The sequence below is a fragment of the Deltaproteobacteria bacterium genome (assembly GCA_029858205.1).
Taxonomy (GTDB): domain Bacteria; phylum Desulfobacterota; class GWC2-55-46; order GWC2-55-46; family DRQE01; genus JAOUFM01.
In genome coordinates, this window is the sequence record JAOUFM010000003.1 from 57,672 (window position 1) to 115,342 (window position 57,671).

The following is a 57,671-nucleotide window of genomic DNA, read 5'->3' on the forward strand; positions in this document are numbered from 1 at the left end:
CTGACATTCATCGGAATGTCACGGCCATCAAGCGCTCCCGGGCGTTTTAGAAACGGCGCTGCCTTCGCCACTATCTCTACTGCAGCGACATTTAGCGCGTTACAGTGGCAGGGCTTATTTACGGACACGCCTTCGACCTTGCCGTCCGGCTTTACCGTAAAACTTACGCCAACGGTTCCTTCGTACCCGCGCTCGCGCGCCCATCTCGGGTAGAACTTGGCTTTTTCTATGGCAGAGACGACCATCGATTTAAAATTCTTCATCGCATCGTCCGAGAGCTCACCCTTGCCCGAGTATCCGGAGATACCGTCCACCCGGCCTGCTACAACGGCTACGGCCTCGCTTGCCGCAGGCGAAGCGTCTTTTATGACAGCGCTTGACAACACGGACGCAACCTCTGGCGCGGGTGATGCCTTCTGTTCTTTCGTAGCGCCTCTTTCCGCGCCTGCAAAGGTTATCATCACGTGCCCGAGCCCCGCAACCTTCGATTCAACGGCGCGAGGAGACCACGTGCCGGCAACGGCAATGCCGAAGATGGCAGCGTGAAGGGCTGCGGAAAAGACGACTATTTTTTTAAATCCGTTCATTATGATATTGCCTTATATGGTTACCTTACTTTTTTGCGTCCAACGCCTTGCAAACAACGCGCTTACCACGCATCTCGTCGTAATTCCAGCACGCTGCTATGGATGCTCCGTAAACCGCAAGTGCTGCGTCAGAGGACCTTCTAAAGCCTTCGCTTATTTCCTCGGGCTTTGAGAACCCCGAAGAAGCTGAAAACCGCGCCGTAAAGATCTTACTTACTACCGGCGTCTTTTCCTCCCATACCGCAACCGCGCCATCGGCCGCGCTCATGACACCCGAATGGTCCGGGAAGCGTCCGGATGAGTACGGCAGTTTTTGCCGTTTGGAAAATGTAGCGCCCTTATCCGTTGAGAACGCGAAGTAAACGGCCGGCGCGCCCTCCTCTGCCTCCGAATACCATGTATAGTATAACACGCCCTTATTGTCAACGGTCATTGAAGGCCCTCTGTGCGGGCATCCGGCAAGTATCCAGTTGTCGTCATTAACGGTTACGGGCGTAAGAAAGCTTTTGCCGTTATCATGCGACACACTAACTATCATATCACGCGCCGAGACCTCGCTCACATTCCTCCACGAGGCGTACACGTCCTTACCGGAAGCAACGATTGCCGTCCTGCAGCACGGGCACACGCCGGAAGAAAGTTTCAGATTTACCGAAAACGTCTTGCCCTTATCCCGCGAACTTGCGTAGAAGGCCGAGCTCTTGCCTTTGATTTTTTCCCTGCCGTCCAGCCACGCAACATGCACAACACCGTCGGCATTGACTGTAACCGACTCAAAGCCGCGCGAGCTTTTCTCTGCGTTGTCGTTTATGACAACGGATTTGGAAAACGAGGCTCCGCCGTCAGTTGAAACGCTAATCCTTATATCCGCCTCAAAGCCTTCGTCGCCAAGCGGGTTGGTCCACGTGACATAGACCTCGCCTTTTGGCCCTACGGCGATTCCAGGAGAATTATGCGGCCCGGAGGCCTTTTCGTCTCCCGTATTCACCTTTACCGGAGCGGAGACCTTTTTATCGGCTCCAATGCTATTTACGTAGACGTCTCCGTCATCGGTTGACCACGCGACATGGATTACGTCTTTATACGCTGCAACAGAGGGCGCGGAGGTCTTCTTGTCGGCAAGCGCAAAACCAAAAAGCGCGCTGCCGGTTGCATCGGCGGCTTTAGCCGCCGATGCAAAAAGAACATTCGCCGTAAAAACACCTGCTACGATAGCTGCGGCAAATATGAACCTTTTACCAAAGAGCCTCATCCCTCTGCCTCCCATTTATAGCTAAACCCTGCAAAGAACGCCCTTGGCTGGCCCGGCGCGTACTGCGACGGCGATGCCCCTGCCTTTGTAGCGCGCTCTGCGTAACGCTTATCGCTAAGGTTCATAGCGCGCACGTAAAGCTCAATTGACTTAACAGGCTTAAAGGAGAGCCTCGCATTGAGAACGTCATGGCCTTTATACTTTTCAGTATTCGCATCGTCCATCCAGTAGGCGCCGACCCTTGTCCACTCAAGCTCTGCCCTACCGCCGTTTAGAAGCGCCGGTTTGTACGAACCCCTAAGCGTAATAAGCTCGGCCGGGGCCTGCGGTATGTAGTTGCCGCTATAGTCGATAAGCGCGCTCGGAGCGTAGTCGTCGTAAACATGGCGCGCGTTCGAATAGCTAAGCGCAAGCTCGACGGTCTCGATAGGCGCGGCTGTGAGAGAAAGCTCAACACCCTTATGCACGGTCACGCCTGCGTTCCTACGTTCGTTTATGTTGGTGGCAACCGAATACGTCACGATGTCGTCCTTCTTGGTCATATAATACCACGAGACCTCGAAGCCAAGCGCCTTATCTCCGCCGCGAAGTCCTGCCTCGTAGCTGTCAGCCTTTATCGGCTTAAGATTTACGGCAGTGAGGGCCGTGCCCTGCGAGCCCCTGAAAAGATCCGCGGAAGACGGCACGCGAAACGCGTGGCCGTAGTTCGCAAAGCCGCTTACCTTATCGGTGAAGCCGTAAGTAAGGCCAGCCTTTGGGCTAAGGTGCTCGAAGCTTCGCTTTGTCGAGGCCGGGCGGTTGGCGTTGGCCGTAAGAGATGTGTCGTAGTCGTAAGATAGAGAATCATAGCGAAGCCCTGCAATAGCACGAAGCCTGTCGGTAAGCGAGCTCTCAAGCTGCATATACGGCGACACGCCCGTGAACACGGCCTCATAGTCGTAATCGTTTGCCGTGCTCGCGACGTATGTATACGACGTATACTTATCGCCCGTCTTAAAGACCTGTATGCGGCGTTCGTTATAAGCGCCCGGCGTATAATCCACGTCCACTCCTGCTATAAACCTTGTCCTTGACTCCGGCATGTCGTGCCTGTACTTGGCAAGAAGCCCATAGGAGACATAATCGGTAGAGGAATCGTAACCGAAGTAATTGGGCCCTGCCTGGAATATTCCCCATCCCGGGAGAAGCTCCATCCTGCTAACCCTCACATAAGGCGTCACGCTAAGAAGAGACGACGCTCCAAGCTCCCTCTCGTACGCAGAGGACAGCCTTAAGGACTCGACCCCTCTGAAATCAAAGGTCTGATAATTATACCACGACCTGTGCTTATAATCCTGGTAAAGAAGACCGTTTGCTCCGCCGGTATCCTGCCAGATGTCTGCATACGAAATAACGGTTTTTATCGACGCGGCCCCTGACGCATAATCCCAGCGAAGGACCGCGCTTGTCTTCTCATACCCGCTTCTATCTCTCCAGCCGTAGTACTCTGTTCTGTTGACATCGAGCCTTAAGCCATTGGCTCCCCATGTATCGCCTGCGGAAGCAAGCAGCCTCATCCAGCCGTTCTCGCCTGCCTCGGGGTTCACGGTAACCTCGGCCTTAAGAGGCGCTGCCTTTGTAATCGAGTTTATGGAGCCGCCTATGGCATCGCTTCCGTATAGCGCGGTTGCGGGGCCCTTGTATACTTCGATTCTCTCTGCAGAGGAAAGATTCACCTCATAGAGGGCATTGTGATTGAAAAACCCCGTTGACCTTACCGGTATGCCGTCCTCGAGAAAAAGATACACCGGGTTCGTTGTAAGCGGCTGCCTTATGGCCGTTATGTGGCCTTCTCCTGCGGTAACGTTCACCCACACGCCGGGAACGCGGTTAAGTATCTCGGACGGATGCGTGGGCTTTACTGTCTCTATCTCGTCTTTTTTTATCACGCCGACGGAAGCGGGTGTTTCCTTTCTAAGCTCCGCCTCGCGCGCTCCGGTGACAACGACGTCGCCGTCCGTGTCTTCGGCATGCGAAGACAGCGGAAATGCGGCAAACAACGCAGCTATAACAAAAAATACGGCAATAAAATGTTTTTTTTCAAACATCCCCTGGCCCTCTCTTTTTTATACGGCACATCAAGCGCCACGCACGCGCGCACAGATGCGCGCGGCGCGAACACATGAACGCCGTTTTTATGCTGCTTTTTAAAGAGGCTCTCAGGCTGCCGGGGGACGCTCGGACGGTTCTGTGAAGTGATTTTTGTGGATTGACAAACTACTTTGCGAGAATGCCGCGCTGCCATTAACAAGCGCAACATTACAAGAGGCGGATGTAATGCTGTTTTCTACAGCGCCTGCAACTGCCGCAGCCGTATGGTCGCAGCACTTTATCACGCAAGTATTCGCGGGGATTTTTGCGCTGCCCGAATCACTACCCTCATGCCCTGCTCCGTGGTCATCATGATTGTCTTCTTGATTATCCGGCGAAGCGTGTGTTGAATGGCACATGGAAGGAGCACCGTGGCCTTCGTGCCCCTGATGTTCATTTGCCGCATTGTCAGGAGCGGCCTTTTTGCCGTGCCTGTGCGGACACATTGCGCCGTGGCTGCATTCCTCGGAATCGGCCATGGCAGCGGCAACCGATGGCATAAACACCGCAAAAAGAAAGGCTGATAGCGTTACAATCGAAACAAGACGACGCATGTCCTAAATTGTAGCAAAAAAAAATCAGCTCTTCAACAACTAAATCGCAGCCTCAGTCCTTTTTGCAAAATGCGTAATAAAAGCCTATGGCAACGAGCCCTGTTACCATGCCCCACGAGCCTATGAGGAATATCCACCCGTACGCGCTCATTAGTCTTTTCCTCTCCTTCGCTTCCACGCAATCTCGACAAGAACGATGTGCGCTATAAGAAGCACTATGAGATACGCCCTTGCCGCCCATATTCCTACAGAGGTTTTGCCCATGACCGTTGACAGGTTCTCGTAACCCCAGACAACGAGTATGACCAGAAGAAGCGCCGGGGTTACGTACTTCATTATGTAATAGAACACGCGCGGTATCCTGACCTTTGCGCCCCTGTGTATTTCATCCCATGCCTTATCAGGGCCAAAGACCCAGAAGAAAAGAACTATTTCAAATAGCGCCAGGAACACGAGCGCGAAGGTGCCGACCCAGAAATCGAGCTCATCTAACGAGTCTTTTATAAAGGCCGGCAGTATGACCGAGACAAGAAAAAATATGCCAAGCGTAATAACTGCCTTGTGGCGCTTGAATCCGAGTTCGTCTTCGAGAAAAGCAACGGCCGGCTGCGCAAGGGCTACCACCGAGGTAAGCCCGGCAAGGAATAAAAGGAAGAACCACAGGCATCCGAAGTACTCTCCTGCCGGCATATGCGTGAATATCGCGGGCATGCTGATGAAGCCCAATTGAAAGGTTCCGCCCGCAGCCTCCTTTGCGCCCGAGAAGCCGAAGAATATAACGGCGCTCATTATGGCAACGGTCGAGCCGAATATCACCTCGGCAAACTCGTTTAGGCTTCCGGCGGCAACTGAGCTTGCGACTATGTCGTCGTCCTTTTTCATGTAGCTTGCGTACGTGATGATTGCGCCCATGCCAAGCGACAAAGTAAAGAACACCTGCCCTGCTGCAGCAAGCCACACCTTGCCGCTAAGGAGCCCGCTAAAGTCGGGCTCCCATAAAAACGAGAACGCCTTCGAGGTCGTCATGGCCGGGTCTGTCGGAGAATCGAGAGTTACGACACGCACCAGAAGGACAGCGCCGATTACGAAGATTGCCGGAAGCGCGATGTTGCAAAACTTCTCGATGCCGCCGGATACGCCCTTCCATAATATGTACATGCTAAGAATTAACGTGATTGCGAAGAACACATACGCTTTGACCGGGGGCGCGTAATAAAGCGCATCTCCGGTATCACCCTTATACGCGCCAAGATAGCTTGCGTACGGCGCGAGATACTCCTTTGCGCTTACTGCGCTGCCAAGCGTATCCGCAACCGGGAGCTTATGCGTGAGAGAGGCAACACTGTATGCAAGCGTCCACGAACATATATAGGTGTAATAGACGAGCACGACAAGCGGCAGAAATACGCCGAGTATGCCCATGTACCTGGCTATGGGGTGCTTCCATATGGAATCGAATACGCCCGGCGCTGTGCCGTGGCCCCGCTCGCCGCCGTAGCGCCCGAGCCCCCACTCTACCCAGAGTAGCGGTATGCCAAGCAGGATGAAGGAAACGAAGTACGGTATCATGAACGCGCCGCCGCCGTTGTCAACGGCCTGGCTCGGGAAGCGGAGGAAGTTGCCAAGGCCGATTGCGTTCCCGGCCATGGCGAGGATTAGCCCTATCTTCGAGCCCCACTGCTCGCGTTTTCCGTTATTGTTTGCCAAGGTGCGCGCTCTCCGGATAAAAAAGTCTGTGCCCTGTGCTTTTTATATCAAGGTTTAAGGGACATGTCAACGTGCCTATGGCGGAGAGTGCCGGTACGTAGAAAGCTTCATTCGCGCCGCGTAGATACTTATCTCAGAGCCTGCAAAAAAAAAACGGGGCAGACGGCAACTCAAACATTGCCGCCTGCCCCGGATATATCCGCCCAAATAAAGAGCCCTTATCGTCCGGCCCTTCGCCCCTGGCTTCCGCGTTTCTTATCAAAAGAGAACTTCCTGCTAAACTTCCGCTCCGGCGCCGGATGGCTGCCTGCAGAAGAAGACTCTCTTTCCGTAGATTTTCTCTCTCCTCCGCTAAAGCGGCTTTTCCCTTCCGAGTACTTTCTACGCGAGAAGTCGAAGCGGCTTCTCTCGGCCTTTTCCTCGGCAGCCTCTCCGGCAGTAGCTGCCACGGTGTAATCGAAGCCCTCGAGCTTACGCCTCTCTACAGTGCCTTTTAGCGTCCGCTCTATCGACCTTACCATGTCGTTATCTTCATGAGTAACGAAGGTGAAGGCGTCGCCTGTCTTTGCCGCGCGCCCGGTGCGGCCTATCCTGTGTATGTAGGCCTCGGTCGTGTTCGGCATGTCGTAGTTTATCACGTGCGACACGCTTGATACGTCTATGCCGCGCGCCGCGATGTCGGTAGCAACGAGGACGTCGTACCTTCCGCTTCTGAAACCGTCCATCGCCTCCTGGCGCTTCGACTGCGAGAGGTTACCCTGCAAGGACGCGGCCTTATAACCGTTTTTCCTTAGCCTATCGTCAAGGCGCTTGGCCCGGGCCTTTGTCCGCGTAAATATCAGCACCGAGTGCGTGTCGGTCTGCTTAAGAAGGCTAAGGAGCAGCGGCGTTTTCAGGTGCTGCGATACCGGGTAGAGCGCGTGGCTCACCGTCGAGACCGGGGCCGCCAGCCCTGCCTGCACGATTTCAGGCTCTACTAACACCTCTGCCGCGAGCCGCTTTATCTCCGGCGGCATCGTGGCCGAGAATAGAAGCGTCTGCCTCTTTTTCGGGAGCAATTCGATAATTCTTCTTATGTCCGGGAGAAACCCCATGTCGAACATGTGGTCTGCCTCGTCAAGCACGAGGACCTCGACCTTGGAGAGGTTTACGCCGCGCTGCCTGTATATGTCAAGAAGCCTTCCCGGGCACGCAACTATTACGTCTACGCCGCGCCTTAGCTTGTCCTTTTGCGGATTGATGCCAACGCCGCCGTAGACCGTTACGGTCTTGACATGCATTCCACTACCAAGCTCAAGTATGGACTTGTTTATCTGTTCCGCGAGTTCGCGTGTCGGCGCGATTACAAGGGCGCGCGAAGCTCCCCTTACACCTGCCTCTGCGAGGCGGTTCAGTATCGGCAGCGCGAAGGCCGCCGTCTTTCCGGTTCCTGTCTGCGCAAGGCCCATTACGTCCTTGCCGCTTAGCACGTGCGGTATAGCCTGCTTCTGGATAGGCGTAGGCTCCGCGTATCCGGCGGCTTTTACCCCTGCCGCCACAGTGGGGTGTAAATTAAACGCAGTAAATCCCATGTGTCTCCTTTAAGGTTAGATGTTGCGCTCTGCTCGGGGAAAATAACGAAGGTCTTAATAAATGGAAACTACTAAGAGGGTTGTTACACTACGTAGTTTTCAGCCGGGTACAGTCGGTTGTTACGTGATTACGCTATGTAACTTACAGTATAGCCTTATTGGCGCCACGTGTCAAGGCCGAGGGCCTGCACCCTAACACAAAAATCCTTCTCCCCTTCGGGGAGAAGGTGAGGATGAGGGGGATGATGCCTTACACCGCTTGCTTTGTCATTCCTGCTACCGCAAGAATCCATTTTCAAACGTTGCGCCTGCACCCGCATATAAAAATTCCTCTCCCCAATCAATTTGGGGAGAGGATTAAGGTGAGGGGTTACCTATTATTGCCTCGCCAAACGCTGCCTGCTGCGCCTACGGCTTATGGCTCGAGCCCTCGCGCATTGCCTCGATGAGCTGTTCCTTCATGTCTTCCGTGCGCCCAATGGCGACCGCGTACACGACCGCTGCCCTGACTCCCCGAAAGAGCGCGTAGAAGAGGATTAGCGGGAAGACAACCGCGTCGAAGGCGTACCCTGCCATTATGCGCATGAGATTGCCTGCAAGGTCCTTTGACCTCGCCCGTATCTGCACGAGAGCGCGCGCCATGGTGTCCTTTGTGGCCCTTGCTTTCTCTATCACGCCCTCGCCCTCGAATGCCCAGGGCGGGAAAATCGCGTTCTTCATCATGGTAACGGACTTCTCCGCAGCCTCGACTGCCGGCGTGGTGATCCTGTCGGATATATATGAACCTCCTGTTACGGATAGAGGGAGCGCGATGTAGAGCATGGCGCTAACTGTCGCGGCAACGACAGTTAAGTCGCGAAGCACGCGGCGCGTCCGCCTGCACGCAGGGGCGTAGAACACTACGGCAAGAAAACAGGCAAGAAAGAAGAACGCTGCAGAGAGCGCCCACGCATCGATTGCGGACGCGGCATCGAGCGCGTAGTGCGTGCCGACAAGCACGGCCATGCACACGGCAAGGGTCTTCCACGCGGTATCTACCGCGTCGTAGGCCGCCTGCACTGCTCCGCCGACATTCACCTGCGCGCCCACGACGAGCGAGACCTCGACCTCGCTGCCCTTTACGATTGCAAGCCCGGTCTTCAGCGCCGATAGAACGATAAACGCGGTAAGCGCGCGGTCGAATGAATTGTCGAGATAGGTCTTGTTATGCGCTGCAACAGAATCGCCTCCTATAAAGCCTGCGACCCTGTCGAGCGCGCCAAAGGTGGAGAGGAGAAATAAAACAACCACCACTATAATGGTGGCTAACTTGCGGTTCGGGGTTTTGGTCAGAGGGTTCATAGTGTTATCGTACGCACCTGCGGTCTATTATAACCTATTTAGTCAGGTGGTTGTCAATTGGAAGGGGGGAACGGGGGAAAACGGCGATTTTACCGCCATACTGCGTTGCCGCTCGGTTTTGAGTCCTCAATGTATACTACGTATACACCTGCGGCTCAAAACCTCCGCCGCCTTGTCTGACGCTAAACTTGCCGTTTTGACAGGCCGCAAGCGGCCTTGAGTGAGAAGATGGTGGCAAGTGGCCACCATGCAGCTTGACCACAAACCAAGCAAATTACTTAAAATTAAAAATACCCCTTAACTCCCTCTCTATATCAATATGCACATCGCATATTGGACAACTCTTGCTCCACAGTGGCAATGAAGGAAAATTTTTATTCTCCGAAGGATCAAATCTATGCATCGCCAAACATTCCAACTTAGGCACCTCGCTTTTTAAAGAAGTCGAGTAGATATCCACACGTGTTGCCCTCCCAAACCAATATTTTTCAAAATGGTCTGTGGGTCTATTTTTTCCACCTATGGTACGCCCTACATAAACACATTTTTTCTTGCCCCAAAATATATATATATAATTCTTAAACATTATCTCTTTTTCCAGCCATCTTTTAAATTTATTTTTCTTTTCTTCTAACCCCCAACCCTTAACATGCCATCTTCGCTTTTCATATATCAAATCATCGAATGCATCTCGTGCCACATCTTTAGCCAATGCTTCTGTGGCTAAGTTTTGAAGTTCTTCAATAACAGAATCTCTGATTCTTTTATCAAACTTTTTGGGCCTTCCGAAGGTAGCCCCACTTATCGCTTCACGCAACCACTGTGTTCTTCTCTTAAAAAGACCATCCAATTCTTTCTCAAACTGACCAACAATGCTCATACGACCAGCCTCCTATCCACTTTGGGAGTTTTCCACATCAAACCGCACATCACCAAGCCACTCTACAGACTAAACAAAAAAAGACCACGGTTGCATACGTATATCAAATGATAAACGCATATTTTTTAATGCATTATCGATAGAATAAATTTCAGATCTCGAAGGCATAAAAATACTATCGCAAAATATAAAAACTTCCGTCCCTTTGTAAGCACTTGCAGCATTATATTGCAATGAGTAGGTGAACTTTTGTCTGTCCTTATACAAAGCCATTATCAAGTCAGCATCATCATAAGAGACTATCCAATTAGATAAAGATCTTTGTATTGTTTCAGACAAACGTACATGGTCATCCAAATTATAATAATTAGCATACAACCTATCTGCCTTACTAAAATATGGTGGATCACAATAAACCAACTTGTTTTCTGGTAACCCGGAAACATATTGCAAAATATACTTTTCTGCATCCCAGTTTTTGATTTTAATCGAACTACCTTTTTTAGCTATTTTCTCTACACGCTTTACGAGGTTCCCCTTAGCGAACCTCGCATCCATTTTCCAAAAGCCATCTTGTTTTTTTCCACCAATAACCCCACCAGAAAGAATGCCAGAACGATTACAACGATTTAAATAAAACATCGCAAAACCCAAATCAATACGATCATAGTCGCTTGGGTTTTTATAAACTTTCTTCTGCTTTTCCCACTCCTCAATTGTCAAAGGTGCCTTGGAGATTTTCCTACAAAGTTCTTCAGGTTCATTTATGACAGTATGCCAAAACGCAAACACCGCAGGACAAGAATCATTTAAATGGACACTCGAAACAACCTCACCGAGAAGAAGCTCTATGGCAACACCTGCGCCTCCGGCATAGGGCTCAACATAATGCCCTCCCTCAAGATTATTAGCATAAATGGTTTCGGCTATAAATTGCCAAACCTTATGCTTACCTCCCGGATATCTTAATGGCGTTTTAGGAGTACTCATAATTTTGCGACCACAAGTCTTACTATTTATTCATTGCCTCTAACAAGGGGAAAATATTATGAAAAATTGCACAAAAATCGTCCGTGGATATCGAAGAAATACGGCTATGAATCAAGCTATTCATGGACGTTACCGACAATATACCGCTTTGCTTATCAAGCTCCACCTTGGCGCCGTGTAATATTTTTCTAAGAACCATCTTCTCTGCGTCATCATTTTCAGCATCTACAATATGCTTTACAATATCACCAAGTATTGCTACCAACTTTCTGTCATTACCATTTTTTTCAACTTCGACAATCTGCTTTTCATGCTCACTACAGTACTCCTTTGCCGAAAGCTCAAACAGCGCCCTCAATAAGAACACATAGGAATACCTATGCTTATCTATTTTTAATCTGAGTATTTCTTCATGCAATGCCGCAACTTTTGCGCGACCGGATTTTACCTTGAACTTCTTTAACTTATTATAAACCGACTTAGGGTCATGTAATGATACTGCCGTAGCTGACTTTCCCTTACTTGCAGTATTTGCAGAAGAAGTCTTTGCACTTCCTTTGCCCTTCTTAGCATCACTTCTAGCAATTCCATACTTCTCTGAAAACGGATTGTCTTTGCGCAAATCCGAAAACTGAAAAGCTCCCATCCCTATGTCGTACAGAATTCTGTCCAGCACTTCCTTATTGCCTTTTGGATATAAGTCAATTAGCTCCTTGACAGAACCAAGAGCAAGGCTCTTATAAAGTTTTTGAATTGCTTCGTCCAATATAGTAAGTGGATAATCTCCTGCCCATTCTTCGACCTGTTGTGGCGTCAAATTATCATTATTTTGCAAATATTTTTCTAGCAAATCCAACCCCGGCGTAAAATTTTTATTATGTTCTCGATCATGCCTAGCGCTTGCTACAGCATTCCATTTTCTTCTCGCTGCCATTTCACCTTTGCCATGAATGCGCGTAACAATTTTATCGACTAGTTCTTCTTGCTTTGGCGTATAAACCAAACAAGGAACCGTCCTATTGGATGTCTTCCAAGATTCAGTTAAACCTTCCATTGTCTTCTTAATATTGTCTGGCAACTCCCGATAAGAAACTAAACCGTATGCAAGTTTCAAAGCAGCAACTCTACGATTACCTTCTTTTACAATAAAGGCTCCATCGCTTCTTTCTAGCACAAGAATATTTTCTGTCGGCATATACCCATCTACCAACAAACTCTCATACAAAGCCCAAAAATATTTCGGGTCTATCGTAATCAACGCATGAACGGCTCTATCCTCACTCTTCTGCCTAATAGTCCTAGGATTAGCCAGGTCAATAATAAGTTTGCTTACTTCTATATCTTGCTGTCTTGACACTATTCCCCCTTTTTTTCTAACTATACAAAAAGCGCCCCTCGCGCGAAGGCCGCTTCTTTACTCAATGCTGAATTGCTCTCAATGCAGGCATTGCGTTGTCCTATGATATTTTTATTGGCTTAAAGATTTTGATGAACTTTGTCAGGCAGGAGTTAATTTACCATACCATAAACGGTTTTCAAAGCGTTTTTTTCACACCTCCCCCGCCCCACCCTCTTTCACTCCCCTCCTTAGCAAGGAGGCAGGCTCCGCTTGCGTCCGCCAACGGCAGACAATGCAAGTGGAAGCGGGGAGGTTTACAAAGGCCGCTTCCTTATTCCCTTCGCCCGGCATCGTCTACCCCACCCCGCCTCCCCTTATAAAGGGGAGGAAATAAGGTAAGACACTGGATTCCCGCCGGAGTTTACCCCGTACTTGATACGGGGCGGGAATGACGACCTGTGAGATTGCTTCGTCGGCCTTCGGCCTCCTCGCAATGACCGCCCCCGCCCAAACCGCCAAGTTTTGCGCCAGACGCGGCGAGGCCCCCACGCGCCGCACCTCGCCCCCGCCCAAGCACACAGCCCGAAATAAAAATCCCTCTCCCCGTTGAAGTCCGGGGAGAGGGAAAAAGGGTGAGGGGTACAAAGCTTTGTCTTTCAAAACCCCGGGTATGGGGCTAAGCGATGGGCTTAAGCGGGCCGCATAAGAGGCGGACGTATTGCCGGGGTCGCATGAGCGAAGCGATTTAAGGCGGGGCAGGCTGCGCCTGTTTCATGGCGTGTAACAGGCAAAATGGTGCGCTAAGCACATAGGCCAATCGAAGAATATTCGGGTGCAGGGGTCACCCCTGCCGTGGGGTAGTTATGCGGCGGGGTCGCAGCCCTCGCACGCCCCATACCCAAAAGCCGCCCCGCAGGGGCAAATGTTTTTTAAATGGATTCCTGCTTTCGCAGGAATGACAGAGTATACAGAGACGAGATCCCGAAACAAGTTCGGGATGACAGACAGATTTTACCCCACCCCGCCTCCCCTTATAAAGGGGAGGAAATACGATAAGACACTGGATTCCCGCCGGAGTTTACCCCGTACTTGATACGGGGCGGGAATGACGACCTGTGAGATTGCTTCGTCGGCCTTCGGCCTCCTCGCAATGACCGCCCCCGCCCCTCCGCCCCTTCCCCCGTCGCCCCGTGCCCTTCCGCGCCGTCCCCTGCCGCCCCCACCCCCAAACCGCCAGGTTTTTCGCCAGACGCGACGAGGCCGTTTTTTCAGCGCAGGCGTATTTTGGTAATACGTCGAGCACAGAAAAAACGGCCTCAACAAAAATTGCTTTTATATTAGGGTGCAGGCGTCACGCCTGCTAAAAAAATCCCGCGTAACGACGCATCACGGCCGAATCGCGGGTTTAAATGCGGTTTGCCTACTTAGTAATCTGCTTGATGATAACGTTCGTGTCGGTGAACTGCTCAAACCCCGACGGATAAAACTCCAGCGCAAGCCTTGCCTGTTTGAGCGCGTTCGCCGCAAACCCGGCCTTTTCCGCGGCGTTTTTCTCCGCCTTCCACTTATCGTAGAAGTAATTGGCCAGCAGATGGTGCACCCAGCCCGTCCTCTGGCGGCACACGCCCTTGGGGTTGTCGTAGCACGAAAGGAACGACGTGTTCGCCTTCTTTAAGCTGTGCGCCTCGGTCTCGCTAACCTCTATGTACTTATAGTAGAGCCCCTTGGCCTCCTCCGCCCTGCCAAGCGCGCGCATCATCTCGCCGCCAAAGTAGTACACGTGCCCGTTGTCCTGGTCCACGCCGCGCACCACCTCTATAAGGCGGCCAAGGCGCGCGAACTCGGCCTCGGTGTACGGGGCCTTGTGCGCGTTCACCACGCGGTTATATTCGTCCCTCAGCTCGTTGCCGTTCTCGAGTATGACCTTCACCGACGTGTCCGTCTGCACCACGCCGGCGCAGAGCGCGTGCGGCCCGTACACGCATTTATTCCAGTTGCACATGCGCTCGTTCATGCCGGCGCTCTGGTCGGTTATCCTCTCAACAACACCGGCAAGCACGGCTATGACCTGGTCATCCAGCACGACGCGCTTACTTACGCAGTTATTCAAGTCCGCCTCGATGTTGCCGAACTTATAGTGTGAGATGTTGAAGCCGACGAAGTTACTGCCGCTAATACACTCCTCGACCGAGATCTTCGCGTTCTCCGGAAGCTTCGAGGCAGCAAGCATGTCGATTGTGTCGCTGACGATTGGGGCGCAGCCGCAGCGGCCGTACTGCTCCGGTGAGATGGACGCGCACGGGTACGCCGCCTTGTCCGTCTTCGCGCCGGTAGTCGCAGCAGCGCACGCGGAAAGCGCGAAGCATAACGCAAACAGCGCCGCCGCGTAAGCAGCAGAAAAACCGCTCCTGTTGTAAGCCATAGCAAACCTCTTAAGGAAAAAACGGAAGAAAAACCTACTTACGACCCCTTGCCTTGCCCGACATTACAGTCACGGCAGAACCAAGGAGCTTCACCCTCGAGCTGCCGAGCTTGACCTTCACGTACCCGCCGCGTTTCGAGGCCTGGTACCCGGTGAGCTCGATTTTATTAAGCTTTGGCCCCCAGTACGGCGCAAGCGCGCAGTGCGCGGAGCCTGTGACCGGGTCCTCCGGAATTCCGTACGCAGGCGCGAAAAAGCGGGAAACAAAGTCCGCGTCCTTACGCCTCTCGCTCTTTGCCGTAACTATCAGGCCGCGTATGGGAAGCGACTTTATGTAGTCGACTCTCGGCGTAAAGTGTTCGACATCGGCCTCGCTTCGAAGCTCCACAAGAAGGTCCGCCCCGGCCTTCCCTGCCCACACTGCCTCTGCGCCAATGCCGTTCGATATCTCCCGTCTTACGTCCGTGCCAACTCCAAGGTCGTCAGGGGTAACGATTGGAAAGTCCATTTCTATCAGGCCATCCTTCTTCTTCGTGGCACGAAGCTCTCCGGAGCGCGTGTGGAACACGCATGTCTCGTCTGCTTCGATAAACCCCTCCTCCCAGAGTATGTGCGCGGAGGCAAGGGTAGCGTGGCCGCAAAGGTCGACTTCGGTAGCGGGCGTAAACCAGCGAAGCGAAAACCCGCCGTCCGCAAGCTCGCGAAGGAACGCGGTCTCCGAGTGGTTCATCTCGGAAGCAAACTCCTGCATGAACGCGTCCTCTGCCTCGTCCCCGCAAACGCAAATTGCAGAAGGGTTGCCCTTGAAAATCTCGGTTGTAAAGGCGTCTACGATATATATCTTCATACGCAAAATCTCCGGAAATAAATATACTACAAATCACAAGGATTTGGCAATGCATGTTTGCGTAAAACAGGCATGCCAAGTCCTTTATATGGCACCGCGCGCGAAACATATAAATGACAGCAGCCTTCTTGCCTACGTGCTCGGCCCTGTGGTATAGTGGCTCATTCGAGGCGCGGCCTTGTATGCTTTTTAACTCATACGTATTCATATTCATATTCCTGCCGGTAACAACGCTTGTGTTCTTCGCAATCGGCGGCAGAGGCCACCACCGCGTTGCAAGCGCGTGGCTGGTGCTGACTTCGCTCGTGTTCTACGGCTGGTGGAACCCGAAGTACGTGGCTCTCATAATGGCCTCCATCTGCTTTAACTACGCGGCAGGCGTGATGCTCTCGGCAGAGGGCAGAAACAATAAAAAACTCATCCTCGCAGTCGCCATAGCCGCGAACCTCGCGCTACTTGGATACTACAAGTACGCGAACTTCTTCGTTGATAACTTAAACGCCCTCGCCCACACGGGCCTTACGCTCGAGGCAATCATTTTACCAATCGGCATATCGTTTTTCACATTCACGCAGACAGCGTTCCTCGTTGACGCGTACAAGGGCGAGGCGCGGGAATATAACTTCCTCCACTACTGCCTTTTCGTCACGTACTTTCCGCACCTTGTGGCAGGCCCGATACTTCACCACAAAGAGATGATGCCGCAGTTCGCAAAGGCATCCACGTACCGCCCAAGCAGCCCGGACTTTGCCGTTGGCTTAACGCTCTTCTCGTTCGGGTTATTCAAGAAGGTCATGTTCGCGGACGAAATCGCAAGGTACTCGACCCCCGTGTTCGCTGCTGCAAGCTCCGGCGCTGCCGTTGGGTTTGCCGAGGCGTGGTGCGGCGCTCTGGCGTTTACATTTCAGCTCTACTTCGACTTCTCGGCGTACTCGGACATGGCGCTTGGGCTTGGCAGGATTTTCTCGATAAAGCTGCCGATAAACTTCCATTCACCCTATAAAGCGGAGAACATCATAGAGTTTTGGAGAAGGTGGCACATAACGCTCTCGCGCTTTCTAAGAGACTATCTCTACATCCCGCTTGGCGGCAACAGAAAGGGCAAGTTCAGAAGATACTTAAACCTGCTCGTAACAATGCTCCTTGGCGGGCTCTGGCACGGCGCAGGGTGGACATTCATCATCTGGGGCGCCTTGCACGGGATATACCTCGCCCTCAACCACGCCTTCCGGGCGTTCAGGGCCTCGGTGCTCGGACACGATTTAAGCAAATCCAGCATAACAGGACGCGCGGCAGGACGCGCCGTTACGTTCATAGCAGTCGTTATCGCCTGGGTGTTCTTCAGGGCCGAAGACTTCTCTACCGCTATCGCAATGCTAAAGGGCATGGCGTTCATGAACGGCTTCATGCCTGCCGCAGACGTTGTAACATCGAAAGAGATACAGCTCCTTGCCCTGCTCTTCATAATAGCCATGTGGGCGCCAAACTCTCAGGAGATGCTAAAAAAGCACGAGGCCGGGCTCAACACCTACAAGAACACGATAGAAGAGCCGCGCCTTAAGCTCCTTAGCTGGAGCCCCACACTTACGTGGGCAATTATAGCGGCAATACTTGCCGCGGTCTCGATACTCTCGATGACCAAACTTAGCGAATTTTTGTACTTCAGGTTCTAAAGATGGAAAACACGGCATACAAAAAATTCGGCTTCGTATGGTTCACGCTGACTGCGGTCGCGCTCCTTTGCGTGGGGCTTATAAACCTGATAGTCGATCCGCTCGGCATACACAAGGTCGTCGCTGTCGAGGGCTTCAATAAAGTAAAAACAGAGGCAATGCGGACGGAGGCCTTTGTGCGGGTTGTGGAACTCGAAAGGGCAAGGCCCGATGCCGTCATAGTCGGCTCATCGAGAGTAAAAACCGGGCTCGATGAAAACCACCCGGGCTTCGACAGGACTGTAAAAAGCCGCTTTAACCTCGGGCTGCCGCTCCTTAACGCGTACGAGATAAACGCGTACACAGCGTACGCGAACTCGCTAAATCCGCTAAGGCAAATCGTCTACGGCCTGGACTTCTTCTCATTCAACGTGCATTCGCCGCGCCGCCCGGACTTCGATGAAAAGCGCGTGAATGCGACAAAAAACCTGCACTACGCGGCCAAGCGCGTGGAGGACTTCTCGGCAACGCTTTTCTCGGCAAAGATGCTTAACTCAAGCATCAAAACGCTAAGACGCCAACCCGAGAAGACCGCAACAAGCAAAGAAACAAAGGCTTTACAAACCACGGCAACAAAGGAAACTGCCAAAGGAGAGGCACCGCAAAATGACGGCGGCAACACAGCAGCAGAAGTACCCATAGATACACTGGAAGAAAAACTGCCGAGGACCGTTCGCACAAACTTCCGCTTTACCGAACGCACCTACATGTCAAAGGTCTGGTTTGCGGGGGCTGACGCGGCATACGGCTTGACCGACAAGCGCGGCAAGTCAGCACCTCTCGAGGCGTTTCGGGCAACCCTTACTCTCGCGCACGAGAACTCGATAGACTTGACTCTCGTTATCTCGCCGATACACGCGCGCATGATAGAGGCAATCAGAATAAGCGGGCTTGAAACAACATTCGAGGACTGGAAAAGGCTGCTTGTGAAAATCAACGAGGAAGAGGCGGCAAAGAGGGGGCGCTCTCCATTCCCGCTCTGGGACTTTTCCGGGTATAACAGCGTAACGACCGAACACGTCCCCTTTGACAACGAACCGCAGGAGATGAAGTACTATATCGAAAGCTCGCACTACTTAAAGGCCGCCGGAAACCTCGCGCTCGACAGAGCCTTCTCGCACTCGGAGCCGGGAAGGAACGTGCCCAAGGACTTCGGGGTGCTTCTTACCTCAAAGAACATCGAGGCAACTATAGAAAAAACGCGTAGAGACGGCGAACTCTACAGAAGGACGCATCCAAAGGACATCGCGGAAATAACAGAAGAAGCTGCGGTGGCGAAAAAAAAGCGCGACCGACTCAGAAAATCAGCGGAATAAGAAAACAGCGCGGCCCATGAAGGGCCGCGCCGCCAAAACAAATATCAAACCAGATTATCTGCTGAAAAGCTTTTTTAGCCCCTTATCGAGCTGCTTTTTTAATTCTTTTTTCCCTTCTTCTTTTACCTTTTCCTTTATGATCTTCGTAGCCTCTTTTTCCGGGGCCTGGATCCCGCCGCCTTTTTTAACGGCCTCTGCCGCAGCCTCACACGAATCCGAGCCCTTTGGCGCAGAGAGCATGGCGTCTATCGCAGGGTCCTTGAACTCCTTGCCGCCAAACTTTTTGCCGAGCGCAAGGGCAGCTCCTGCGGCGTCTATCTCGACATCCGGAGAGGCGATCCTGCCGCCAAGCTTTGCGGCAGAGACAAAATCCGAGAGCCCTGTCTTACCAAGCGCGCCTTTCTTATCCACTGCCTTGAAACGAAAATCGAGCTTTTCCGTTCTCAAATCCACATTGCCGGAGCCGACAAGGCCCGCAAGGTCGGTGTTGACGACTATGGCGCTCGACGTAGCTATGCCGTCCTTTATATCGAACCCGGCGATGGTGCAGCCGACTACCGTGTTTGTCCCTGCCTTTACGCCCGGGCTAAGGAGCTTGAGTATCATTTTGCCGGCATTGCCGCGGCCCTCCACAAAGCTGTTGGAAAGCTTACCTGCGCCTCCGGCAAGCGAGACCTTGCCGTCAAGCGAGGCCATGATCGCGGCAACACTCTCGCCCTCGCCGCTTATATTGACATCCGAATCCACCTTGCCTTCGTATACATCCGTTATGCCAAGGTCTTTTAGCATCACGCCCACGTCAACGGCCCTGATCGTTTCCGTAAGCGTAAGTACAGCGGCCTTGCCCTTTGCCTTTAGCGAGAGCTCGACCTTTATATCCCCTCCGCCAAGCTTTGCCTTCATGGGCTTTATGTTAAGAACACCATCATGCAAAGAAAGGTCGACCGAGGCGTCCTTCACAAGCATGCCCGGAAGAAGTATCGAAGCTGCAGAGAGCTTCACATCCGCATCAGCCTGCTTAAGACCATCCAGAGGAATCGGGTCTCTTGGGAACACGTACTTTGCCGGAGGCTCGGTACTTGCAGCAGGGGCCGGAGCAGCCGGCTTTGCGGCCTCGTCCTTTTTCATGAGAGCTTTCAGATCGAACTTCTTTGCCTTCAAATCAGCCTTTACGTACGGCCGTGCACCTGAGAGCTTTGCTTCTAAAGAGCCAGAGAGGTCGCTTCCGGCAAAACCGGCTTCGAGGTTCGAGACCTTGAATACCGTCATGTCGCCATTCATGGAGAACTTAAGAGAGACGTTAAAGGGCATCTTCTCGAAGGCGCCGTCAAGGGATATGCTAATCGGCCCTTTTATATCGGCTGCAGAGATAAGAAGCTTATTGAGCTTTACATTGTAAGAAGCCCCTGTTCTCGCGTCCTTGTAGGCAAATATCCCGTTCTCGACCCTTACGTCGTCAAGCGTAATGGTTGGCACATCCATCGAAGCTTTTTTCTTATCGGCCTTTTTCTCTTCCTTCTTCTTCTCTTCCTTTGGCGCGGCCTCTGCGGGCTTCCTTGGCGCATCGAACTCGACGTTGAGCTTACCGGCGCTATTGGCCTCGATAAGTATGTCCGGGCCTATTACGGCAAAACGCTTTACGCGTATCTTCTTGTGTATAAGCGGCCAGAGAGCGACCTTTACCTCCACGCTCTCGACCTTTACCATCTGTTTACGCGAGCCCCAGGGCGCGTTCTCAAGCCCTATCTTTCCGATGATAAGCGACGGCGTGAGCCCTATCTTCAATTTTATGTCGCCGTCTATCGCGAGCTTTCTTCCGGTCGCATCGTATGCTGCCCGCGTTATCTCGGGCTTTAGCTTGTTATAATCGTAAGTAAGGACAATTACGAATGCCGCTATGACCACTATAAAAAACAGGGCAATAACGCCAAGAACTATCCATAAGAGTTTTTTCTTCATTGCAGACGACCTCCGTGGTATTTAAGGCCAAGCAGCGCCGACATCGATATGGGAAAGTGTATACCAGAAGGCCCTCTGGTTGCAAGAGGGGCGATGCCACAGCGCCAAAACAAACGATTTCGTCTTTGCTCTTGAATTGCGTCTTAAAAACGTTTATTATAATAAATCTTCGTAATTGTCGGGGCGTGGCTCAGCCTGGTAGAGCACTGCGTTCGGGACGCAGGGGTCGGAGGTTCGAATCCTCTCGCCCCGACCATTTTTTAAAAACAAAAAACCGTAGCCTTGCGGGATTCAACATGAAACCCTCGTCAAACAAGCCTACCCACCTCAGGCCGACTGTCTTTGGCCTCTTATCTCTTCTCGCAATTTTATTATTTTTAATGCCAACAACAGCAGAATCATCCGGCAAAGCAAAGTCTTCTTCCGGAAAATCTTGGCTACTGGAAGAACTCCAAACAAAGTGCATAGAACTCGACAGCATCACCATCGGAAAAGGAGAGGAATTCTTCGCGAAAGAATGCGCGGTCTCAAGTTTTGAGCACATCGGTAAAGTCGAAAACGACGACTACTACGTAGCATTCTACTGCGTGATAGAAAACACCGCTGACGAAGAAGATTCCTGCGCTTCGGCCGACAAATATTCGGTAGAAAAAAATTACGCCATCGCCGTGTTCAAGCAGAAACACGACTCCAAAACGGCCGAACTCGTTATAAAGCGCCTTACAACGGACTACGGTGAGGACGAAGGCGGGCTTCCCTTCGAAAGCGTGAAAATAATAACCATCCCTTGCGGAACCACACTGCAAATCATATCGAGATACAGAAAATACTATAACATGGAAACATTTTACATACGTAACGGCAAACTTGACAAAAAAATCAGCTTTAATGGTCTCTGGGCGAACTCAGACAAATTGATACCGGCTAAAGAACGCCAATATGGCTGGGAAGCAACGGAACCGGACCTTGAAACCATGACCATTACCGCCATGATGGCCCAAAAGAACGACCCACCGTGCTGCCAATCCGGCCCGGATTATATATTCAACTTAAAATGCACCGGCAATCGTATTTTTATAGACTCGCTGAAAAAAGTAGACCGTTCTGAAGAACGCTGAACTCCTTGTCATAAAGAACCTGGGGCTTTTGACCTTTTCGCTCCAATCATATAAAAATCCATAACCCGCAAACCGCCAAGTTTTGTGCCAGACGAGGCAGAGGCTGTTTTTTCGCGCAGGCGTATACGTAGTATACGGCGAGCAAGAAAAAACAGCCACAATAAAGATTGCTTTTACATGTGGGTGCAGGCGTCACGCCTGCCGCAAAAATCGGCGGTTTACAAATACCGCCCGATTGACACCTTCATCGCCAAAGTGCTACCTTAATACCATGCTCTACTACCCTGTATTCCTCGACATAAAAGACAAAGACTGCCTCGTAATCGGCGGCGGCAAGGTGGCCGAGAGAAAAGTTCTTACGCTTATAGAGGCAGGGGCCAAAGTAACGGTACTTAGCCCGAAGCTCACGCCCGCCCTTGAAAAACTAGCAAAAGGCCGCAAAACCAGCAAAATCAGGCACATAAAAGGCAATTACAAACCCGGACTTATACAAGCATATTCGCTCGTAATCAGCGCGTCGTCATCGAAGGTCACTAACAAAAAAGCAAGCAGCGAGGCGCAAAAGCTAAAGATTCCAGTAAACGTCGTTGACGAGCCAAAACTCTGCTCCTTTATACTTCCTTCTATAATAAAGCGCGGCGACGTGGTCATAGCAATATCGAGCTCCGGAAAAAGCCCGCTTTTATCGAAAATATTAAAGGAAAGCCTCGATGCCGTAATCCCGGCAGAGCTTGCCAGGTACGCGGCCTTTGTAGGCGCTGTACGCAATAAGTTATTGAAAGAAGGAAAGAAAAGTGCTATAAAAATAAGGTTATATAAGGGGCTCTTTACCCCTGCCGTGTTCGAGATGTTCCTTAAACGCGACAGGCATGGGGTCACACGATATATAAAGAAACGTCTTGGCCTTACGCTAAAAGGGCTCGGGCTAAAATTGTTTTGAACGTGGCATTAAAATAAAAAATATCCGGGCGCGGCGGTCGTGTCAACGACAATGGTTCTACAAATAGCGGCCGCTGTATACGCGGTCTCGACGGTCATATACGTCGTATATCTCGTAACGCACGGAAAGCGGCTTGCGGCAGCGGGCAGTTATGCGCTCCTAACGGCACTTGCCGTACACACGACGGCAATACTGGCAAGGTGGATAGCGGGCGAAAGATTTCCGCTAACCAACCTGCACGAATCGCTAAGCTTCTTTGCCTGGTTTTCGGCGCTCTCGTGCGCGTATTTGTTTTTGAGGTACAAGATGCCGGTGCTTGGCGCATTCATTGCGCCGTTTGCCCTGTTTTTAACGCTTGCTGCTTCTACGCTGCCAAGCGACATCGCGCCGCTTGCGCCTGTGCTAAACACGCACTGGCTAAAGGCGCACATAGCTGTAGCTGTAATCGGCAACGCCTTTTTCGGCCTTGCGTGCCTGTTCGGGGTCATGTACCTCATACAGGACAAATATTTAAAGAGCAGAAAAATAGGCGGCATGTACTTCGTGCTGCCGTCTTTGGAAACGTTAGACGAACTGAACTACAGGTGTCTGACCTACGGATTTCCGCTCTTAACCCTCGGCATAGTGAGCGGAGCGCTCTGGTCTGAGCACGTGTACGGCTCATACTGGATATGGAAGCACCGCCAGGTGTGGTCGCTAATAACCTGGCTCATGTACGCGGTCCTCTTGCACGGCCGTTTGACCGCGAACTGGAGGGGCAGAAAGGCCGCGGCCTTTTCGGTAATAGCTTTTTGCGTGCTTTTCGCCACATCGCTCATAATATACACGCTCCTTGGAGAGGGGCACGGGCTTCTTAAAATGGGGCAACCATAAACGCATGAACATAATAACAGTAGGACTAAACCATAAATCAGCGCCTGTAGAGATAAGGGAAAAGCTTTGCTTTCCAGCGGACTCTATCGGCGAGGCGTTAAAGAAGCTCTCGACATCCTACGGCATAAACGAGGCCGTTATCCTCTCGACCTGTAACCGCGTCGAGATAACCGGTGTGGCTACGGAGATGGAAAAAGGGGTGCGCGCCGTAAAACGTTTTCTCTCGGAGCACCACTCCATACCGCTTGAAGCGCTTGACGAACACCTCTACGTGCACACGGGCGAGGACGCTGTAAAGCATCTTTTCCGCGTTGCCTCGGGGCTAGATTCCATGGTCATGGGCGAGCCGCAAATCCTCGGGCAGGTAAAGGACGCGTATGGCTACGCTGTCGAGCACTCGTGCGCGGGAATCGTCATAAACAAGCTCTCGCACAAGGCATTCAGTGTAGCAAAGCGCATAAGGACGGAAACAAAGATAGGCGCTGCGGCTGTTTCGATAAGCTACGCTGCAGTGGAGCTTGCGAAAAAAATATTTGGCGAACTGGAAGGCAAGACCGCCATGCTTATCGGCGCAGGCGAGATGGCCGAGCTCGCGGCAAAGCATCTACTAAACTCTGGGGTAAGAAACATCATCGTCTCGAACAGGACATTCGAGCGCGCAGTCGAGCTCGCAAAGACATTTAACGGCACGGCAGTCACATTCAGGGAATTCCCGCACAACTTAAAAAACACCGACATCGTAATAGCATCCACGGGCTCTCCCAAATTCATCATCAGGCCCGAAGACATCGAGGCCGCGATGCGTGAAAGAAGGCACAAGCCGATGTTCTTTATCGACATCTCGGTGCCGCGTAATATCGACCCTCTCGTCAATAACGTGGACGGCGCGTATGTCTACGACATAGACGATTTACAAGGTGTCGTGAACGCCAACTTAAAAGAACGCCACAAAGAGGCCGAAGAGGCCGAGAAAATCATCGACCACGAGATAACTGCCTTTTACCGCTGGGTAAAGTCACTGGACGTGGTGCCGACGATAATCGCGCTAAGGCAGAAGTTTGACCGCATTAAAAGGGGCGAGCTCGACAAGGCCTTTGCCGAACTCGATACGCTCTCCGGCAAGGAACGCGAGGTAGTAGAGGCAATGGCCGCCGCGATAGTAAACAAGATACTCCACTCGCCTGTAACCCTCATAAAGAGGAACTCTGAAAAGGTCGAGGGCGACATGATAATCAATGCCACACGCGAACTCTTCGAGCTTGAGAAGGAAGAGGCGATGAAAAAGGCGCACGGCAACAGCGACAAAGAAAGTTCATAAAACCAATGCAACTAGTAAAGTTTCGAATCAAAAATTATAAGTCTATCACCGACAGCGGCGACTGCTACTTGTCCGATGCAATAACCATTCTTGCAGGCAAAAATGAGTCCGGCAAAACCTCTATTTTAGAAGCCTTAAACGACTTCAACATCAACAAAACCATACCAGAAAACACTCGCCCTATCAAAGATTCAAAAGCACTTCCTCAAATAACAATATTTTTCAAAATTAACACCAGTCTAATAAAAGACATCCTAGAAAAAAACGGAATTAAAACCTACCTAAAGGACGCCACTGCTGTCTTGGGTATTACAAAATATCTCCCCAATAAATACGCAATAGACCTAAAAAGCCTCGAAGATTCCAAAATCTTTAACCCATCGTTCATTGAAAAACGGAAAGAATATATTTTAAGGCAGTATGAAAAGTTAAAGCCGTTTTTCACCACGTACCCAGCATTAGGAGCGGCACCAGGCAATATAACAAATGAAAACATATTGACAGCAGAACCAATTATAAAATCCTACAAAGAGACCTTGGACCAAAAAACCGCTTTAATACATGATGCAGAAGCTCGTAAAAAATTTAGCAATCTAATATTAGAACTGATCCAACTATTTATCGACATTGCAAATTCAAAAAATATTCCCAGTGTACTATGCGAAGGATTAAAACCGCTCTTACCAAATTTTATATTATTCAATTCGTTCGAAGATATATTCCCAAACCAAGTACCTATTGCAGAACTAAAGACAAATCCGTGGACACAAGACCTAAGTATCATAAGCGATTTAGATCCAGACATTATAGCTCAACAGGCGTCACAACTCAAATACAAGCACAAAACGGACATCAACATCTCAATAAAAGAAGATTACTCAAAATTCTGGACGCAAGACGCCGAATCTCATATAGCCATCGACTGGAATAGCACTATTTTAGAATTTTGGATTATAGAGGACAATTATCCATACACCCCTCATCAAAGAAGCAAAGGAAGACAATGGCATCTTGCTTTCTATATAAAAGTGTCTGCACGCGCAATGGAAAACAAGCTGAACATACTCCTTATTGATGAGCCTGGATTGTTTTTGCACGGAGCAGCACAGAAGGATATTCTCAAAAAACTCGAAGTTTCAGCCCAAGATGCTCAAATAATTTTTTCTACACATTCACCATATTTACTGGAACCGGACAAATTTGACAGGATCAGACTTGTTGATCGCACTGACAAAAGTACGGGCACAAAAATACACAACAAAATACACGCCCTCGCAGACAAAGAAACCTTAACTCCGCTTCTCACCGCAATAGGATTAGAACTTACTAGCGGTATTATTAATGTAGACAAAAAAAGTAACGTGGTTGTCGAAGGGATATCCGACATTTATTACCTACAAGCATTAAAAAACATTTTAGACAAAGACAATATTAACTTTATTTTTGGTGGAGGGGCTGGTAATATGCCTTTTGTCGGCACCATTCTACATGGTTGGGGATGTAACGTAATTTATTTGTACGACAATGATCGCGGCAAAAGAGATGGAGAAAAAAATTTAAAAAATACTTGGCTTATTTCTGACGACCTTATAGTGCCAGTACTGGGTGAAAAAAACAAACGCATAGAAGATATCTTTTGCAAAGCCGACTTTTCGAAGCTAATTTTGCAGCGCGACAAAGTCAATTATATTTGTAGTAATTCGGAATTTATAGGCAATCCAAAAAATAAAATCGACAAAGTTCTTCATGCCAAAGAATTTCTAGACAAAACTCGGAGCAATACCATCAGTCTTTCCAGTGAAACATTAAAAAACGCCACGCAACTATTTGATAATTTAACAGAGAAATTCAAAAATATTGCTTGAGGAGATGGTTTTGAAAAAGAAAATAGTTATCGGCACGCGCGGCTCCATGCTCGCGCTCTGGCAGGCGAACTGGGTAAAATCGGAGATAGAAAAAAGAAACCCCGGCCTCACGGTCGAACTAAACAAGATAAAGACCACGGGAGATAAGATTACGGACGTGCCTCTTGCCAAGGTCGGCGGCAAAGGGCTCTTTGTAAAGGAAATCGAGGAAGCGCTTCTTGACGGGAGCGCGGACCTGGCAGTGCACTCGATGAAGGACGTACCTACGTTTTTCCCGGACGGCCTGCAGCTCCACGCAATAACAGAGAGGGAAGACCCGAGGGACGCGCTTATTGCAAGGGAAGGCAACACTCTAAAAGACTTAAAACAGGGCGCGAATGTCGGCACTTCAAGCCTTAGAAGACAGGCGCAACTTTTAAAAGTACGGCCCGATATAAAGATATCGCAGCTAAGAGGCAACCTGGATACGCGCTTTAGAAAGCTCGAGGAAGGCGTGTACGACGCCATAATACTCGCGGGCGCTGGAATAAGAAGGCTTGGCTGGGGCTCTAAGATAACCGAGTACATAGACCCCCTACTGATGCTACCGGCGATTGGCCAGGGCGCGCTCGGCATAGAGACAAGGACAAACGATGCCTATATAAACGAACTTACATCGTTCTTTAACCACCGCGACACCTCGGTTGCGGTAAGGGGCGAGCGTGCGCTTCTAAAGAGATTGGAAGGCGGCTGCCAGGTGCCGATAGCCGCTCACGCAACAGTAAATAAGGATGAGGTTTCCATCACAGGGCTCGTTGCCTCTGTGGACGGCAAGACGATTATAAAGGATTCTATCAAAGGCGCGGCCAATGACACCGAAGCACTCGGCATAGAGCTTGCCGAAAAGCTTTTGAAGGCCGGGGCAAAGAAGATTCTCGACGAGCTGTACAACGCTTAAAGGGCTGCGCGCCAAGCGCGCAGCCTCGCAAAAAGGAGCGGTGTGGCCAAGAAACCCTTTACAAAGATACCCAACTGGGCCGTAGGCGCGGCGGTAACCGTCTTCTTCATCATCCTTTATTTCCTCTCGCTAAGGGGAGCCATAGGGTTCTTCAAAGACATAGAGCTAAAGACCTATGATCTTAGGATGAAGTACTTCACCAGTTCCGTACCCTCCGACGAAATCGTCATAGTGGCAATCGATAGAGAAAGCATCTCGAAGCTCGGCAGGTGGCCCTGGCCCAGGGCCCGCATGGCCGCTATGATAGCAAAGCTTGGCTCCTACGAGGCAAAGACCATAGGCCTTAACATCATCTTCACCGAGCCCGAAGAAAGCGGCGGCTTGAAGGCGGTGCGCGGCCTAAGGGATTCCTTCAGCCCGCTAAAGATAGCGTCCTCAGCCGAGGGCACCGCCTTTCTTGAGAGCATAGACACGCTCGAGTTCGAGATGGACAACGACTTAAAGCTCGAGACCGCCATAGCCGAGGCAGGCAACGTTGTGCTCCCCTATAACTTCGACATGACGCCTAAAAAAGGCGGCAAGGACGCGCCGGAGTTCCTGGCGGCAAGCGCCATGGGCTCAGGAGAGGCTCCGGCAACCGACTCGCCGTTCATGGCCCCTGCGGCCTCGGACGTGGACGTGCCTATAGAACGCTTCGGCACGAACGCGGCAGCGCTTGGACACTTAAATAAACTTCCCGGCCGCTTTAGCGACGGCATAGACAGATGGGAGGCCCTCACCATACAATACAAGGGCAAATACTACCCGTCCTTTGCACTTGCCGTGGCGGCAGCGTACCTCGATGTGCCCGGAGAAGGCATTGCATTGGATCTCTCGCCCGAAAGCCTCGGCATCGTTCTTGGCGACGTGCCCATAATGGCCGACAATAACCTTGGCTCTCTCATAAACTTCTACGACATAAAGAACAGCTTTCCCGTGTACTCGTTCTTCGACGTCGAGAACGACAAGATATCTCCCGAGGCATTCAAGGACAAAATAGTTCTCATAGGCCTTACGGACGTGGGCCTTGGCGACATCTCGCCCACCCCGATATCGCCAGTGTACTCGGGTGTCGAAAGGGAAGCTACCGTCATAGAGAACATACTTACCGACACGGCGGTAATGGAGCCCTGGTGGTCGCCGATCCTCGGGCTTATAGCCATCGTCATATTCGGAGCTGTAACGACCGTGTTCCTGACGTGGTTCAGGGCGATGATAGGCACCATCGTCACAGCCGCGCTCTTTACGGTCTACATCGCCTTCGCCTTCTATATGTTCAAGTCCGGCGGAATGTGGATAGAAATAACGCACCCTGCGCTTCTTCTGGTAGTGAACTACCTCGCTGTAGCATCAAAGAGGTTCTGGTTTACCGAGAGCGCCATGACCGCGGCAGAGAGCGAAAGCGACGAGGCAAATAAGCTTCTGGGCTTGACCTTCCAGAGTAAAGGCATGCTAGAGATGGCCTTTGAAAAATTCAAGAAACTCCCGGTCGACGAGGAAATGAAGGACGTCCTCTACAACCTCGGGCTCGACTTCGAGAAAAAGAGGAACTGGGCGCAGGCCATGTCAGTATTCGAGAAGCTCGGGGACAAGACCTATAAGGACGTTTCGCAGCGTATAGAGCGGTTATCCACATACACCACCGGAGGCGGCCCGGTAAGGCTTAAAAACGACAGCGCCACCATAATAAACGAAGGCGGAGAGCTCCCTACCCTCGGACGCTATGAAATCGTAAGAGAGCTTGGCAGGGGTGCGATGGGGGTTGTATATCTTGGCAAGGACCCAAAGATAAACCGCCAGGTCGCCATCAAGACCGTGAACTTCGACGAAATAGAAGAGAAAATGATACCGGTATTAAAAGACCGCTTCTTCAGGGAAGCCCAGAGCGCTGGCACGCTTAGCCATCCCAACATTCTCACCATCTACGACGTCGGAGAGGATGGCAGCCTCGCCTACATTGCCATGGAACTCCTGGACGGCAAGGACCTTGCCGAGTGGGCCAAGAAGGACAAGCTCCTTCCACCGAAGGACGCGCTCCTTACGGTAGCCAAGGTGGCCGACGCCCTTGACTACGCGCATGCCACGGCATAGTGCACAGAGACATAAAGCCGGCGAATATAATGATAACCAAAAAGAACGAAATCAAGGTCACGGACTTCGGCATTGCGCGCATACAGTCTGCATCGGCAACAAAGACCGGCACGGTCATGGGCACGCCAAGCTACATGAGCCCGGAGCAGGTCGCCGGTAAAAAAGTAGACGGCAGAAGCGACATATTCTCTCTTGGCGTGGTGCTCTTCGAACTCCTCACAAGCGAGCGTCCTTTTAAAGGTGACAGCATAGCGACCATAATGTACAATATCACCAACGGCGAGCCGTCGGCGGTAAGCAAGTACAATCCCAAGCTTCCGCCGGTGTGCCAAACGCTCATCGACAAAGCGCTCGAAAAAGATCCGGACAAACGCTACCAGACGGCCGGCGAATTCGCAGAGGCCATAAGAAAGGCGCTCGGACAAAAACAATGAAGATACTAAGCGGCTACGTAACGGACGTCGGACGAAAAAGAAAGCTCAACGAAGACTCGTATGTGGTAAACGACTCAATCGGCCTCTACGCCGTTGCCGACGGCATGGGCGGACACTCCTGCGGCGAGGTGGCAAGCAAGACCGCTACCGATATGCTTGGCTCTATGATGGAGGTGTCGCACAAAAAAGGCACCCTCGCAAAAGACCCGCTAAACGCCCTCACCGAAGCGATAAAGGTGGCGAACACCGCGGTATACGAGATGTCGAGAAAACTCGGGCCCGGCAGGTCCATGGGCACGACCATAGCGGCAGTTGCCGGCGTAAACGGCAAGATCTTTGCCGCGCACGTTGGAGACAGCCGCATCTACAAGATGAGTAGCGGCAAGATCGAGCAGATAATGCGCGACCACAGCCTTGTGGAGGAACAAGTCGCGCGCGGCCTCATCACAGCAGAACAGGCAAAGACCGCTACCAATAAGAACGTCATAACAAGGGCGCTTGGGCTTAAAGAGCCAGTAGAAATAGATACGGCAAAGATAGACGTCGCGCCCGGGGATTACGTCCTCATATGCTCGGACGGGCTAAACGGCCTGGTAGGGGACGACGAGATACTAAAGATATCGACTGCGGATCCGTCGCTTAGCCCGGAGATGGCCGCAATGTACCTCGTTGAAAAGGCCAACAACAACGGCGGGGACGACAACATAACAGTTGTACTTTTGAAGTTCGTGAAGTAAAATTCCCGGAGCGGACCAAAAGAGGAGCAGCCAAAATGCACGTAGCCGAGACAAAACAACTCTTCACAAAGCAAGGGCTCACATTCCAGGAATTAGACCCAATACTTGAAAAGGTCCGGGCCGGAATGGAAGACGGATTCCTGGTCGCCTCCGACGCCGAGAGCGCACACTACCTCTTCATCATCGGCAAAACCCTATATAGCGGCGCCGTGATGACCAAGACCGACAAGCACCTCACACCGGTTGCGGACTTTTTTTCATGGTACGCGAAGAAAGGCTCGGCAAACCTGGAGGTCGTAAAGGGCGACAAGAAGCTTCTTCTCTGCATGCTTGTAAAACTTAGCCACAAGGCTACCCAGACATTTACCACCGACGTCATAGACTTAGAAGACGTTATAAAGAAAATAGATGACGGCAAAAAAGACTGCATCGTTGCGCTTCACGGCGAAAAGGGCTGGGGGTTCTCGATATTCATCGGAGGAAACGCGCTTGCGACCTTCGTTGACAAGGCCCCGGAGCTCGACCAGACGCCGCTTGACCGACTTCTTCTCTACACGCACAGCATGCCGCACGATAAACCTCTCTCCGTAGAGGTCTTTGGCGACACTAGAGTTGTTCCGGCCTCCGACTCAGGCGACATGCCCGCAGCTCCCGTGACAGCGCACTTCGCGAAACCGTCCTCAGGGGCAACGATAGAGGTACTTGAAGACGGCAAACCAATTGGCACATTCCCGGTATCCGGGGCCATGGAGATCGGCAGGGAAAAAACCAACGCCATAATGCTTGCCGAGGCAGGAGTATCGCGGTCCCACGCCGTAATAGAGGAAAAAAACGGGAAGTTCATCATCACGGACCACAAGAGCGCCAACGGCACGTTCTTCAAGGGCACACGGATAGAGTCCAAGGAACTGCACAACGGCGACGAGATAACGATACGTAAATACACGCTCCGCTTCCACGCGGCAAAAGGCGCGGAAAAATCCGAGCCAGAGGAAGACCTCGCAAGCAAGACCATATTCGCCGAGATGCCTCCTATGCCTGCAAAGGCCCCTGCAGCACAACCCGGGCAAGCCGCGCAGGCTGCTGCCGGCATAGGACAGGCCGATGCAGGCGCAACAGCCTCGGTAGTGTTCGCGGACGGGAACTCTCATCCGCTTGGAAGCATCACGACAATCGGCAAGGACGCGGAGGCCGACATCAAGGTCGAAGGCATGCTTGTAGGAAAACGCCACGCAACCATCATCAGGGGCAAGGGCATGTACAAGATAATAAAGAAGGAAGGGCTTGCTCCGCTAAAGATAAACGGCGAGAAAAAAGACGAGCACGTTCTAAAGGACGGCGACTCAATCGAGATAAGCGGCCTTAAGCTGACCTTCAGGGCAGGAAAGGTTTAGAGAGGCGACATATGCCTCGTTGACGCACAACAGATGCTGTAGCGCCGAACAAGACCACGGTAGTTTAAAAACAACACGAAAGGGAAAACACATGAACTGGTATATCGAAGTGTTAAAAAAGTACGCGGTGTTCGATGGCAGGGCAAGACGAGCGGAATTTTGGTACTTTCAATTATTCAACTTTATAATAACCCTAATACTTGCCTTTGCTACCTCGGCAATAAAACTACCGATTATCTCTATAGTTTATTATTTAGCGATTCTTATACCTTCCCTGGCAGTAAACGTAAGGCGGCTGCACGACATAGACCGGAGCGGCTGGTGGCTCCTGATAGCGTTTGTTCCAATAATAGGCTTCATCATTCTACTTATATTCGATATAACCGACGGCACGCCCGGGAAAAACCGTTTTGGCGACAATCCGAAGGAAACAGCACCGGTAGCATAATTCTGCGCGACAGACAATATCTATCGCTTGAATTACCAACCCAACCTCTCGCCCCGATATCGCGGCGAGAGGTTTTTTTTAGCGCACCGATGTCCCAACATCATTTTTGCAACAAAACAACACAGTCAAACCGCCGCTTTATCTTTAACCCATTGATTCCCCGACGTTTTTATGATTAAATACTTTGGATTATGCCGACACTCCGCTCAGGACACGTATACCTCGTTGGCGCGGGCCCGGGTGACCCGGGGCTCGTCACCGTAAAAGGCGCGGAGGCCCTTAAAAAGGCCGACACCGTTATTTACGACTTCCTTGCCAATGCGCGCCTTCTTACGCACGCGAAGAAGGCAAAGGAATTCCTCTACGTCGGCAAAAAAGGCGCATCTAAAAATATCTCTCAGGAAAAAATAAACAGCCTCATCGTAAGCCGCGCAAAATCGGGGCAGACCGTTGTGCGCCTAAAGGGCGGAGACCCGTTCATATTCGGCAGAGGAGCGGAAGAAGCCCTATCCCTTGTCAAAAACAACATCCCCTTCTCCATCATCCCGGGCGTTACATCGGCAATAGCCGCTCCTGCGTACGCGGGCATTCCGCTTACGCACAGAGGGTATTCGTCGTCTGTCACGTTCCTTACTGGCCACGAGGGCGAAGGAAAGACCGAAAGCTCCATACGCTGGGATCTTCTTGCAAAAAACGACTCGACCCTTGTAATACTCATGGGCTGGAAGAACATGGCCGCGATAGCCAGACGCCTAATCGAGAACGGGCGGCCTGCATCTACCCCTGCGGCAGCAATCCGCTGGGGCACCCTCGCTACCCAGAAAACCGTTACCGCAACACTTGGCACCATAGCCGGAATCGCGAAAAAACAGGGGCTCATGCCGCCGCTTATAATAGTGGTTGGCGACATCGTCGGGCTCGGTAAAAAACTCAACTGGTTCGAGGAGCTGCCGCTCTTTGGCAGACGCGTGCTGGTAACACGGGCCGCAGAGCAGGCATCGGATTTTTCAAATACATTAGAAGGTTACGGAGCAATCCCCGTGCCCTTCCCTGCAATAAAAACAGTAGCGCCCAAAAACACCCGGCCGCTCGACACCGCCATACGCCGCCTTTCAAGCTACAATTGGGCTATCTTTACGAGCGTAAATGGTGTAAAATATTTCTTTGAGCGCCTGTATGCGCTTGGCCTCGACCTAAGGGAGCTAAAGGGCGTAAAGATATGCTCCATAGGGCCTGCAACAGCCGAGGCAATCAAAGAACGCGGCATAAAAATCGACCTCGTGCCAAAGGAATTCAAGGCAGAGGGCGTGCTTAAAGCGCTTGGCAAGAAAAGTATCAGCGGCAAGAGGTTCGTGCTCCCGAGGGCAGAGGTCGCAAGGGAAGTACTGCCCGATGAGATAAGAAGGCTTGGCGGAACAATCGACGTGGTAACGGTCTACACCACGGTAAAGCCGAAGAAAGAGACTGCGGAGCTCAAAAAAACGCTTCTAAAGGCCCCGGTGGACGTGGTAACCTTCACGTCGTCGTCAACGGTAACCAACTTCTGCTCGCTCTTTAAGACAAAAGCAGAGCTTAAGCGCGCGCTCGGGAAGGCAAAGATTGCGTGCATAGGCCCGATAACCGCGAAAACGGCAAAGGATAACGGGCTTAAGACAGATATAATGCCAAAGGACTACACCACAGCGGGACTTGCCTCGGCAATGGCCGCTTACTTCAAGAAAGCAAAAAAAGCGGAGTGAGGAAAAAAACAACATGGCGCTCCAGACATCGAGACCAAGAAGGCTAAGAAAGACCGAAACGCTAAGAAGACTCGTTCGTGAAACCACCCTCTCGGCAAACGACTTCGTGCTCCCGCTCTTTATAGTATACGGCACGAACATCAAGAAGCCGATAGCCTCCATGCCGGGGCACTTCCAGATATCGGTGGATAAGGTGGCAGATGAGTGCAAAGAAATCCTTGAGCTCGGCATACCTGCCGTAATACTCTTTGGCATACCGGAGACAAAGGACAACCTCGGAACAAGCGCATCCGACCCAAAGGGCCCTGTGCAGCTTGCTATAAAGGAAATAAAAAAGCACGTGCCCGAGCTTCTCGTCATAACGGACGTATGCATGTGCGAGTACACCTCGCACGGCCACTGCGGCGTTATAAGAAATAACGACGTTGACAACGACTCGACCCTCGAGCTCCTCTCGGATGAGGCAGTATCGCACGCCGAGGCAGGGGCCGACATGGTGGCGCCTTCCGACATGATGGACGGACGCGTCAGAGCCATAAGACACAAGCTCGATTCACGCGGGTTTAGAGAAATCCCGATAATGAGCTACGCCGCAAAATACGCGAGCGCGTACTACGGGCCCTTCAGGGACGCTGCCGAATCGACGCCTCAGTTCGGGGACAGAAGAAGCTACCAGATGGACCCGGGGAACACCGATGAGGCGCTAAGGGAAGTCGCTCTCGATGTGGCAGAAGGCGCGGACATCATCATGGTAAAGCCGGCGCTTCCGTACCTTGACATTATCAGAAGAATAAAGGACAACTTTAATCTGCCGATTGCGGCCTACAACGTAAGCGGCGAGTTCTCGATGATAAAGGCTGCTGCGGAAAAAGGCTGGATAGACGGCGACAGAGTGATGATGGAGACCCTCACCTCGATCAAAAGGGCTGGTGCGGGAATAATAATAACCTACTTTGCGAAGGAAGCCGCACGGCTCCTTCGGAGTACAAAATAAGAAAAGGAGACTCAAAGATGCACGGAAACGCGCCAAAAGGACATCCCCACGAAGTCCCGGGGATGAAGCCCGGACACGGGCACGGCCATGGCCAGACCGATAAGGACGGAAAAAAGATATGGCTCCCGAAGCTCATCGCGTGGGAGCTTACGAGGTCGTGTAACCTTGACTGCATACACTGCAGAGCTGCTGCAAGGTTTGGCCCCTACCCAAACGAGCTTACGACCGAAGAGTGCAAGAAGTTCATGGACGACGTGGCGAGCTTTTGTAAGCCCATCATGATAATGACCGGCGGCGAGCCCATGCTAAGGGACGACATCTGGGAACTCGCAAGCTACGGCACGAAAATCGGCCTCCGGATGGTCATGGCGCCGTGCGGCTTCCTTGTTACCGAAGAAACGGTGAAGAAGATGATAGACTCGGGCATACAGAGGGTCAGCTTCTCAATCGACGGCGCAACGGAAGAGAGCCACGACAACTTCCGCCGCGTAAAGGGCGCCTTCAAGAGCGTTATGACCGCAATCGAGAACTGCAATAAGCTTGGCATGGAGTTCCAGGTCAATACGACGATATCAAAGCACAATCTTCACGAGCTTCCAAAAATCCTCGAGCTCGTCATCTCTCTTGGCGCAAAGGCGCACCACCCGTTCCTTCTCGTGCCAACGGGCAGGGGCGCGGAGCTAAAGGATCTTGAGATATCTCCGGAAGACTACGAAAAAACCCTTTCCTGGTTCTACGAGATGAGGGAGAAGGTGCCAATCCAGTTCAAGCCCACCTGCGCCCCGCATTATTACAGGATTTTCAGGCAGGGAGAAAAGGAAAAAGGCATCAGCGTCACTCCCGAAACCCACGGCCTGGACGCCATGAGCAAGGGATGCATGGGAGGACAAAGCTTCGCATTCGTCTCGCACATGGGCAAGGTGCAAATCTGCGGCTTCCTCGAGGAAGAATGCGGAGACATAAGAAAAGAGCCTTTCAGCAAGATATGGCAGACCTCTCCAGTGTTTCTCGAGATGAGGGCATGGGACGATTATAACGGCAGGTGCGGATACTGCGAGTATAGAAGCGTTTGCGGCGGTTGCAGGGCCAGGGCCTTTGCCTTCACAGGCGACTACATGGACGAAGAGCCGTTTTGCACATATCAGCCAACCGAGGCCGCAAAGAACGCAAGGGATGAAAAACGCAAAAAGGCCTCCGGAGGGCCTAAGTAACCGATGCACGGACACCCCGGAGCTACAGGCGCAGCAGCGCCTGCGATAGACGTAGACATACGCGAAAAAAGCCGCGTTGAAAAGGACGGCAAGCCGCAGATACTGGACCGCCGCCTGTTCATGCAGCTACTCGTGTTTACAGGGTGTAAGGATTATAAAAATCTGACCGCCGCGCTAAAGAAGGCAAAGTTCCCATCTGTCCTCTACTCTGACATGCACGATCCGCAGGGCATCGGACTTCTCACCATGCACGAGAACCCAGAGTTCTTCGTAACGACACTCAGGGACTTCCTGAACAAATCCGGGTTCTCGAAGCTAAGACTTCGCAGATCCATGTCCATGCTCGGCAAGACCTATTCCCTCGGGTTCGAGAAAAACCTCGAGGACTGGTTGATACACAGGTCTCCGAGAGTCGTATGCAACCCCGAGTGGCAGTGGGCTGTGTGGTATCCGCTAAGAAGAAAAGGCTCCTTTGCGCTCCTTCCAAAGGAGGAGCAAAACGAAATACTAAAAGAACACGGCACAATAGGCCACGCCTTCGGCTCCGCGGACCTTGGCCATGACATACGCCTTAACTGCAACGGCATAGACCAGACTGACAACGACTTCGTAATCGGGCTTATAGGAAAAGACCTTCATCCCCTCTCCGCACTCGTGCAGACAATGAGAAAGACAAAGCAGACCTCCACGCACATAGAGAAGATGGGGCCGTTCTTCACAGGCAAGGCAGTATTCCAGAGTGCGGTAAAAAAGCCTTAGTCCCGGACAGGAGCGCTCCCTCCATGCTCGAATACAAAGTAATTGAGCTAACCACAGTAACTGACGAGGAAATAGAAAAGGCCGTAAACGAAAAGGTCAAAGAGGGCTGGAACCTTGACGGCATAAACTTCGCGATGCGGGAATCCTCGAAGCGTCCGTCAATGGCCTTCATTCTTTTTACAAGGGAAGGAAAAGAGTAGCCTCACCTTGCTTCCCCGGTACCGCTGCCCCTTAGCCTCGATACCGCATTGACAATGCCGCTGGAACCAAGAAGCAGCCACACGCCGATAATAACCTGGACAGCCAAAGCAATAATATCCGCCTTATGGTTAGCAATAACCACATCCTTAACCTCCACCCCCATGAAACCGGGCCTTATGCCGAGGACGTCGCCGGTAATCGCGACTATCCATGGAATAGAGCGCGTAAGCAAATACAGGCCGACGGTTGAGAAAAGAGTGGCCTGGAATTCAGAGCCTGAGATGGAAGTACCCTGCTTATCATCCTTTACTACTTTTTGCGCTATCCATGCGCTCGCCATCCAGAGAAACAAACCAATGCCAGCAGGAATAGCAGTCATCAAGAAAAACTGCAGCACAAGAAACGCCGTATCGTTGCCCCCTCCAAATACCCCGCCGATATCCCTGGACAAGACAACAAACGACACAACCCCTCTTGCAGCGCTAATCCAGAAATAGCACGCCACAAAACGACAGCAGAACTTTGCAACATCGAATTTAGTCATTACCAGGCCTCCCTCATATTAATATCTATAGCAACTCTCCTGCGCCCGAAGGACTGTCTTGTGAAAGCGTCACCTTTGTAACTCTGTCTAAAACACCGCTCATTCAGTCTTATCTTAAGTCAATTCTATAAAATCCAACGGAAAATGTCCATTCTTGCCTGAAAAATCACTGAATTTTCACCCACTCTTCAAAGCCAAAATAAGACATCGGACAGGGGCGTTAAACGGCCATTATACCAATAAAATCAGCCGGATTAGGGATTGACTACAGCGCTGTAACGTGGTAGGATAATGCGCCAAAAAAATCGGGTAAAAATCGGTTTGAATTGCCATGACCTTATCCTTATACAACCCGGTACTCATACTTCTTGCTCCGCTTCTTAGCGCGGTGATAAACGGCCTTTTCGGAAAAAGGCTCGGCAAAGGCGTATTCCGTCTTGGCCTCGCTCTCCATGTCATTGCAATAGCCGTCGCTATCCAGATATTATACAAGGTCGTGACAGGCGGCCCCTCTGTCATAGACCTCTCCCCTCTGATTACGCCCGGAAGCGGCATCTTCGGCTTTACGCTCCTCATAGACCGTCTTGCCGCGGTGATGATGGTGCTCATATCGGTCATAACCGCAACCATATACATCTTCTCAATGAACTACATGCGCCAGGAAACGGACTACCCGAAGTTCAACGTGCTTCTCGGGTTCGCCACATTCGTCCTCTTTTGCATGGTATCGAGCTCGAACCTCATAACCATATTCGTCTTCTGGCAGCTTGTAAGTTTTGTCCTATACCTGCTCTCATACCAGTACAGCGACAAAAAGACGATGCAAGGCGCGTTCAAGACCTTCATGACGCTACGGTTTGGCGACGTAATGTTCCTTTTGGGAATTGCCCTGGCCTACAGCGTATACGGCACACTGGAGCTTAAGGAAATCTTTGAGCAGGTCCCCTCTATCAAAACAACGTATCCGCTGCTTGGCGGCATCGATATCCACGCCAATACCGCGATAACGCTCCTTATATTCGTCGGCGCCATGAGCAAGTCTGCGCAGTTCCCGCTTCACGTCTGGGTGCGCGACGCGCTCTACGCACCGACCCCCATGCACGCGCTCCTGCACGCCGGAATAATCAATGCCGGAGGGTTCCTGATAAACCGCCTTGCCCCTCTGTACGCGAGCAGCCACATAGCGCTCCATGTAATATTAGCCATCGGGTTTATCACCGTGCTTATCGGCTCGGCCACGATGCTCACGCAAAACAACATAAAAAGAACGCTTGGGTACTCGACCATCGGACAGATGGGGTTCATGATACTCGAATGCGGGCTCGGCGCCTTTGCCCTCGCGATATTCCACCTCATAGCGCACGGGCTCTTCAAGGCAACGATATTCCTAAACTGCGGCAACATCATCCACAAGGCAAGGCAGGATCCGAAGCTTCCGGCCGGGATATTTAGCGAGGACGGCGGAGGAAACAACGAAGAAAACGAGAAATTCTCCCCGCTCATGTGGGCAACCGGATTTGCGTCGTCTCTGCTGCTGCCGCTTCTAATACTGCTTGCGGCGCACGGGGCTCTCAATATTCCGCTCATGGACTTCCAGGGCGCGGTGGTATTCATGTTTTTTAGCTGGATAACCTCGTCGCGCGTCATAACGGCCATATACAGGGCCAGACGCGACGTGACATTCGTAAGGTCGCTCTGGCTCTCGTTCCTGATGATATTCGCGCTTGGCGCCGTAGTGTTTGCGTACCTCTTCGCGGCAGAGAGCTTCACGTACTTCCTGTATCCGGACCATGACACGGTTGCCGCGTATTTCAACGCAGCCGCGCTGCCGCCGGCCCTCTTCGACGCCATTATAGGCATCACGATGCTGTTCGTAATAGGCCAGTGGGTGCTGGACTATAAGAGCACTCACGGCAGAAAAACATCCTCGCGCCACCGTGCGCAGGAATTGAAAACGTGGCTCTACGTAACCCTTATTAACAACGCATATATAGACGACGTTTACGCAAGGCTCTATAGCCTCGTTACCAGGGCCGCGCATGCAGTAGAGAAAAAATACCTGAGATTTTTGCCCTGATGCCTGAAAAAACGGCGAGGCAATTATAAAAGAACTATGGCCGATATCTCTACAATAACGATTACATGCATCCTGGCGCTCGCAGCGCTATCGGCCGTCCTTTGCTTAAGGGGCAAAGAGATAAAGGAATTCGTATTCATCGCCGCCGCGCTTATTACGGGCTCCGGCTTTATCACGGCCTCATCGAAGGCCGCCGCACTGACATCTCTTATCCTTACGCTTGTCATATTCCTTGCCGCAATCCTTATCAACAGAAATTCGGCTCAGGTAAAAACATTTGCATGGGGCGTGGTGATGACGGCACTCGCGCTTTTATCGGCAATCCTCTACGCCTTCACGAATAACAGCGCCTTCCTTGTCTTCACCTTCGCGGTCATGCTCCCTCTATTCCCGCTCCACGGCGCGTATGTGGCGCTGCTTACGGGGCTGCCGCTTACGGTAGCCGCATTCTTTTCGATACTCATGCCAATAATGGGGCTTTACGCAATATTTTTCATGCCGGAGAACACTTTGCCGTTCGCGGCCTCTTTACAAAAAATACATGACAGCATGCCCGATGTCTTCGCTGTCCTTGGCGCGGCAGGATGCGTCTACGGCTCGTTAAGAGCGCTTGTGAGAAATAACGCCGCTGGCATTGTGGCATATGCCGGGCTCGGGCTTACTTCCATACTATGGCTCGGCCTTGCTACCGGTTCGCTTGACGCTACCGCAGCGCTCACCTACATGGCGTCGCTTGGGGCAGTAACAACCGGATTGCTTCTGGCATGGAGATGCATAACCGTGCGCTACGGCGAGATGAACACCGACGCCGTCACATTACAGATAGGCGGACTCTCGCATTCAACGCCTGTATTTGCCGCGTTTTTCTTTTTCCTCGTATGGGCGGCCCTTGGGCTGCCGCCATTCGGGCTCTTTACCGGACTTATCGAGATACTAATTGGCATATCAAAGACCGTATCCTTCTGGGGCCTCGCGGTAATCATGTGTACGTGGCTGATGGCATCCTGGTACTTTATAAAGTTCCTGCAGAAGGTCGCCTTCGGCAAGGCAAAGCCCGGGTTCGAGCACATAAGGCTTCGCTACAGGGAGGGCATATCGCTTCTGATAATGCTTGCTCTTCTCCTTGTTCTGGGGCTTGGCAGTTACGCCAATCTCGAAAACACAAAAGAAGGCGTTGGGATAAAAAACAGGCTAAACACTAAAACACTGCCATGGAAAAGATAGGTTCGCCAAAACATAATCTGGCACGGTCTGCCGAATTGCACACCGCCGTAAGGCTCGCCGGCGAGGCAATCGCCTACTACTACCCGATGTGCAACTTCGTGCACCACAACCCTTTGCACGGCTTCGAGGACATAAAGTTCGAGGAGGCAGTAAGGCAGGGCAGAAGGCTCTTTGGCGCAAACGAGCATATCAGCGAAGAAACGTTCATGGGCTACCTTGCCTCAGGCAAGATAGAAAAACGCCACCTGCACAGGTTTATAGAGGAAAAAATAAGGCTTAAAGGAATTACCGGGCACGCAACAGCCGGAGGCAGGAAGATATCGGCGCTCGACGCCATAAAGGCGGTCTTTGAGCGCAAGGGCGCGCTTGACGGAACTGTTACGGACAAAGACTTCCTGGAAAAAATATCCAAAAACCTTAGCGCTGTTATCCCTGCCTACGACCCTGAAAAGGAAGTACAAAATGCCATGGAGGAAGGTAAAATTTCCCTCTGGACATGTCTTACGGTAGCTTCGTGGTGCGATAGCGTGCTCTTCGACAAGAACGAAACGACCCTGTCCGAGCGCATAGACACGGAACTGATAAGGCTCTGCGAAGGGTTCTTCGACGAAGGCCACGGAAGATGGGATATGCCGGCAAGGGAAAAGGGCCTCTATGGCGCGTGGCGCCGCATCGCAGCCAGGGGCATTAACCGCCACGGGATAAAGGACATCGAGGAAAAAATAAAATGCCTGCCCATACGGCCGGAAGACTGCATCGCAGAGTGCCTCGATGCGCTCGGGGTGCCGGAAGACGCCGTGCAGCCCTACATATCGCTCCACCTTGCTTCGCTTGCGGGATGGGCCGGTCTGATAAAATGGCGCGAAGACCACCCTGAATACGACTGGCAGCAGGCCTGCCCGGCAAGCCTCGTGGATTATGTGGCCATAAGGCTTTGGTACGAAAAAGAGCTTTCATCCATAGCATGCGAGAAGACACTTGGCATAAAGGCCCACATCGGCCACATAAGAGAGTACATGACCGACCATTCGCTCGATTACTTCTTCAGGCTCGAGCACTTTTCCAAACGCGCGCTTCCTGAATTCTCGGACGAAGTGGAAAGGATAGTGCGTTTTGGCTCCAGAACGAACGCCTGCTGGAATGCTATTAAAGAAGACTACTTCAGGGCCACCGCAAAGATTAGAACGGATGAAAAGCTCCTGTCGGCTGCGCGCCATCTTGCCGCATTCGCGGAAAACGCGGGCATCGACAAGTCAGACATCCTTGGCGCTGACACCGTGAGCCTTAAAACCATCATCGACTGGATGACCGTACTAAACTACTCGGAGCGCGGGCTCATCTGGCTTAAATCCCTTGAGGCAACGTACCAGGAAAACCTGATAAACAGGCTCAAGGACAATTTAGCTGCGCAAAACGGCAATGTTCAGACAAAACGCCCCTCGACGCAGTCGCTATTCTGCATAGACGTAAGGAGCGAACCGTTTCGCCGCCATCTCGAAGGGACAGGAGCGCACGAGACCTACGGGTTTGCCGGGTTCTTTGCCGCGTTCATAAAGTTTCGCGCCCACGGAAGCGGCCACGAAACAGACCAGTTCCCTGTCGTCATGAACGCGCGAAACAAGGTAAAGGAAATTGCGCGGGCAAACCAGGAAGACTCCGTTTATAAACGCAAGGCCAGGAGAAAGCTCGGCAAGACCGGCTACAATATACTCCACGACTTAAAGGAAGACATCATAACGCCTTACGTCATGGTTGAGTCCATCGGATGGTTCTACAGCATACCAATCCTCGGAAAGTCGTGGACCAAGTGGCTCTACAAGAAAGCGTCTGCCTGGATTACAGGCCTGTGGCTGCCGCAGATAAGGACTGTTGTTACGACCGACAGGCTGACCAAAGAAGAGGCAGAGGAGATACTTGCGCAGAACCAGCGCACTGTTATACGCCGGGCGCTTAAACAAAGATTCGCTGACAGGGGAATAGACGTATCCAACGCCTTTATCGAGAACATGAGGCTTCGCGCCATGGAAGAGGAACTCGGCGTCCTGTCGACAGAGGAGGCAGAAGGCAGGTTCAGCGAAACAGAGATATCTCGCTTTATACACAATCTGCAGGAAAAGCACAAGATAGGGCCGCGCTGGTCGTACGCAAGCATGAGCAAAATCATGCAGCACGGCTTTACGCACGAGGAACAGGTCTTTACCGTAGAAACGATACTTAGGGCAACGGGGCTCACGACGAACTTCGCCCGCCTCGTCATGCTCTGCGGCCACGGCAGCACGACGGAAAACAACCCGTTCGAGGCCGCCCTGGACTGCGGCGCGTGCGGCGGCAACAGCGGCTCTCCAAACGCAAGGGTCGCCGCCACCATGGCCAACAAACGCGCCGTAAGGGACGCGCTCAAGGAAAGAGGCATAGTCATACCCGACGATACGCATTTTATCCCTGCCCTGCACAATACTACGACTGACGAAATCTCGCTTTTTGACATCGAGGATATGCCCGAGTCCCACAGGAAAGACCTGGAGAACCTGAAAAAAGACCTCCTGGCCGCAGGCAAACTAACCTGTGCGGAAAGATGCTCGAGACTGCCGGATATCGCAGAGCATCTCGAACCGGAAAAGGCATGGGACAGGATAAAGGTTAGGAGCGCAGACTGGAGCCAGGTCAGGCCCGAGTGGGGGTTATCGGGCAACGCTGCCTTTATAATAGGAAGGCGCCGCCTCACAGGCAGCCTGGACCTTGGCGGCAGGGTATTTCTTCATTCCTACGACCACTCTATCGACAAGGGCTGCAAGGCCCTCGAGGTCATCATGACAGCGCCGCAAGTGGTAGCTCAGTGGATAAACATGGAGCACTACTTCTCGACCATCGATAACGACGTCTACGGAAGCGGCAGTAAGATCTACCACAACATAACCGGAAGAAACGCCATAATGTTCGGCACACAAAGCGACTTACGGGCAGGGCTTCCGCTCCAGACCGTCATGAACGGAGATAAGCCGTTCCACGAGCCAATGAGGCTGGTTTCCATAATAGAAGCGCCAAAGGACGACATACTAAACATCGTCAAGCGCCACCCGGTGCTCCAGAATTTCTACGACAAGGAATGGGTCTACCTGGTATCGATAGACCCGGTAACAGGGGAATTTAACCGCTACGTTGCCGATAAGGGCTGGGAGCCGTGCTAAACCGCGCCTGATGCGCAGGCGAACCGAGAAAGGAGACTGTACGCATGTCGAAGTTCAAGTTGCAGCCGATGAAGGAAGTAAAGATTTTCGTTCAGGGAGAGCAGCTAAACCACGTCACCAACCTGCTCGACGCCGTAAAAACACCTGGGTACACAATAGTCCCGACCATCTCGGATAAGGGCAATCACGGGGTCCACGTATCGAACCCGATGACGAACGAGCTCGAAAATACGGTCATGCTCCTTACCGTTGTGCCAGAAGAACAGCTCGAGCCCATCATCGCAGGGATTGCTCCTATATTCGAGAAGCACGCCGGAGCGATATTCGTCTTCGACACGACGGTAGTAAAGCGCGATAGCGGCAAATAACTGCCGCAGCAGTTTTAACGCCTTACTTCTGGGAAGTAAAAACAGAACTTAGAATTTTTTAAGCTCGTACGCTCCTTTATCGCACCAAATAAACGTGCGCTCTGAGGCAAAGCTTCCTGGGTTGGCATAAATACACTTCATGCCGCCTTTTTCAACTGTTACCACACCCGCCACATGCGTGTGCGCTGCCACCAAAACATCCTTCTCGCCTATCAGTTCGTAGGCTATGCGCTTAAATGATTCGTCGAGCTTGATGTACTTTTTGCTTTCAGCCGCTGCCTTGCCGCTCTTTTTCGAGAAAAAATCCGCCATAGAAACCCCGGCAGAAGGCCCGAGAACGCGCTTAATCGCACGCAGTAAGGGGCTGCGTAAAAAACCTCTTAGTATTATATACCCAACCGACTCATCGAACACATCGCCGTGGCAAAAGAGCACCCGCTTGCCGTCAATATCCATGGCCGCGGTGTCGGGGCATGCTTCTGCGCCTGTACGCGCCGTTATATAAGGAGAAAGAAGGAAGTCGTGGTTACCCTCGGCGTAAAACACCTTAATGCCCGCATCCGAGAGCTTCTTTATGGCATCGAGCGCAGGCTTATACTGCGGGAAGTCGTAACCCTTGAAGTTCGTCAGGAAATCGAATATATCGCCAAGAAGCACGACGACATCGGCCCTTGCCGGGCCGCTTGCAAAAGAGGTAAGCAACTCGACAAAGGCCTGTTGTGTCGGGTCGTCCTGTCCTTTTATATGCGCGTCAGCTACGAATACTGCCTTCATCTCAAGGCTTTTTTGGCTGCCCTTGCCATAATGGCCACGGGCGCAGCCTTTCCTGTCCAGAGCCCGAAACCCAAGGCACCCTGATAAATAAGCATCCCAAGGCCCTTATGAATTTTCAGGCCGCGCCGTTTGGCGTCCTTTAGAAATACCGTCATCTCCGGGTTATACACGATATCCGAAATCACCGCCTTAGGGTTCACTCCGGCCAGGAAAAGCGGACTTTGTTTAACGAATTTCCCCTTCATGCCAAGCGACGTTGTGTTCACTACGAGGTCGACATTTCTTAGCATGTCCGCGTCCGCAGAGCAGCAAGGCATGGCAGCCACTCCTTTGAAGTTCTTATTTATCAACGCAGTGAGCGCCCTTGCCTTTGTAATCGTGCGGTTTGCGATGACAATACGCCCAACGCCCTTCATTGCAAGCGTTACTGCAATCGAGCGCGCCGCGCCGCCCGAGCCAAGTATAAGCGCGGTCTTGCCCTTTGGCGAAAATCCTGTTTCATCGGAAAGACTCTTTAGATACCCCTCGCCGTCGGTGTTGTAACCGGTAAGGACGCCGCCTCTATTCACTATGGTATTCACGGCGCCAATCAGGCGTGCGGCCTTATCCACCTTATCCAAGTGGCGCATGACCGCGACCTTGTGCGGGATTGTGATGTTCACGCCTATCATACCAAAGGCGCGCACAGCCTTTAGCGCAGCCCCCAGATCAGCAGGCGCGACCTCGAAGGGCACGTAAACAACGTCCATGCCAAGCTTCTTGAAGGCGGCGTTTTGCATAGCCGGCGAAATGGAATGTCCAACAGGATGGCCCAGTATCGCGGCAACGCGCGTCATGCCTGTAATAGCGCCCTTAGCCAAGCCCCATCTCCTTTTTGATTATCTTTCTTGTTCTTTCCACGTCAGCCTCTATCTGCATGAGCAGCGCGGCCTTTGAAGAAAACCTTTTCTCCGGCCTTAGCCTCTCTACAAACGACACGCCTATATTCTTACCATAAAGCGACCCTTTAAAGCCAATCAAATGGGCCTCGATAACCGTGCGGCCCCTGCCAAAGGTCGGCGCACCTCCGACGTTTATGGCCGCGACGTAGGCGCTGCCGCGAGTCTTCACATACCCTGCGTACACGCCGGAGAGAGGAATAAGTTCATTTCTGCTTTGCATGTTCGCAGTCGGGAACCCGAGAAGCGCGCCGCGGGAATCGCCTCTCACGACCTTGCCGGTTATCTCGTAGTGGCGGCCAAGCAGCGCGGCAGCAGCCTTAACATCGCCCTTTTCAACAAGCTCTCTTACAACCGAACTGCTGACAATCTTGCCGCGCTTTCTAAGCGCAGGAACAACACGCACCTTGAAGGAGAACTCTCTACCAAGCTCCTTTAGATACTCGACCGTGCCAATTCTTCCTTTGCCAAAGGAATAATCGCGGCCCACCCAGACCTCGCGCGCGTTAAGCCTGCCAACAAGCACGTCCTCCACGAAATCACGCGGGTGCTTTGCGGCAAAGGCCTTTGTGAACTTGAGAAGCATGAGGCAATCGACACCCTGGCCTTCGATAAGACGCACTTTGTCGTCAAGGGAAAGCAGCATCTTCGGCGCGTCCTTGCCGCTTCCAATCACCTTTCTCGGGTGCGGGTCGAATGTGAGCACAACGGAGATAAGACCGAGAGTGGCGGCACGTTTGGTAACGGCCCGTATGACCTTCTCATGCCCGAGATGAAGGCCGTCGAAGTTGCCGATGGTGACTACGGCGCCCTTCTTGGAGCATCCTCTTTTGCTATCTTTAATTACTTTCATCGGATAACGTCTCAGCGCCGCCTGCGTTTTTTGCCTCTGGAGCCGCGTTCGTTCTGTTTATTGCTTTTCTTTTGTTCATTATTTTTTCCGGCAACATTCTTACCAGCACCTGGCCCTCGCCTGCCGACACTTTCCTGGCCTGCTATCTCCATGTCAATTCTGCGGCGCATCACATCGGCGCTGACAACGCGCACCCTCACCGGAGAGCCCAGACGGTATCTCTTCTTCGTGCGCGAGCCGACAAGCGCGTGCTCCTTTTCGACAAACTCATAATAATCGTCGCCAAGGGCCGTGATGTGCACGAGCCCCTCGACAAAGTACTCGCTTAGTTCGACGAATATGCCAAACCCAGTAACACCAGAGATTACGCCGTCGTGCTCCTCTCCGACCTTATCCTTCATGAACTGCGTCTTTTTAAGGTCGACTATCTCTCTTTCCGCTTCCATCGCATTACGCTCGCGTTTCGAGCAGTGCGCCGAGGCCTCGGCAAGATAACTCTCGAGCGCTTCTTTGCCGCCTCTGGGGCCGCGCTTTGCAAGATAGTCCTTTAATAGCCTGTGCACCATCAAATCGGGATAACGCCTGATTGGCGATGTAAAGTGCGTGTAATCCTCGAAGGCAAGGCCGAAGTGGCCGATATTCATCTCAGAGTACACGGCCTGCTTCATGCTCCTTAGAAGAAGATGATTTATGAGTTTTTCCTCTGTCTTGCCGTCGACGTGCTTTAGAAGTTTCTGGAGCGTCGTTGGAGACGCACCCTTTAAGTCATAACCAAATGTTGCTACGAACTTCCTGAACTCATCCATCTTTTCCGAATCAGGCGCCTCGTGAATCCTGTAGACAAAGGCAAGCCCGCGCTTCGAGAATATCTCGGCAACCGCCTTGTTGGCAGCAAGCATGAACTCTTCTATTATCCTGTGCGCGATATTCCTTTCTGACTTTATGATATCCTGGGGCCTGCCTTCGATATCAAGAATAATCTGCGGCTCGGGAAGATCGAAGTCAAGGGAGCCGTTCTCGCTCCTTAACAGATTGAGCTTTAATGCAAGTTCTTTCATCAACCGAAAATCGCCGATAAGGCCTTTGTAGCGCTCCTCAACCTCTGCATCCGAACCTTCGAGGGCCTTCTTTACATTCGTGTAGGTCATCCTCTCAACACTTTTTATAACGCTCTCGTAGAACCTGCTCTTTTGCGGCCTGCCGTCTTTATCAAACTCCATCTCGGCTGTCATCGTGAGCCGGTCAACCTTGGGGTTTAAACTGCAAATCCCGTTAGAGAGCTTTTCCGGAAGCATCGGTATGCAGCTTCCCGGAAAGTACACGCTGGTAGCGCGCCCATAGGCCTCCCTGTCGAGCGCTGTGCCCGGCTTTACGTAATGGCTTACGTCGGCTATGGACACATAGAGCCTGTAGCCGCCGCCAGATAGCCTCTCGACACACACGGCGTCGTCAAAGTCCTTTGCAGTCTCGCCGTCTATGGTAACGATGGGTTTGCTTCTTAGGTCCACCCTTTCGCCTATATCGCTCTCTAAAACCTCGCCCGGCACGGCCTTTGCCTCAATTTCCACATCGCGCGGGAACTGGTAGAGGAGACCGTATTTTTTGGTTATCACCTCGAGCTCAACTGCAAAATCATCGGGCGGGCCAAGCACCGCGACAACCCGCATAAGAAGCCCCTCGTGTCTTTCAGGCCATTTGATCACAGCTGCCTCAACGACAAGTCCGTCTATCGAGTCCTTTTCCTCGCCCGGAGGTATCAGTATGCTCGTTGTTATGCGCTCGTTTAACGGAATGAGCGTAGAGAACCCTTTGCCCTTCCTGAATATTCCGACAATCTTTTCGTTTGCGCGCTCTGTTATCCTTACGATAGAACCCTCGCGCTTGCCTCCGGGCTTCGTGCCCTCTATACGCGCAATCACCTTGTCGCCGTGCATGGCGCCTCTTAGCCTTCTTGCGCCGACAAACACGTCCTCCCCGCCGTCGTCGGGAATTACGAAGCCGTAGCCGTCGGCGTGGCACGTAAGCTCTCCGTCGACCATGTTCATTTTAGAAGGAAGCGCAAAACGTCCGCCTCGGATCTTTACGAGCTCGCCCTTTGCCACGAGTTCGTTTAAAAGGCGCTTAAAGGAATGCCGCTCGTCCTTGTCTACTTCCAGAAGACGCGTGAGCTCCTTAAAGGAAAGGGGCTTTTTTGAAAAAGCCCCTTCCTTGAAAAGCGCGGTTACCTTATCAACGCCGATTTTAGCTGTCTTATCCGCCTTGCTCATTTCGCCTTCGAGACTTCGCTCCTTAGAAAGTTAACGACCATCCACCTGCCCTCTTCGGGGATGTGCTTGAAGGTCGGCATGCTGGTCTTAAGCGCGCTCCCGCCCTCTGTCATTGCCCAGAAGAGATATGCGTCGGTGCCTTCCTTTGTGCGCGCAACGGATATAAGGTCCGTTGCCGGGGGCTTAAGCGACTTTCCACCGGGGCCGTCGCCGCGCCCTGTAACTCCGTGGCAGAGCACGCACTGCTGCTTAAAGATGTTTGAGCCCTTGGACACCGAAGCCTCGCTTGACGGCACCGGGTTGCTCATGCCTGCATACTTCGCAGGAAGTCCGTTTGCCCTTACATGCTTAAGCCTTGCCGAATCATAAGAAATAAACGCAGTTGCTGCCTTTGCGTCGGCCTTTGGAGCTACTGTAGCAGCGGGAGCCGTTGCAGGCGCTTGAGCAGGTGTGGCCGGGGCCGCTGCCGGAGCAGCAGGCGCAGAGGCGGCGGGCGCGGGTTTTGCATCCTCTTTACCTTTACAACCGGCAAAAACGCCTATAGCCAGAACACACAACAGAACCATCATAAAATTACGCATACTAGAATTACCTCCTTGTTTTATATTATTCACTGATTAACTCAATTTTCGCCGTGGTGCGCATCGAAGAGAGGACAAAGAATATCCCCGTACATCTCCTCGACCTTTTTTCTCTTTATCTTCATAGTTGGCGTAAGCACGCCGTGCTCGAAACTGAACTCGCCGGATATAAGCGCAAATGCCCTGACCTGCTCGAACCTTGAAACTGCAGAGAGCCGCTTCCTTATTATCTTCGAGAAAAACTCCCTTACCCTTGTGTCACAAAGCGCCGAGGTCTTGTCAACAAGACCAAGCTCCGACATAAGCGCCTCCAGCCTCGCCGGCTCGGGCGCTACAAGTGCCGCAAGGTGCGGCTTACCGTCACCGTATACCAGGGCCTCTTTTATATGCTCATCGGCCTTTAAAAGCGCCTCGATCTTTTGCGGCGCGACGTTTTTACCGCCGGAGGTAACTATTATATCCTTTTTCCTGCCTGTAATGGAAAGAAATCCATCAGCATCTATCTCTCCGAGATCCCCGGTATGGAACCAGCCGCCGGTTATAGCCTCCCTCGTTGCCTCGGGCATGTTTAGATAGCCCTTCATCACGCTTGGCCCGTTTACGAGTATCTCGCCGTCATCGGCTATCCTGACGTTCACGCCGGGTATAGGACGGCCTACTGCGCCATTTCTATTATAACTAAGCGTATTCACGGCAACTACCGGCGATGTTTCCGTAAGCCCGTATCCCTGGAGCACGGGGATGCCAAGCGTCCAGTAAAAGTCCGCAAGCTCCTTTGGAAGCGCGGCTCCTCCGGAGACAAAGAACCTTAGCCCTGGAGCGGCCTTGTCCCTTATTTTTTTCAATATAAAGACATCTAACGGATTAAGCGGCCTAAGCACGCTGCCAAAGGCCATGGCAGCGTTGAAGAGCCTACTGGCAACCGCACCGGAGGCAGCTACGTTCTCGATTATCTTCTCCCTCACGCGCTCGAAAAAGAACGGCACACCCACCATGACACTTGGCTTAAAGAACCTTGCGTCCGCGCCCACGGAGGCAAACCCCTTTGAGTACGATATCACCGAGCCAAGAGAAACGAACATGTGGTGTATCATGCGCTCGAATACGTGCGCCATGGGAAGGTACGATAGATAAGTGTCGCGCCCGGTTATGTCAAGGGCATCAAGCGAGCCTTTTATATTGGAGATGATGTTTGCGTGGCTAAGCACAACACCCTTCGAGTTTCCGGTCGTGCCGGAAGAATATATTATGGTAAACGGGTCGTCCGGGGAAACACCGGAGAGCCTGGTAAAAAACATATCCTTGCTGCCAGACTCCCTGCCAAGCCTTACTATGTCCTGAAACGTCAGCACACCATCATGCGCTGCCACGGAAGCGGTTGATATGATATGCTTTAACAGCGGCATGCGGCCTTTCAGTGAAACCATTTCCTTTTCGTGGCGCGCCGATACTACGGCAGCGGTCACGGAAGAGTCATTCATCTGTTTGGCTTTTTCTTCAACCGAAAGGGTGGTGTAGAGCGGCACGCTTACGCACCCTGCCGCAGCTATCGCGAGGTCGGCGATTATCCACTCGGGCGCGTTCTCGTGGACGATGGCGATCCTTTCGCCGCTACTGATGCCGAGTGTGGCAAGCCCCATGGAAAACCACATGGCCTCGTCCCTAAACTCTATAGCGCTTCGGCCCTTCAGGGTATCGCCGTCGCGCCAGACAAGGACGCTTGTGCCGTCCACATTCTCAAGCGGCCTTGAGAAAAAAGCAGAGGCTATGGTCGGCCCGTTCTTAGCGCTGATATCGCCGTCTTTAGCGTTAAATATGCCGGACACCTCGTTTACTTTGTTTGTTTTGGAACGCTTTCCCAGTCTTTCAAGAACTTCTCAAGCCCTATATCGGTCAAAGGATGCTTTGCGAACTGCTCGAGCACTTTAAACGGCACGGTCGCGATGTGCGCTCCACACAGCGCCCCATCGAGCACATGGAGCGGGTTTCTGACACTTGCGACTATGACCTCGGAGGTGTAGCCGTAGTTCTCGTATATATCCATTATCTGCCTTACAAGGTCCATTCCCGTATGAGAGATATCGTCGAGCCTGCCGATAAACGGGCTCACGTAGGTTGCCCCGGCCTTTGCGGCCATGAGCGCCTGAAGCGGCGAAAACACGAGCGTCACGTTGGTCTTTATGCCCTCTGCGGTAAGCTCTTTTACGGCCTTTAGCCCTTCGGTAAGCATGGGTATCTTGATGACTATGTTCTTATGTATGGCCGCAAGGTTGTGGGCCTCCTTTAGCATGCCTTCCGAATCTGTGCTTACGACCTCTGCGCTGACCGGGCCGTCGACTACGGCACATATTTCCTTTAAGAGCGGAAGAAACTCCCTTTTCTCCTTTGCAACGAGCGTCGGGTTCGTGGTGACTCCGTCAAGAAGCCCCCAGCTCGCGGCAGTCTTTATTTCGTTTATATTGGCAGTATCTATGAAAAACTTCATTTTTAAGGCCTCCTTGTGCCGTTTTGGCGTCTAACTCTACGAAAATACACGTTAATTAACTTGACACAGACCTCTGCCTGTGCGAAAATTTTATTGCATTCAAATCCGGCCGCGCCTTACCCGGCCGGATTTGATATTAGAATATATAACGAAATCCCTCTTATTTCAACTGCGAATATTCAAATTGTTTTCACCGGCTTGCCGAAGTGGCGGAATTGGCAGACGCGCTAGATTCAGGGTCTAGTGGGCTCACGCTCGTGGGGGTTCGAGTCCCCCCTTCGGCACCATTTACTTTTTTACGAAAAAAGAAAATAAACAAAAAAACTGAATAAAAAACCTGATTTGTTTTGCAAAAAACACTTGGCAACAGCACGATTCTCACGGAAATAACACAACTAAACCGTCTTTTAGAGATACCTGTTGCAATGGATAACCCCAGAGTACTGGTAATAATCCCGGCATATAACGAAGAGGCTTCGATAAAGGGCGTGGTAAACGACGTTCGCGCCAACCATCCCAGCGCCGACATCCTTGTCATTGACGACGGATCCTCGGATAAAACATTCGATAGGGCCGCGGCTGCCGGAGCCGTGACGCTTAAGCTCCCATACAACCTCGGCATAGGCGCGACGGTGCAAACCGGGTTCAAGTACGCGCTAAAACACAACTACGACATAGCGGTGCAGGTTGACGGCGACGGCCAGCACCCGGCTGTGGAAATACAAAAGCTCGTCTCCGTAATAACCTCCGGTAAGGCGGATCTTGCCGTGGGCTCGAGGTTTCTTGGCCAGGGCAACTACAAGCCGTCTGTTGCCAGAGGCATTGGAATAACAATTTTTTCAAACATCGTCTCATATATAGTAGGAGCAAGATTTACCGACACGACATCGGGATTCAGGGCAACAGGCAAAAACGCGATAAAATTCCTTGCCGAAAACTACCCGGACGACTACCCGGAGGTAGAGGCCCTGGTGGTGCTCTCGAGACGCGGCTTTAAAATAACGGAAGTTCCGGTAACCATGTCCGAGAGAACGGGCGGGACATCGTCAATCACAGCAGGCAAATCGGTATATTACATGGCCAAGGTAATGCTTGCGATTTTCATTGACCTTTTGAGAAAAGTGAATTAATTTAACCGTATCCGCGAAAGGAGTCAGATGAACACAGCCGCCTCTTCCTTTAGCGCCATAAATGCGCTGCCGCTCGTAATAACAGCAATATTCTTTTTTCTCATAATAGACTTCGTGCGCCGCGGGCTTCTAAAGGAAAAATATTCGGTCCTATGGATAGCCTTCATCATCGTTGCGGCAATTTTATCGATATGGCAGGAACTTTTAACAAAGGTCGCGTTGATTCTCGGCGTATCATACCCGCCGTCATTATTATTTCTTGTCGCCATAATAATGATACTGCTCCTTTTACTGCACTTCTCCGTGGTAATATCCATACTGACCGAAAAATGCAAAACCCTTGCGCAAGAGACCGCCATGATCAAGGAAGAGCTGGCAAACATAAAGAAAACTCTCGGCAAAGAAACGGATGAGTAACACCGCGCTTTTAAATAACGCGACTTCCCTTCTGTGGCCAAATTACATCCGCCTAACGCCGCACCTTACCATTATATTTTAAATATATCCGCTGCATATTCGCATTTACCTTACCGTAACCTTAAAAAGTTTGCCGGTTACTTCCATATCACGACTTCCAATTTTCGATACCGCTACGCCAAGTTTCATACCATACCGGACACAGCTTACAGGTGACACTTTATCTTGCATCTCTCGGATTTTTCACGGTTTTTTCACTATCCCTTAACGCTGCCATTAAGCGCATATTCCAAAGACCGACAAAACAGACTTGACTTTTAATAACACTGTGTTAAATTAAGATTATCGGTCAAGGAGGCCGACCCTGTCATGGCGGCAGAGCATGCTTTAAACACTTCTGGGATTTCCATTTCCCCAAAACCGGCAAAAACAGCACTTGTAGCCGAAGATAACGCTACCACAAGACGTTGCCTTGCGGACAATCTTACTGCGCTCGGCTACGACAATATTATCATGGTTTCAAACGGCGAAGAGGCCGTCGAAGCCGCTGAAAAACAATCGGTCGACCTCGTCATAATGGACTACAAAATGCCAAAGCTCGACGGCATAAGTGCTGCAAAGATAATTTCATCCAGGACATCGGCGCCGATAATACTCATAACCGGGCACTCGGACGAAAATATTGCGCAAAGCGCGATAGACGCCGGGATTGTCGCGTACCTCGTAAAGCCGGTAACAAAGAAACATCTCTTCCCGGCAATAAAACTGGCAGAGGCAAAACATATCGAACTAAGCAGCCTCAAGGCCGAGGTAAAAGACCTTCGCGAATCCATAGAAACACGAAAACTCGTAGAGCGGGCAAAGGGCATTCTCATGAAACGCTGCTCCATAGGCGAGGACGAGGCCTTCAAGCTTTTGCAGAGCCACTCGCAAAAAGAAAACAAGAAAATGAAGGAAATAGCGGCGATGATAATCGACGCAAGCAAGCTTCTCTAACGACCCGCGCCTCCTTGACACCAATCAACCCCTGTGTTTTAATTTCATTATAGACAAATCAGCGCCCGGCAAACGACGCTCTTTTGCCTCCAGGCTTCACCCGTAAGGCAGCCAATTGTTACGCGCCGTAACTCACGGCATTCACCTTAAAATTACCGCAAGGCAGGTTGCTACCAATGGAATGGCACCAACAACTTACCGAAGAAGCGCTAAAAAACCTTGGCTCGTCCGCCAGCGGCCTGTCCACAGTAGAGGCAACAAAACGCCTCGAAGAATGGGGCCCAAACGAGCTCGAGGAAAAAGAGAAAAAAAGCGCATTCAGGATGTTCCTTGACCAGTTCAAGGACCTGATGATAATAATCCTCATTGCCGCAGCCGTTATATCAGGCATTATCGGAGACATTCTCGACACCATTGCAATAGCCGTTATCGTGGTGCTAAACGCCGTCATAGGCTTTATCCAGGAGTACAGGGCAGAGAAGGCCATGGCATCGCTAAAGAAGATGGCGGCCCTCTACGCAACAGCCATAAGGAACGGCTCGCCAAAGATAATACCAGCGGCACAGATAGTGCCAGGCGACATGATAATCCTCGAGGCCGGCAACATCGTTCCAGCCGACATCCGGCTTATTGAAACCGCAAGACTAAAGCTCCAGGAAGCGGCTCTCACGGGCGAGAGCGTGCCTATAGAAAAACACACACGCCCCATACACGACGCCACCGCTCCAATAGGCGACAGAAAAAACATGGCATACAAAGGCACTATCGTTGCCTACGGCAGGGCCTTTGGGGTCGTGACGGCAACGGGCATGGACACATCGCTTGGGAAAATAGCCGCCATGCTTCAGGACGAGGGGGAAACAAGCACCCCTCTTCAAAAACGCCTTGCGGCCTTCGGCAAAACGCTTGCCATAGCGGTGCTTGCGATATGCGCCGTTCTCTTTGCCGTCGGACTGCTAAGAAACGAGCCTCCGGTGCTCATGCTTCTTACCGCCATATCCCTTGCGGTAGCGGCAATACCTGAGGCCCTTCCTGCGATAGTCACGATATCGCTTGCAATAGGCGCAAGGAAAATGGTAAAGCAGCAGGCCCTTATAAGAAAGCTCCCTGCGGTAGAAACGCTTGGCTCCGTCACATACATCTGCTCGGACAAGACAGGCACCCTTACGATGAACAAAATGGCGGTCGAGGAACTCTACCTCGATGGCGCGCACACGGCCGTTTCAGCGCTTAAGCAAGAAAACACATCGCAAACACCCGGAAAAACACCATCATCCTTCGAAGCGCTGATGACAGCCCTTGCCCTTAATAACGACGCAAAAAAAGACGCCCTCGGCACCATCACCGGAGACCCGACGGAAGCAGCCCCGTGCATCATGGCTAAAGACATGGGCTTTGACAAGGACTCGCTCGAAGAGTATATGCCGCGCCTAGCAGAAATACCTTTCGATTCCGATAGAAAGTGCATGACGACGTTCCACCCGTGCCCTGAAGAGTGGAAAGCCGCAACCGGGGCTGCTTTTGTTTCATTCACCAAAGGCGCGCCTGACGTTATAATCCCTGCCTCGGCCAGGATGCTCGCCAAAGATAACGAAACAACTATTGCCGCCGCGCCTCTCACTCTGGCAAACGAACGCATGGCAGGGCGCGGCCTGAGGGTCCTTGCGGTTGCAATGAGGTTCTGGACTACTCTCCCAGGCAAAGAGCCGCGCCCGGAAGAGGCGGAAAAAGAACTGACCTTCATCGCGCTCGTCGGCATGATGGACCCTCCAAGAGAAGAAGTGCGCCACGCCATAGATACCTGTAAAAGTGCTGGCATAATACCTGTGATGATAACCGGTGACCACCCCATAACCGCGCGCGCCATAGCAGTAAAGCTCGGCATACTGGATGGCGACCACAAGGCGATAATCACAGGAAGGGAGCTTGAAAAACTGCCGCTCGAAGAATTCGAGGAAAGGGTCGAGCACATACGCGTGTACGCGCGCGTTGCGCCAGAGCAAAAACTCAAGATAGTCAAGGCCCTTCAGGACAAAGGCCACTTCATCGCCATGACAGGCGACGGAGTAAACGACGCGCCTGCGCTAAAGGCCGCAAACATAGGCATAGCCATGGGCATAACCG

General features: G+C 51.8%; 45 protein-coding genes, 2 tRNA genes and 2 pseudogenes (2 of these 49 cut by a window edge). 28 read left to right on the forward strand and 21 right to left on the reverse strand.

Annotated features, from left to right (window positions below):
* From OEV59_03090 to OEV59_03145, 12 genes are all read right to left on the reverse strand, one after another.
* Window positions 1-587: the 5' portion of a TonB family protein gene (locus OEV59_03090; GenBank protein MDH4226729.1), read on the reverse strand. 22 nt of this gene lie to the left of the window's left edge; the window shows 587 of its 609 coding nt (coding positions 1-587); its start codon is at window positions 585-587; its stop codon lies beyond the left edge, outside the window.
* A gap of 25 nt (window positions 588-612) precedes the next feature.
* The gene (locus OEV59_03095) at window positions 613-1,854 is read right to left on the reverse strand and encodes a glycoside hydrolase (GenBank protein MDH4226730.1); all 1,242 of its coding nucleotides are present in this window, start codon (window positions 1,852-1,854) and stop codon (window positions 613-615) included.
* Window positions 1,836-3,926, reverse strand: a complete 2,091-nt coding sequence (locus OEV59_03100) for a TonB-dependent receptor (GenBank protein ID MDH4226731.1) — start codon at window positions 3,924-3,926, stop codon at window positions 1,836-1,838. The genes OEV59_03095 and OEV59_03100 overlap by 19 nt, the downstream gene beginning before the upstream one ends.
* Window positions 3,927-4,037: 111 nt before the next feature.
* Entirely contained in the window at window positions 4,038-4,523 is a 486-nt protein-coding gene (locus OEV59_03105; GenBank protein MDH4226732.1) for a hypothetical protein, read from the reverse strand.
* A 150-nt stretch (window positions 4,524-4,673) separates the two neighbouring features.
* Window positions 4,674-6,230 (reverse strand): sodium-dependent transporter, encoded by a 1,557-nt coding sequence (locus OEV59_03110; protein ID MDH4226733.1) that lies wholly within the window; start codon window positions 6,228-6,230, stop codon window positions 4,674-4,676.
* A 218-nt stretch (window positions 6,231-6,448) separates the two neighbouring features.
* Window positions 6,449-7,801, reverse strand: coding sequence for a DEAD/DEAH box helicase (locus OEV59_03115; protein ID MDH4226734.1), 1,353 nt, complete (start codon window positions 7,799-7,801; stop codon window positions 6,449-6,451).
* Between the two features lie 408 nt (window positions 7,802-8,209).
* Window positions 8,210-9,142, reverse strand: a complete 933-nt coding sequence (locus OEV59_03120; GenBank protein MDH4226735.1) for a hypothetical protein — start codon at window positions 9,140-9,142, stop codon at window positions 8,210-8,212.
* 274 nt (window positions 9,143-9,416) lie between these two features.
* Window positions 9,417-10,022: a hypothetical protein gene (locus OEV59_03125; protein MDH4226736.1), complete on the reverse strand. Its 606-nt coding sequence runs from the start codon at window positions 10,020-10,022 to the stop codon at window positions 9,417-9,419.
* A gap of 69 nt (window positions 10,023-10,091) precedes the next feature.
* Window positions 10,092-11,012 carry a DNA adenine methylase gene (locus OEV59_03130; protein ID MDH4226737.1) on the reverse strand — a complete coding sequence of 307 codons (921 nt, stop codon included), beginning with the start codon at window positions 11,010-11,012 and terminating at the stop codon, window positions 10,092-10,094.
* A gap of 22 nt (window positions 11,013-11,034) precedes the next feature.
* Complete coding sequence (locus OEV59_03135; GenBank protein MDH4226738.1) at window positions 11,035-12,369, reverse strand: hypothetical protein; 1,335 nt, start codon at window positions 12,367-12,369, stop codon at window positions 11,035-11,037.
* A gap of 1,402 nt (window positions 12,370-13,771) precedes the next feature.
* The gene (locus OEV59_03140; protein MDH4226739.1) at window positions 13,772-14,773 is read right to left on the reverse strand and encodes a hypothetical protein; all 1,002 of its coding nucleotides are present in this window, start codon (window positions 14,771-14,773) and stop codon (window positions 13,772-13,774) included.
* Between the two features lie 34 nt (window positions 14,774-14,807).
* Window positions 14,808-15,620, reverse strand: a complete 813-nt coding sequence (locus OEV59_03145) for a PhzF family phenazine biosynthesis protein (protein ID MDH4226740.1) — start codon at window positions 15,618-15,620, stop codon at window positions 14,808-14,810.
* Window positions 15,621-15,802: 182 nt separating this feature from the next.
* Between OEV59_03145 and OEV59_03150 the strand changes: the two genes are divergently transcribed.
* The gene (locus OEV59_03150; GenBank protein ID MDH4226741.1) at window positions 15,803-17,293 is read left to right on the forward strand and encodes an MBOAT family protein; all 1,491 of its coding nucleotides are present in this window, start codon (window positions 15,803-15,805) and stop codon (window positions 17,291-17,293) included.
* Window positions 17,294-17,295: 2 nt separating this feature from the next.
* Window positions 17,296-18,648 (forward strand): hypothetical protein, encoded by a 1,353-nt coding sequence (locus OEV59_03155; protein ID MDH4226742.1) that lies wholly within the window; start codon window positions 17,296-17,298, stop codon window positions 18,646-18,648.
* A gap of 54 nt (window positions 18,649-18,702) precedes the next feature.
* Here the strand turns inward: OEV59_03155 and OEV59_03160 are convergent, their stop codons facing one another.
* On the reverse strand, window positions 18,703-20,607 hold the full coding sequence (locus OEV59_03160) for an AsmA family protein (protein MDH4226743.1): 1,905 nt from the start codon (window positions 20,605-20,607) through the stop codon (window positions 18,703-18,705).
* Between the two features lie 179 nt (window positions 20,608-20,786).
* On the opposite strand from OEV59_03160, the gene OEV59_03165 reads away from it, so the two are divergent.
* From OEV59_03165 to OEV59_03240, 16 genes and pseudogenes are all read left to right on the forward strand, one after another.
* A tRNA-Pro gene (locus OEV59_03165) sits at window positions 20,787-20,863 on the forward strand.
* A gap of 124 nt (window positions 20,864-20,987) precedes the next feature.
* Window positions 20,988-21,725, forward strand: coding sequence for a hypothetical protein (locus tag OEV59_03170; protein MDH4226744.1), 738 nt, complete (start codon window positions 20,988-20,990; stop codon window positions 21,723-21,725).
* Between the two features lie 235 nt (window positions 21,726-21,960).
* Entirely contained in the window at window positions 21,961-22,665 is a 705-nt protein-coding gene (locus tag OEV59_03175) for a bifunctional precorrin-2 dehydrogenase/sirohydrochlorin ferrochelatase (protein MDH4226745.1), read from the forward strand.
* A 51-nt stretch (window positions 22,666-22,716) separates the two neighbouring features.
* Window positions 22,717-23,538, forward strand: a complete 822-nt coding sequence (ccsB, locus tag OEV59_03180) for a c-type cytochrome biogenesis protein CcsB (protein MDH4226746.1) — start codon at window positions 22,717-22,719, stop codon at window positions 23,536-23,538.
* A 4-nt stretch (window positions 23,539-23,542) separates the two neighbouring features.
* Window positions 23,543-24,856 carry a glutamyl-tRNA reductase gene (hemA, locus tag OEV59_03185; protein MDH4226747.1) on the forward strand — a complete coding sequence of 438 codons (1,314 nt, stop codon included), beginning with the start codon at window positions 23,543-23,545 and terminating at the stop codon, window positions 24,854-24,856.
* A 5-nt stretch (window positions 24,857-24,861) separates the two neighbouring features.
* Entirely contained in the window at window positions 24,862-26,721 is a 1,860-nt protein-coding gene (locus OEV59_03190; protein ID MDH4226748.1) for an ATP-binding protein, read from the forward strand.
* 4 nt (window positions 26,722-26,725) lie between these two features.
* A complete protein-coding gene (gene hemC, locus OEV59_03195; GenBank protein ID MDH4226749.1) occupies window positions 26,726-27,658 on the forward strand; it encodes a hydroxymethylbilane synthase in 933 nt (310 codons plus the stop codon).
* A 42-nt stretch (window positions 27,659-27,700) separates the two neighbouring features.
* Window positions 27,701-30,222, forward strand: a pseudogene (locus OEV59_03200) (serine/threonine-protein kinase).
* Window positions 30,219-30,959 (forward strand): Stp1/IreP family PP2C-type Ser/Thr phosphatase, encoded by a 741-nt coding sequence (locus tag OEV59_03205; GenBank protein MDH4226750.1) that lies wholly within the window; start codon window positions 30,219-30,221, stop codon window positions 30,957-30,959. The pseudogene OEV59_03200 and the gene OEV59_03205 overlap by 4 nt, the downstream one beginning before the upstream one ends.
* Before the next feature lie 35 nt (window positions 30,960-30,994).
* Window positions 30,995-32,353, forward strand: a complete 1,359-nt coding sequence (locus OEV59_03210) for an FHA domain-containing protein (GenBank protein MDH4226751.1) — start codon at window positions 30,995-30,997, stop codon at window positions 32,351-32,353.
* A 91-nt stretch (window positions 32,354-32,444) separates the two neighbouring features.
* Window positions 32,445-32,801 carry a DUF805 domain-containing protein gene (locus tag OEV59_03215; protein ID MDH4226752.1) on the forward strand — a complete coding sequence of 119 codons (357 nt, stop codon included), beginning with the start codon at window positions 32,445-32,447 and terminating at the stop codon, window positions 32,799-32,801.
* A 191-nt stretch (window positions 32,802-32,992) separates the two neighbouring features.
* Window positions 32,993-34,540, forward strand: coding sequence for a uroporphyrinogen-III C-methyltransferase (cobA, locus tag OEV59_03220; protein ID MDH4226753.1), 1,548 nt, complete (start codon window positions 32,993-32,995; stop codon window positions 34,538-34,540).
* Window positions 34,541-34,553: 13 nt separating this feature from the next.
* Window positions 34,554-35,534 carry a porphobilinogen synthase gene (gene hemB / locus OEV59_03225; protein MDH4226754.1) on the forward strand — a complete coding sequence of 327 codons (981 nt, stop codon included), beginning with the start codon at window positions 34,554-34,556 and terminating at the stop codon, window positions 35,532-35,534.
* A gap of 17 nt (window positions 35,535-35,551) precedes the next feature.
* Window positions 35,552-36,745, forward strand: a complete 1,194-nt coding sequence (ahbD, locus tag OEV59_03230; protein MDH4226755.1) for a heme b synthase — start codon at window positions 35,552-35,554, stop codon at window positions 36,743-36,745.
* Window positions 36,746-36,748: 3 nt separating this feature from the next.
* A complete protein-coding gene (locus tag OEV59_03235; protein MDH4226756.1) occupies window positions 36,749-37,504 on the forward strand; it encodes a chlorite dismutase family protein in 756 nt (251 codons plus the stop codon).
* Between the two features lie 23 nt (window positions 37,505-37,527).
* Window positions 37,528-37,704 (forward strand): DUF4177 domain-containing protein, encoded by a 177-nt coding sequence (locus OEV59_03240; GenBank protein ID MDH4226757.1) that lies wholly within the window; start codon window positions 37,528-37,530, stop codon window positions 37,702-37,704.
* Window positions 37,705-37,706: 2 nt separating this feature from the next.
* On the opposite strand, the gene OEV59_03245 is transcribed toward OEV59_03240, so the two are convergent.
* Window positions 37,707-38,249, reverse strand: coding sequence for a hypothetical protein (locus tag OEV59_03245; GenBank protein MDH4226758.1), 543 nt, complete (start codon window positions 38,247-38,249; stop codon window positions 37,707-37,709).
* 331 nt (window positions 38,250-38,580) lie between these two features.
* On the opposite strand from OEV59_03245, the gene OEV59_03250 reads away from it, so the two are divergent.
* From OEV59_03250 to OEV59_03265, 4 genes are read left to right on the forward strand one after another with little or no spacing between them, the layout of a single operon-like run.
* Window positions 38,581-40,326, forward strand: coding sequence for a proton-conducting transporter membrane subunit (locus OEV59_03250; protein ID MDH4226759.1), 1,746 nt, complete (start codon window positions 38,581-38,583; stop codon window positions 40,324-40,326).
* A gap of 36 nt (window positions 40,327-40,362) precedes the next feature.
* Window positions 40,363-41,550, forward strand: coding sequence for a proton-conducting transporter membrane subunit (locus OEV59_03255; protein MDH4226760.1), 1,188 nt, complete (start codon window positions 40,363-40,365; stop codon window positions 41,548-41,550).
* Window positions 41,538-44,738, forward strand: coding sequence for a DUF2309 domain-containing protein (locus OEV59_03260; protein ID MDH4226761.1), 3,201 nt, complete (start codon window positions 41,538-41,540; stop codon window positions 44,736-44,738). Before OEV59_03255 ends, OEV59_03260 begins: the two co-directional genes overlap by 13 nt.
* A gap of 44 nt (window positions 44,739-44,782) precedes the next feature.
* Window positions 44,783-45,106: a P-II family nitrogen regulator gene (locus OEV59_03265; protein MDH4226762.1), complete on the forward strand. Its 324-nt coding sequence runs from the start codon at window positions 44,783-44,785 to the stop codon at window positions 45,104-45,106.
* Between the two features lie 48 nt (window positions 45,107-45,154).
* Here OEV59_03265 and OEV59_03270 read toward each other — a convergent pair whose 3' ends face one another.
* From OEV59_03270 to fsa, 7 genes are read right to left on the reverse strand one after another with little or no spacing between them, the layout of a single operon-like run.
* The gene (locus OEV59_03270) at window positions 45,155-45,880 is read right to left on the reverse strand and encodes a UDP-2,3-diacylglucosamine diphosphatase (protein ID MDH4226763.1); all 726 of its coding nucleotides are present in this window, start codon (window positions 45,878-45,880) and stop codon (window positions 45,155-45,157) included.
* Window positions 45,877-46,740, reverse strand: a complete 864-nt coding sequence (gene aroE, locus OEV59_03275; protein MDH4226764.1) for a shikimate dehydrogenase — start codon at window positions 46,738-46,740, stop codon at window positions 45,877-45,879. Before aroE ends, OEV59_03270 begins: the two co-directional genes overlap by 4 nt.
* Window positions 46,733-47,671: a bifunctional riboflavin kinase/FAD synthetase gene (locus OEV59_03280; protein ID MDH4226765.1), complete on the reverse strand. Its 939-nt coding sequence runs from the start codon at window positions 47,669-47,671 to the stop codon at window positions 46,733-46,735. Before OEV59_03280 ends, aroE begins: the two co-directional genes overlap by 8 nt.
* Before the next feature lie 11 nt (window positions 47,672-47,682).
* The gene (gene rnr, locus OEV59_03285; protein ID MDH4226766.1) at window positions 47,683-49,938 is read right to left on the reverse strand and encodes a ribonuclease R; all 2,256 of its coding nucleotides are present in this window, start codon (window positions 49,936-49,938) and stop codon (window positions 47,683-47,685) included.
* Window positions 49,935-50,519, reverse strand: coding sequence for a c-type cytochrome (locus tag OEV59_03290; GenBank protein ID MDH4226767.1), 585 nt, complete (start codon window positions 50,517-50,519; stop codon window positions 49,935-49,937). The genes rnr and OEV59_03290 overlap by 4 nt, the downstream gene beginning before the upstream one ends.
* 41 nt (window positions 50,520-50,560) lie before the next feature.
* A complete protein-coding gene (locus tag OEV59_03295) occupies window positions 50,561-52,345 on the reverse strand; it encodes a long-chain fatty acid--CoA ligase (GenBank protein ID MDH4226768.1) in 1,785 nt (594 codons plus the stop codon).
* Between the two features lie 5 nt (window positions 52,346-52,350).
* Window positions 52,351-53,004 carry a fructose-6-phosphate aldolase gene (gene fsa / locus OEV59_03300; protein ID MDH4226769.1) on the reverse strand — a complete coding sequence of 218 codons (654 nt, stop codon included), beginning with the start codon at window positions 53,002-53,004 and terminating at the stop codon, window positions 52,351-52,353.
* Between the two features lie 200 nt (window positions 53,005-53,204).
* On the opposite strand from fsa, the gene OEV59_03305 reads away from it, so the two are divergent.
* From OEV59_03305 to OEV59_03330, 6 genes and pseudogenes are all read left to right on the forward strand, one after another.
* A tRNA-Leu gene (locus OEV59_03305) sits at window positions 53,205-53,291 on the forward strand.
* Between the two features lie 138 nt (window positions 53,292-53,429).
* Complete coding sequence (locus OEV59_03310; protein ID MDH4226770.1) at window positions 53,430-54,134, forward strand: glycosyltransferase family 2 protein; 705 nt, start codon at window positions 53,430-53,432, stop codon at window positions 54,132-54,134.
* A 27-nt stretch (window positions 54,135-54,161) separates the two neighbouring features.
* Window positions 54,162-54,551, forward strand: a complete 390-nt coding sequence (locus OEV59_03315; GenBank protein MDH4226771.1) for a DUF2304 domain-containing protein — start codon at window positions 54,162-54,164, stop codon at window positions 54,549-54,551.
* Between the two features lie 369 nt (window positions 54,552-54,920).
* Window positions 54,921-55,301: pseudogene (locus OEV59_03320) on the forward strand (response regulator).
* A 33-nt stretch (window positions 55,302-55,334) separates the two neighbouring features.
* On the forward strand, window positions 55,335-55,547 hold the full coding sequence (locus tag OEV59_03325) for an ANTAR domain-containing protein (protein ID MDH4226772.1): 213 nt from the start codon (window positions 55,335-55,337) through the stop codon (window positions 55,545-55,547).
* Between the two features lie 176 nt (window positions 55,548-55,723).
* Window positions 55,724-57,671: the 5' portion of a cation-translocating P-type ATPase gene (locus OEV59_03330; GenBank protein ID MDH4226773.1), read on the forward strand. 722 nt of this gene lie beyond the right edge of the window; the window shows 1,948 of its 2,670 coding nt (coding positions 1-1,948); it begins with the start codon at window positions 55,724-55,726; its stop codon lies off the right edge, out of view.

What these genes read in the sequence shown, in the direction of transcription:
- OEV59_03095 (MDH4226730.1), bottom strand. Translation starts at nt 1,854, where the DNA reads ATGGGAGGCAGAGGGATGAGGCTCTTTGGTAAAAGGTTCATATTTGCC.
- OEV59_03100 (MDH4226731.1), bottom strand. Translation starts at nt 3,926, where the DNA reads ATGTTTGAAAAAAAACATTTTATTGCCGTATTTTTTGTTATAGCTGCG.
- OEV59_03105 (MDH4226732.1), bottom strand. Translation starts at nt 4,523, where the DNA reads ATGCGTCGTCTTGTTTCGATTGTAACGCTATCAGCCTTTCTTTTTGCG.
- OEV59_03115 (MDH4226734.1), bottom strand. Translation starts at nt 7,801, where the DNA reads ATGGGATTTACTGCGTTTAATTTACACCCCACTGTGGCGGCAGGGGTA.
- OEV59_03120 (MDH4226735.1), bottom strand. Translation starts at nt 9,142, where the DNA reads ATGAACCCTCTGACCAAAACCCCGAACCGCAAGTTAGCCACCATTATA.
- OEV59_03125 (MDH4226736.1), bottom strand. Translation starts at nt 10,022, where the DNA reads ATGAGCATTGTTGGTCAGTTTGAGAAAGAATTGGATGGTCTTTTTAAG.
- OEV59_03130 (MDH4226737.1), bottom strand. Translation starts at nt 11,012, where the DNA reads ATGAGTACTCCTAAAACGCCATTAAGATATCCGGGAGGTAAGCATAAG.
- OEV59_03140 (MDH4226739.1), bottom strand. Translation starts at nt 14,773, where the DNA reads ATGGCTTACAACAGGAGCGGTTTTTCTGCTGCTTACGCGGCGGCGCTG.
- OEV59_03145 (MDH4226740.1), bottom strand. Translation starts at nt 15,620, where the DNA reads ATGAAGATATATATCGTAGACGCCTTTACAACCGAGATTTTCAAGGGC.
- OEV59_03150 (MDH4226741.1), top strand. Translation starts at nt 15,803, where the DNA reads ATGCTTTTTAACTCATACGTATTCATATTCATATTCCTGCCGGTAACA.
- OEV59_03155 (MDH4226742.1), top strand. Translation starts at nt 17,296, where the DNA reads ATGGAAAACACGGCATACAAAAAATTCGGCTTCGTATGGTTCACGCTG.
- OEV59_03160 (MDH4226743.1), bottom strand. Translation starts at nt 20,607, where the DNA reads ATGAAGAAAAAACTCTTATGGATAGTTCTTGGCGTTATTGCCCTGTTT.
- OEV59_03170 (MDH4226744.1), top strand. Translation starts at nt 20,988, where the DNA reads ATGCCAACAACAGCAGAATCATCCGGCAAAGCAAAGTCTTCTTCCGGA.
- ccsB (MDH4226746.1), top strand. Translation starts at nt 22,717, where the DNA reads ATGGTTCTACAAATAGCGGCCGCTGTATACGCGGTCTCGACGGTCATA.
- hemA (MDH4226747.1), top strand. Translation starts at nt 23,543, where the DNA reads ATGAACATAATAACAGTAGGACTAAACCATAAATCAGCGCCTGTAGAG.
- OEV59_03190 (MDH4226748.1), top strand. Translation starts at nt 24,862, where the DNA reads ATGCAACTAGTAAAGTTTCGAATCAAAAATTATAAGTCTATCACCGAC.
- hemC (MDH4226749.1), top strand. Translation starts at nt 26,726, where the DNA reads ATGGTTTTGAAAAAGAAAATAGTTATCGGCACGCGCGGCTCCATGCTC.
- OEV59_03205 (MDH4226750.1), top strand. Translation starts at nt 30,219, where the DNA reads ATGAAGATACTAAGCGGCTACGTAACGGACGTCGGACGAAAAAGAAAG.
- OEV59_03210 (MDH4226751.1), top strand. Translation starts at nt 30,995, where the DNA reads ATGCACGTAGCCGAGACAAAACAACTCTTCACAAAGCAAGGGCTCACA.
- OEV59_03215 (MDH4226752.1), top strand. Translation starts at nt 32,445, where the DNA reads ATGAACTGGTATATCGAAGTGTTAAAAAAGTACGCGGTGTTCGATGGC.
- cobA (MDH4226753.1), top strand. Translation starts at nt 32,993, where the DNA reads ATGCCGACACTCCGCTCAGGACACGTATACCTCGTTGGCGCGGGCCCG.
- hemB (MDH4226754.1), top strand. Translation starts at nt 34,554, where the DNA reads ATGGCGCTCCAGACATCGAGACCAAGAAGGCTAAGAAAGACCGAAACG.
- ahbD (MDH4226755.1), top strand. Translation starts at nt 35,552, where the DNA reads ATGCACGGAAACGCGCCAAAAGGACATCCCCACGAAGTCCCGGGGATG.
- OEV59_03235 (MDH4226756.1), top strand. Translation starts at nt 36,749, where the DNA reads ATGCACGGACACCCCGGAGCTACAGGCGCAGCAGCGCCTGCGATAGAC.
- OEV59_03240 (MDH4226757.1), top strand. Translation starts at nt 37,528, where the DNA reads ATGCTCGAATACAAAGTAATTGAGCTAACCACAGTAACTGACGAGGAA.
- OEV59_03245 (MDH4226758.1), bottom strand. Translation starts at nt 38,249, where the DNA reads ATGACTAAATTCGATGTTGCAAAGTTCTGCTGTCGTTTTGTGGCGTGC.
- OEV59_03250 (MDH4226759.1), top strand. Translation starts at nt 38,581, where the DNA reads ATGACCTTATCCTTATACAACCCGGTACTCATACTTCTTGCTCCGCTT.
- OEV59_03255 (MDH4226760.1), top strand. Translation starts at nt 40,363, where the DNA reads ATGGCCGATATCTCTACAATAACGATTACATGCATCCTGGCGCTCGCA.
- OEV59_03260 (MDH4226761.1), top strand. Translation starts at nt 41,538, where the DNA reads ATGGAAAAGATAGGTTCGCCAAAACATAATCTGGCACGGTCTGCCGAA.
- OEV59_03265 (MDH4226762.1), top strand. Translation starts at nt 44,783, where the DNA reads ATGTCGAAGTTCAAGTTGCAGCCGATGAAGGAAGTAAAGATTTTCGTT.
- OEV59_03270 (MDH4226763.1), bottom strand. Translation starts at nt 45,880, where the DNA reads ATGAAGGCAGTATTCGTAGCTGACGCGCATATAAAAGGACAGGACGAC.
- OEV59_03280 (MDH4226765.1), bottom strand. Translation starts at nt 47,671, where the DNA reads ATGAAAGTAATTAAAGATAGCAAAAGAGGATGCTCCAAGAAGGGCGCC.
- rnr (MDH4226766.1), bottom strand. Translation starts at nt 49,938, where the DNA reads ATGAGCAAGGCGGATAAGACAGCTAAAATCGGCGTTGATAAGGTAACC.
- OEV59_03290 (MDH4226767.1), bottom strand. Translation starts at nt 50,519, where the DNA reads ATGCGTAATTTTATGATGGTTCTGTTGTGTGTTCTGGCTATAGGCGTT.
- fsa (MDH4226769.1), bottom strand. Translation starts at nt 53,004, where the DNA reads ATGAAGTTTTTCATAGATACTGCCAATATAAACGAAATAAAGACTGCC.
- OEV59_03310 (MDH4226770.1), top strand. Translation starts at nt 53,430, where the DNA reads ATGGATAACCCCAGAGTACTGGTAATAATCCCGGCATATAACGAAGAG.
- OEV59_03315 (MDH4226771.1), top strand. Translation starts at nt 54,162, where the DNA reads ATGAACACAGCCGCCTCTTCCTTTAGCGCCATAAATGCGCTGCCGCTC.